The 57,671-nt window shown below is 60.1% G+C and carries 50 protein-coding genes and 1 tRNA gene (2 of these 51 cut by a window edge); 15 read left to right on the forward strand and 36 right to left on the reverse strand.

All coding sequences use genetic code 11. From position 1 onward, the window contains the following. A protein-coding gene (locus BMX59_RS12420) for a LysR family transcriptional regulator (protein ID WP_071489783.1) crosses the window boundary here: on the reverse strand, positions 1–155 show its 5' end (the start). It extends 697 nt beyond the left edge of the window; 155 of the gene's 852 nt are visible here — the first part of the coding sequence; the start codon lies at positions 153–155; its stop codon lies beyond the left edge, outside the window. A gap of 109 nt (positions 156–264) precedes the next feature. Between BMX59_RS12420 and BMX59_RS12425 the strand changes: the two genes are divergently transcribed. Then, a complete protein-coding gene (locus BMX59_RS12425) occupies positions 265–1,449 on the forward strand; it encodes a CynX/NimT family MFS transporter (protein WP_071489782.1) in 1,185 nt (394 codons plus the stop codon). Here BMX59_RS12425 and BMX59_RS12430 read toward each other — a convergent pair. Beyond that, entirely contained in the window at positions 1,446–3,794 is a 2,349-nt protein-coding gene (locus BMX59_RS12430; protein ID WP_071489781.1) for a TonB-dependent receptor, read from the reverse strand. The two genes, BMX59_RS12425 and BMX59_RS12430, sit on opposite strands and share 4 nt — an antisense overlap. A 155-nt stretch (positions 3,795–3,949) precedes the next feature. Here BMX59_RS12430 and BMX59_RS12435 point away from each other — a divergent pair, with 155 nt between their 5' ends. After that, positions 3,950–4,894 carry a LysR family transcriptional regulator gene (locus BMX59_RS12435; protein ID WP_092248643.1) on the forward strand — a complete coding sequence of 315 codons (945 nt, stop codon included), beginning with the start codon at positions 3,950–3,952 and terminating at the stop codon, positions 4,892–4,894. 189 nt (positions 4,895–5,083) lie between these two features. Continuing rightward, positions 5,084–6,691 carry an alkaline phosphatase family protein gene (locus BMX59_RS12440; protein WP_093121780.1) on the forward strand — a complete coding sequence of 536 codons (1,608 nt, stop codon included), beginning with the start codon at positions 5,084–5,086 and terminating at the stop codon, positions 6,689–6,691. On the opposite strand, the gene BMX59_RS12445 is transcribed toward BMX59_RS12440, so the two are convergent. Beyond that, entirely contained in the window at positions 6,692–7,597 is a 906-nt protein-coding gene (locus tag BMX59_RS12445; RefSeq protein ID WP_071489778.1) for a TauD/TfdA dioxygenase family protein, read from the reverse strand. Positions 7,598–7,776: 179 nt separating this feature from the next. Between BMX59_RS12445 and BMX59_RS12450 the strand changes: the two genes are divergently transcribed. After that, on the forward strand, positions 7,777–8,697 hold the full coding sequence (locus BMX59_RS12450) for a LysR family transcriptional regulator (protein ID WP_071489777.1): 921 nt from the start codon (positions 7,777–7,779) through the stop codon (positions 8,695–8,697). A gap of 6 nt (positions 8,698–8,703) precedes the next feature. Here BMX59_RS12450 and BMX59_RS12455 read toward each other — a convergent pair whose 3' ends face one another. Continuing rightward, a complete protein-coding gene (locus tag BMX59_RS12455; RefSeq protein WP_092248652.1) occupies positions 8,704–9,705 on the reverse strand; it encodes an ABC transporter substrate-binding protein in 1,002 nt (333 codons plus the stop codon). Positions 9,706–9,991: 286 nt separating this feature from the next. Between BMX59_RS12455 and BMX59_RS12460 the strand changes: the two genes are divergently transcribed. Genes BMX59_RS12460 through BMX59_RS12470 form a run of 3 tightly spaced genes read left to right on the forward strand, consistent with a single transcriptional unit; the run spans position 9,992 to position 14,028 of the window. Then, positions 9,992–11,590 (forward strand): ABC transporter permease, encoded by a 1,599-nt coding sequence (locus BMX59_RS12460; RefSeq protein ID WP_093121785.1) that lies wholly within the window; start codon positions 9,992–9,994, stop codon positions 11,588–11,590. Next, a complete protein-coding gene (locus BMX59_RS12465; protein ID WP_092248659.1) occupies positions 11,587–12,402 on the forward strand; it encodes an ABC transporter ATP-binding protein in 816 nt (271 codons plus the stop codon). The genes BMX59_RS12460 and BMX59_RS12465 overlap by 4 nt, the downstream gene beginning before the upstream one ends. Positions 12,403–12,417: 15 nt before the next feature. Further along, the gene (locus BMX59_RS12470) at positions 12,418–14,028 is read left to right on the forward strand and encodes an arylsulfatase (protein ID WP_093121791.1); all 1,611 of its coding nucleotides are present in this window, start codon (positions 12,418–12,420) and stop codon (positions 14,026–14,028) included. Here BMX59_RS12470 and BMX59_RS12475 read toward each other — a convergent pair. Continuing rightward, entirely contained in the window at positions 14,000–15,079 is a 1,080-nt protein-coding gene (locus tag BMX59_RS12475) for a fatty acid desaturase (protein WP_093121795.1), read from the reverse strand. The genes BMX59_RS12470 and BMX59_RS12475 overlap by 29 nt on opposite strands. Positions 15,080–15,179: 100 nt before the next feature. On the opposite strand from BMX59_RS12475, the gene BMX59_RS12480 reads away from it, so the two are divergent. Beyond that, positions 15,180–16,184, forward strand: a complete 1,005-nt coding sequence (locus BMX59_RS12480; RefSeq protein ID WP_093121799.1) for an AraC family transcriptional regulator — start codon at positions 15,180–15,182, stop codon at positions 16,182–16,184. Positions 16,185–16,311: 127 nt separating this feature from the next. Here BMX59_RS12480 and BMX59_RS12485 read toward each other — a convergent pair whose 3' ends face one another. Continuing rightward, complete coding sequence (locus BMX59_RS12485) at positions 16,312–16,677, reverse strand: response regulator (protein ID WP_071489770.1); 366 nt, start codon at positions 16,675–16,677, stop codon at positions 16,312–16,314. Between the two features lie 98 nt (positions 16,678–16,775). Between BMX59_RS12485 and BMX59_RS12490 the strand changes: the two genes are divergently transcribed. Both BMX59_RS12490 and uraH read left to right on the forward strand, forming a co-directional pair. Then, the gene (locus BMX59_RS12490; RefSeq protein WP_093121803.1) at positions 16,776–17,249 is read left to right on the forward strand and encodes a GlcG/HbpS family heme-binding protein; all 474 of its coding nucleotides are present in this window, start codon (positions 16,776–16,778) and stop codon (positions 17,247–17,249) included. Positions 17,250–17,259: 10 nt separating this feature from the next. Further along, complete coding sequence (uraH, locus tag BMX59_RS12495) at positions 17,260–17,670, forward strand: hydroxyisourate hydrolase (RefSeq protein WP_058424846.1); 411 nt, start codon at positions 17,260–17,262, stop codon at positions 17,668–17,670. On the opposite strand, the gene BMX59_RS12500 is transcribed toward uraH, so the two are convergent. Beyond that, a complete protein-coding gene (locus BMX59_RS12500; protein WP_071489768.1) occupies positions 17,667–18,356 on the reverse strand; it encodes a Crp/Fnr family transcriptional regulator in 690 nt (229 codons plus the stop codon). The genes uraH and BMX59_RS12500 overlap by 4 nt on opposite strands. Positions 18,357–18,439: 83 nt before the next feature. Between BMX59_RS12500 and BMX59_RS12505 the strand changes: the two genes are divergently transcribed. Continuing rightward, complete coding sequence (locus BMX59_RS12505) at positions 18,440–18,967, forward strand: Mpo1 family 2-hydroxy fatty acid dioxygenase (RefSeq protein ID WP_092248675.1); 528 nt, start codon at positions 18,440–18,442, stop codon at positions 18,965–18,967. Between the two features lie 132 nt (positions 18,968–19,099). On the opposite strand, the gene BMX59_RS12510 is transcribed toward BMX59_RS12505, so the two are convergent. The 6 genes from BMX59_RS12510 to dibA all read right to left on the reverse strand — a co-directional run bounded on the left by BMX59_RS12510 (position 19,100) and on the right by dibA (position 25,427). Continuing rightward, a complete protein-coding gene (locus tag BMX59_RS12510; protein ID WP_034101869.1) occupies positions 19,100–20,080 on the reverse strand; it encodes a sulfate/molybdate ABC transporter ATP-binding protein in 981 nt (326 codons plus the stop codon). 3 nt (positions 20,081–20,083) lie between these two features. Next, a complete protein-coding gene (gene cysW / locus BMX59_RS12515) occupies positions 20,084–20,956 on the reverse strand; it encodes a sulfate ABC transporter permease subunit CysW (protein WP_010214166.1) in 873 nt (290 codons plus the stop codon). A gap of 13 nt (positions 20,957–20,969) precedes the next feature. Further along, entirely contained in the window at positions 20,970–21,788 is an 819-nt protein-coding gene (gene cysT, locus BMX59_RS12520; protein WP_016975029.1) for a sulfate ABC transporter permease subunit CysT, read from the reverse strand. A gap of 165 nt (positions 21,789–21,953) precedes the next feature. Beyond that, positions 21,954–22,964: a sulfate ABC transporter substrate-binding protein gene (locus tag BMX59_RS12525; protein ID WP_071489766.1), complete on the reverse strand. Its 1,011-nt coding sequence runs from the start codon at positions 22,962–22,964 to the stop codon at positions 21,954–21,956. 65 nt (positions 22,965–23,029) lie between these two features. Beyond that, positions 23,030–23,212 (reverse strand): sulfur starvation response protein OscA, encoded by a 183-nt coding sequence (gene oscA, locus BMX59_RS12530; protein ID WP_003170956.1) that lies wholly within the window; start codon positions 23,210–23,212, stop codon positions 23,030–23,032. Positions 23,213–23,513: 301 nt separating this feature from the next. Then, on the reverse strand, positions 23,514–25,427 hold the full coding sequence (dibA, locus tag BMX59_RS12535; protein WP_093121809.1) for a phosphodiesterase DibA: 1,914 nt from the start codon (positions 25,425–25,427) through the stop codon (positions 23,514–23,516). A gap of 166 nt (positions 25,428–25,593) precedes the next feature. Between dibA and desA the strand changes: the two genes are divergently transcribed. Together desA and BMX59_RS12545 are read left to right on the forward strand one after the other, a co-directional pair. Continuing rightward, positions 25,594–26,778, forward strand: coding sequence for a delta-9 fatty acid desaturase DesA (desA, locus tag BMX59_RS12540; RefSeq protein WP_092248684.1), 1,185 nt, complete (start codon positions 25,594–25,596; stop codon positions 26,776–26,778). Between the two features lie 188 nt (positions 26,779–26,966). Continuing rightward, complete coding sequence (locus BMX59_RS12545) at positions 26,967–27,968, forward strand: sensor domain-containing diguanylate cyclase (protein ID WP_093121814.1); 1,002 nt, start codon at positions 26,967–26,969, stop codon at positions 27,966–27,968. A gap of 107 nt (positions 27,969–28,075) precedes the next feature. Here the strand turns inward: BMX59_RS12545 and BMX59_RS12550 are convergent, their stop codons facing one another. The 3 genes from BMX59_RS12550 to gabD all read right to left on the reverse strand — a co-directional run bounded on the left by BMX59_RS12550 (position 28,076) and on the right by gabD (position 32,327). After that, the gene (locus BMX59_RS12550) at positions 28,076–29,284 is read right to left on the reverse strand and encodes an HDOD domain-containing protein (protein ID WP_092248690.1); all 1,209 of its coding nucleotides are present in this window, start codon (positions 29,282–29,284) and stop codon (positions 28,076–28,078) included. A 141-nt stretch (positions 29,285–29,425) separates the two neighbouring features. Continuing rightward, positions 29,426–30,703 carry a 4-aminobutyrate--2-oxoglutarate transaminase gene (gabT, locus tag BMX59_RS12555; RefSeq protein ID WP_092248693.1) on the reverse strand — a complete coding sequence of 426 codons (1,278 nt, stop codon included), beginning with the start codon at positions 30,701–30,703 and terminating at the stop codon, positions 29,426–29,428. A 181-nt stretch (positions 30,704–30,884) separates the two neighbouring features. Then, entirely contained in the window at positions 30,885–32,327 is a 1,443-nt protein-coding gene (gabD, locus tag BMX59_RS12560) for an NADP-dependent succinate-semialdehyde dehydrogenase (RefSeq protein ID WP_092248696.1), read from the reverse strand. Positions 32,328–32,698: 371 nt separating this feature from the next. Between gabD and BMX59_RS12565 the strand changes: the two genes are divergently transcribed. Together BMX59_RS12565 and BMX59_RS12570 are read left to right on the forward strand one after the other, a co-directional pair. Further along, positions 32,699–32,775, forward strand: a tRNA-Arg gene (locus tag BMX59_RS12565). Positions 32,776–33,130: 355 nt separating this feature from the next. Continuing rightward, positions 33,131–34,441 carry a helix-turn-helix domain-containing protein gene (locus tag BMX59_RS12570; RefSeq protein ID WP_093121823.1) on the forward strand — a complete coding sequence of 437 codons (1,311 nt, stop codon included), beginning with the start codon at positions 33,131–33,133 and terminating at the stop codon, positions 34,439–34,441. Between the two features lie 22 nt (positions 34,442–34,463). Here the strand turns inward: BMX59_RS12570 and BMX59_RS12575 are convergent, their stop codons facing one another. From BMX59_RS12575 to BMX59_RS12660, 20 genes are all read right to left on the reverse strand, one after another. Continuing rightward, positions 34,464–35,096 (reverse strand): nitroreductase family protein, encoded by a 633-nt coding sequence (locus BMX59_RS12575; protein WP_093121828.1) that lies wholly within the window; start codon positions 35,094–35,096, stop codon positions 34,464–34,466. An 82-nt stretch (positions 35,097–35,178) separates the two neighbouring features. After that, positions 35,179–36,159, reverse strand: a complete 981-nt coding sequence (locus BMX59_RS12580) for a sterol desaturase family protein (RefSeq protein WP_093121833.1) — start codon at positions 36,157–36,159, stop codon at positions 35,179–35,181. Positions 36,160–36,511: 352 nt separating this feature from the next. Further along, positions 36,512–37,576: a 2,3-butanediol dehydrogenase gene (locus BMX59_RS12585; RefSeq protein ID WP_256572957.1), complete on the reverse strand. Its 1,065-nt coding sequence runs from the start codon at positions 37,574–37,576 to the stop codon at positions 36,512–36,514. 254 nt (positions 37,577–37,830) lie between these two features. Continuing rightward, entirely contained in the window at positions 37,831–38,424 is a 594-nt protein-coding gene (locus tag BMX59_RS12590) for a hypothetical protein (RefSeq protein ID WP_093121842.1), read from the reverse strand. Continuing rightward, the gene (locus BMX59_RS12595; protein WP_071489758.1) at positions 38,421–38,993 is read right to left on the reverse strand and encodes an RNA polymerase sigma factor; all 573 of its coding nucleotides are present in this window, start codon (positions 38,991–38,993) and stop codon (positions 38,421–38,423) included. Before BMX59_RS12595 ends, BMX59_RS12590 begins: the two co-directional genes overlap by 4 nt. Before the next feature lie 153 nt (positions 38,994–39,146). Continuing rightward, positions 39,147–40,769 (reverse strand): vWA domain-containing protein, encoded by a 1,623-nt coding sequence (locus BMX59_RS12600; protein WP_093121846.1) that lies wholly within the window; start codon positions 40,767–40,769, stop codon positions 39,147–39,149. A gap of 185 nt (positions 40,770–40,954) precedes the next feature. After that, the gene (locus BMX59_RS12605) at positions 40,955–41,605 is read right to left on the reverse strand and encodes a DUF799 domain-containing protein (RefSeq protein WP_058426354.1); all 651 of its coding nucleotides are present in this window, start codon (positions 41,603–41,605) and stop codon (positions 40,955–40,957) included. After that, positions 41,602–41,964, reverse strand: a complete 363-nt coding sequence (locus tag BMX59_RS12610; RefSeq protein ID WP_093121850.1) for a DUF4810 domain-containing protein — start codon at positions 41,962–41,964, stop codon at positions 41,602–41,604. Before BMX59_RS12610 ends, BMX59_RS12605 begins: the two co-directional genes overlap by 4 nt. 29 nt (positions 41,965–41,993) lie before the next feature. Next, positions 41,994–42,674, reverse strand: coding sequence for a CsgG/HfaB family protein (locus tag BMX59_RS12615; protein WP_071489756.1), 681 nt, complete (start codon positions 42,672–42,674; stop codon positions 41,994–41,996). 40 nt (positions 42,675–42,714) lie between these two features. Continuing rightward, complete coding sequence (locus tag BMX59_RS12620; protein WP_092248702.1) at positions 42,715–43,296, reverse strand: hypothetical protein; 582 nt, start codon at positions 43,294–43,296, stop codon at positions 42,715–42,717. Between the two features lie 292 nt (positions 43,297–43,588). Continuing rightward, complete coding sequence (locus tag BMX59_RS12625) at positions 43,589–44,365, reverse strand: tetratricopeptide repeat protein (protein ID WP_071489755.1); 777 nt, start codon at positions 44,363–44,365, stop codon at positions 43,589–43,591. A gap of 163 nt (positions 44,366–44,528) precedes the next feature. Beyond that, positions 44,529–45,224, reverse strand: a complete 696-nt coding sequence (locus BMX59_RS12630; RefSeq protein ID WP_093121855.1) for a hypothetical protein — start codon at positions 45,222–45,224, stop codon at positions 44,529–44,531. Positions 45,225–45,303: 79 nt separating this feature from the next. Beyond that, positions 45,304–45,696 carry a DUF2846 domain-containing protein gene (locus tag BMX59_RS12635; protein WP_170856112.1) on the reverse strand — a complete coding sequence of 131 codons (393 nt, stop codon included), beginning with the start codon at positions 45,694–45,696 and terminating at the stop codon, positions 45,304–45,306. A 420-nt stretch (positions 45,697–46,116) separates the two neighbouring features. Beyond that, on the reverse strand, positions 46,117–46,623 hold the full coding sequence (locus BMX59_RS30120; RefSeq protein WP_139212871.1) for a transposase: 507 nt from the start codon (positions 46,621–46,623) through the stop codon (positions 46,117–46,119). Between the two features lie 110 nt (positions 46,624–46,733). Beyond that, positions 46,734–47,552 carry a hypothetical protein gene (locus BMX59_RS12640; protein WP_139212872.1) on the reverse strand — a complete coding sequence of 273 codons (819 nt, stop codon included), beginning with the start codon at positions 47,550–47,552 and terminating at the stop codon, positions 46,734–46,736. A 4-nt stretch (positions 47,553–47,556) separates the two neighbouring features. Continuing rightward, positions 47,557–47,967, reverse strand: coding sequence for a hypothetical protein (locus tag BMX59_RS30125; RefSeq protein WP_139212873.1), 411 nt, complete (start codon positions 47,965–47,967; stop codon positions 47,557–47,559). A gap of 84 nt (positions 47,968–48,051) precedes the next feature. Further along, positions 48,052–48,450 carry a hypothetical protein gene (locus BMX59_RS12645; protein WP_093121862.1) on the reverse strand — a complete coding sequence of 133 codons (399 nt, stop codon included), beginning with the start codon at positions 48,448–48,450 and terminating at the stop codon, positions 48,052–48,054. Positions 48,451–48,982: 532 nt separating this feature from the next. Beyond that, entirely contained in the window at positions 48,983–49,237 is a 255-nt protein-coding gene (locus BMX59_RS12650; RefSeq protein ID WP_231808977.1) for a hypothetical protein, read from the reverse strand. A gap of 56 nt (positions 49,238–49,293) precedes the next feature. Further along, a complete protein-coding gene (locus BMX59_RS12655; protein ID WP_064054208.1) occupies positions 49,294–49,752 on the reverse strand; it encodes an SMI1/KNR4 family protein in 459 nt (152 codons plus the stop codon). Positions 49,753–49,760: 8 nt separating this feature from the next. Continuing rightward, positions 49,761–57,671 carry the 3' portion of a hemagglutinin repeat-containing protein gene (locus tag BMX59_RS12660; RefSeq protein WP_256572954.1) on the reverse strand. It continues 666 nt past the right edge of the window, so only the last 7,911 of its 8,577 coding nucleotides appear in the window; its start codon lies off the right edge, out of view; it ends in the stop codon at positions 49,761–49,763.

Raw genomic sequence — 57,671 nt, forward strand, 5'->3', positions numbered from 1 at the left:
TCGCGATCCAGCAACTGGCACGCCACCGCCTCTTCCAGGCGGCGGATCTGCTGGCTGACGGTGGACTGGGTCAAGTGCAGGCGCTCTGCCGCGCGGGTGAAATTGCCGCAGTCCACCACGGCGACAAAGCTGCGCAACAACACGGGATCGAACATCGTGCTTACCATTCCATTTGCCACTGGTTGGCATGGTTATATTTAATTTCAGAATACCTCGGCGACTGTGGATACTTCACGCCTCATTTGCACACTCCGCAGGTTCTGCATGTCGCTTAACTCCTCAACCGCAGGCCGGTTCGCCGGCTGGGGCCTGCTGGTGGTCCTGGGACTGAACCTGCGGCCGATCCTCAGTTCCATCAGCCCGTTGCTTGGCGAAATCCGCCTGGCCACCGGCCTGAGCTTCCAGAGCAGCGCCCTGCTCACCAGCCTGCCCGTGGTGTGCATGGGCCTGGTGGCGCTGGTGGGCGTGCGTGTTGAAGCGCAGCTGGGGGAACGACGCGGCATCGCCCTGGGCCTCATGATGATCCTGTTGGCGTGCCTGGCCCGCTGGCTGATGGGCCAAGGGTCGACATTGCTGGTGACTGCGTTGCTTGGCGGTGCCGGCGTGGCACTGATCCAGGCGTTGGTGCCGGCGATGATCAAGCGTGAATTCCATCATCGCGTGCCGGTGGCGATGGGCGTTTATTCGGCCTCGTTGATGGCCGGCGGCGGCCTGGCGGCGCTGCTCAGTCCGGTGGCAGCCACGTATTTCCAGCAATGGGAGGCCGGGCTGGGCGTGTGGTTGTTACCCGCGTTGGCGGCGCTGCTGCTGTGGGCCTGGTTGCCACTGGGTGCGGCAAAAAACGCGAACGTCATCCCTGCCTACAAGGGGCTGCGCAATCGCCGTGCCTGGCTGCTGGCGCTGTATTTCGGCTTGGTGAACTGCGGCTACATGAGCCTGGTGGCGTGGCTGCCGGCCTACTATCAGCAACTGGGTTGGGGCGTGTTGCCCAGTGGTTCATTGCTGGCGTTCATGACCATCTTCCAGGTGATCGCCGCGCTGTTGATGCCGGTGCTGGCACAACGCGGGATCGACCGTCGGCCGCTGCTGTGGATCAGCCTGTTGGCCCAGACCATCGGCTATCTGGGCCTATTGATCGCGCCGTTGCAGTTTCCGCACCTATGGGTGGCGCTGTGCGGCTTTGGCCTGGGAGCATGTTTTGCCCTGAGCCTGTTGCTGACCCTCGACCACCACCGCGACCCGCGCCAAGCCGGCCAACTGGCGGCGTTCGTGCAAGGCGTGGGCTTTTTGATCAACGCGATTTCGCCGTGGATGACCGGTTGGCTGCGCGAACTCACCGGCAGCTTTGTCAGCGCCTGGGTGGTGCTGACCGTGACAACGGTGGCGATGCTGGTGGTGACCCGCGTATTCAGCCCGGCCACCTATCGCACCGCCAGCGTACCGGCCTAAAAGTCGTAGCGACCGGTCACACCCAGGGTGCGAGGCGTGCCCAGCAAGCCTTCATAACCGCCGTTACCGCCGGTCCACAGGGTGGTGTAGTAGGTTTTGTCGAAGGCGTTTTTCAGCCACAGCGACACATCCCACTGCCCCTGCTGATAGTTGCCACGCAAGCCGGTAGACACGTTCACCACCGCGTACGCCGGGATCTGCCCGTAGTCCGAGTCCTCCACTGTCCCCACGGCCTTGGAGCGGAATGCATAGCTGGCAGTGACGTAGGGTTCCAGACCGTTGTCCAGGTTCCACTTGTACTCGCCATTGGCATTGGCGATCCATTTCGACGCGCCCACCACCTGATGCCCTGTCAGGTCACAGGAGGCCGGGGCACCCGGGCGCAGGCTGACTTCCGGTGGGCACGGGGCGTCCTTGTAGGACAGGTAGCTCACATCGTTGAACGAGCCATTCACGTTCAGCGTCAGTCCTTTGATGGGAACCAGGGTGCTTTCCACTTCCACCCCACGCGAACGTACGGAGCCTGCGTTGGTCAGGTACTGCACCCGGTTGTCCTGATCATAGGCGTTGGTCTGGTAGCCATTGACCTGGGTCCAGAACAGGTTGGCATTGAGTTGCAGGCGTCGGTCCCACAGCGTGCTTTTAAAGCCCAGTTCAGCGTTGTTGGCCCGTTCGGTGCCGACCAGCAGCGAATCCGCGCCGGCCGTTGGCGCCGAACCCACCGCCAGGTTGACCCCACCGGATTTCTCGCCATGGGACAGGGTCGCATAGCCCAGCAGGTTTTCATTGAAGCGGTAACTGAGGTTCAGCAGGCCCGAAGGGCTGGTGCTGTACTGGTTGAGGTCTGCGGAGTCGTAGGCCCCGGCACGCCCACGCCGAGCCGTAGCGGCCGCGCCCGTGACAGCCGCGCCACCCACCGGCGCATTGCGAGTCACCCAGGCGCTTTTCTCTTCATAAGTACCCCGCAGACCGGCGGTGAAATCCAGGCGCTCGGTGAGGTGCCAGGTCCCTTGGGCAAACAGCGCGAAGCTGTCGGTGCGGATGTGCCCGTTGCCCACACTGCTCACGTTGGCGAGCGCCCCCGTCGCCGTACCGTTCCAGATGTCGGCCTGGGGTCCGTAATAGGCGAAGGACTTGTTGTCCAGGGAGTTACCGAAGTAATAGGCACCCAGCACGTAATCGAAAAATCCGCCGGTCGGCGAAGCCAGGCGAAACTCCTGGGACCACTGCTTATCTTCCACCGACACCCCGGCGTTATAGGACGCCGGCACATTGAGACCATCATCATTGCGCGGTGTGAAATTCCACCAGCGATAGGCGCTGACCGAGGTCAGGGTGAAATCACTCGGCAGCGTCCAGTTGGCTTCCAGGGACGTACCGCCCTGGAACACCGTGACATGCTGGTCGTTGTCCAGATTGACCTTGCGGTGGGTGCCGTCCACCAGCGTTGCGCCAGCCGCCGCAGCGCGTGACTCATAGAGGTTGGTGCCATTGATCGTGGGCCCGGTGCTGTAGAGCACGCGGGTGCCGGCGCTGGAATCCTCTTCGTTGTAATCGCCAATCCAGCGCAGGTTGAACGTATCGCTCGGCTTGTACAACAGTTGTCCGCGAAAGCCCTGGCGTGAACCACCATTGAGATCATGGCCGTCGTGCTCGTTCTTGATGTCGCCATCGCTGCGCGTGCGATACGCCGAAAAACGTCCCGCCAGATCATCGGTGAGCGGGCCGGAAACCGTGCCCTTGGTCTGGAAATAGCCATCTTCGCCCAACGACGTCTCGATGCTGCGCTCCGGGGTAAAACTGGGCGCACGGGTACTGATATTGATGACCCCGGCAGTGGTGTTCTTGCCGAACAACGTACCCTGGGGGCCGCGCAATACCTCGAGCTGTTCGATGTCCATCAGGTCGAACACCGCCATCCCCGGCCGGCCGAGATAGACGTTGTCGATATACAACCCCACGCTGCCTTCCAGGCCATCGCTGGCCGGGTTGTTGCCCAGGCCACGGATTGACACGCTGGACTGGCGCGCATGCATGTAGGCAACGTTGACGCTGGGCACCAGTTGTTGCAAATCCTGGATGCGGTAGACCCTTTGGCTCTCCAGTGCCTGGCCGCCAACCACGCTCATCGGCGTCGGCACCTCCTGCGCGCTTTCGGTACGACGGCGTGCCGTCACCGTGACGGTTTCCAGTTGGCCGCTGGCGCTTTCGCCCTCAGGTTCAGGGGAGATCACCTCGGCCGCGTGACTGGACGACCAACTGGCGCTGCCGGCCAGCAACAAGGCCAGCGGCAGACGCTTGAGCCTCCAGGAAGAGCAAGGTACAGCGGGCTTGAACACACTCATAAGCGGCTCCGTAACCAGGAAATACTCATCGACACATATTCCCCAAGGTTATTTATTTATGTTTTTTAGAACATTTACTGCATAAGAGATAGCCTTTATAAGGAGTCGACCTAATGCATAGCCAATGCATTTCCCCGATATTTTTGATGTGAAAAATGCATATCGATTTGCGCCAGCTCCGCCACTTCATCGCCCTCGCCGAACAACGCAGTTTTGTGGCGGCGGCGTTGACCGTGAACCTGTCGCAATCGGCGTTCAGCCGCAGCATCCAGGCCCTGGAACATGCCGCCGGCTGCCAACTGGTGGACCGCGGTCGCAAGGACCTGGCGCCCACCAAACAAGGCCAGGTGCTACTGGAGCATGCCCGGCGCCTGGTCAGCGGTGCCCAGCAACTGGCCAACGAGATCAGCCAGTTCAATGGGTTGGAGGCCGGTGAGCTGCGCTTTGGGTGTGGCCCCGCACCCGCAGCCGGGTTGATTCCCCGCGCCATTGGCAGCTTTATCGGGCGCTACCCGAAGGCACGCGTGCTGTTCCAGGTAGATGACTGGCAAAGCCTGGGCAAGCGCCTGCTCAGCGAGGAGTTCGAATTCTTTGTCGCTGATACCCGTCACTTCGAAGCCAACCCTGACTATCACACCCATCGCTTGCGTCCACGCCGCTGGAATTTCTGCTGCCGCGCCGGCCATCCCCTGGCCGGTCGCGAGAGCGTGAGCGCCGCAGAGTTGATGAGTTATCCACTGGCCGTGACGATCCGCCCGCCCAACCTGCGCAAGGTCATCGTCGACCTCAGCGGACGCCCCGATTACCTGCCCAATGTGGAGTGCGAAAACGGCTACAGCTTGATGGGTGTGGTATTGCGCTCCGATGCCATTGGTATCGTCAGTGCCAACAGCGATGTGCTGCACATGGCCCGAGGCGAATTGGTGTGTTTGAAGATCGACGGACTCGCCGAAGACCTGGAGGAGCGTTTCACCCGCTACGGTATCGTCAGCCGCGCAGGGTACCGGTTATCACCACTGGCGGAGGCGATGATCGAGCAGATCAAGGAGATTGATGCGCTGGATGAGGATGTGTGTGCGCTGGAGAATTTCGCTGTCTGAACTGATGCCATCGGGGGCAAGCCCCCTCCCACTTTTGAATGCATTTCAAGTGTGGGAGGGGGCTTGTCCCCGATAACGCCTGCAGCAACGCCCATGCATGGCCTGCATGAAACCCAGTCCCCAAATGCACTTGCCAGCCCCGGCGCAAAGGACGAAAAAAGCCCCCTGTCCTCCGTTCGGTAAACCCTCATGCCTCAACCAAAACCTGTACGCAATGTGCTGTACATCATGTGCGACCAACTGCGCCGCGATTACCTGTCGTGCTACGGCCACGCTCATTTGCACACGCCGAATATCGACCGTCTCGCCGCCGCCGGTGTGCGATTCGGCCGTGCCTACACCCAGGGCACCATTTGCGGACCGTCGCGGATGTCGGCCTATACAGGACGCTATGTCAGCAGCCACCAAGTGGCTTGGAACGGGGTGCCACTGCCGTTGGAAGAGTTGACGATCGGCGATTATCTGCGCCCCCACGGTATCCGCACCGCGCTGGTAGGCAAGACCCACGCCACGCCAAACCTGGACGCTTTGCAGCGCCTGAAGATCGACCCCCACGGCGCACAGGCCGAGCCACTGAACGAGGTCGGTTTTGAAGCGTATATGCGTCACGACGGGATTTACCCTGACAGCCCGTTGTTCGACGACAAGCGCGAGTCCGCGCCCTACACGCATTACCTGCGCGAACAAGGCTACAACGGTACCAACCCATGGCATGAATGGGCCAACGCCGCAGAAGGTCAGGGCGGTGAGCTACTCAGTGGCTGGCACATGCGCAATGCCGGGCTACCGGCGCGGGTAGCCGAGGCGCATTCGGAAACCGTCTACACCACCGACCGCGCCATCGACTTTATCCACGAACAAGCCGAGCAGCCGTGGTGTCTGCACCTGTCCTATATCAAGCCGCATTGGCCTTACATCGCCCCCGCGCCGTACCACGCGCTGTATGGCGCCGAGCACATCCAGGCGCCCATCCAGCCGGGGCAACCCAGCGATCACCCGGTTTATCAAGCGTTTCGCCAGCACCAGGAAAGCCTCAACTTTTCCCGTGACGAGGTACGCCTCACGGTGATCCCGACCTACATGGGGCTGATCAAACAGATCGACGATCAACTCGGGCGGCTGTTCGATGTTCTGCAAAGCAATGGGCGCTGGGACGACACGCTGATCGTGTTCACCAGCGACCATGGCGATTTCCTTGGCGATCATTTCCTCGGGGAGAAAGAATTCCTGCTGGAGCCGGCCGTAGGCGTCCCGTTGATTGTGCGCGACCCACGCGCCAGTGCCGATGCCAGCCGTGGCACATTCGACGACCGCCTGGTGGAAACCATTGATGCGCTGCCGACCTTCCTCGACGCCCTGGGGCTGCCTGCTGCCGACCACCGCCTGGAAGGCCACTCACTGATCCCACTGCTGCACCGTACGCAAAGCGCCTGGCGACGCTACGCCATCGCCGAATACGACTACGCCTTCCAGGCCCCGGCCCGTGAACGGTTGGAGCAGCCCATCGACCGTTGCCGCATGACGATGGTGCGCAGCGAACGCTGGAAATACCTGGCGTACGATGGCTTTCGCCCACAGCTGTTCGACCTGGAAAACGACCCGCAGGAACTGCATGACCTGGGGGCCGACCCGGCGTACGCCGACGTGCGCGAAACCCATTCGGGCTATCTGTTCGAATGGCTGCGTGGCCTGAAGCGGCGCACCACCATCAGCCACACAGAGATCGATCTGCGTGGCCAACGGTTTCGTTATGGAGAGCCGGAAACAGACAAGGTGGTGCAGATCGGCGTGTGGTGATCACACACCCTTGGTGGTCTTGCTGGCCTGCCCGTGCACGCTCACCGGCACATCGCCCTTGAGCGTGACCCGGCGCACAATACGCTCCTGGGTGCCATAGTCATCCACTGCGTAATGCTGGGTGGCGCGGTTGTCCCAGATCGCTACATCACCGGTGCTCCAACGCCAGCGCACGGTGTTTTCCAGGCGGGTGACGTAGCTCTGCAACAGGTTGAACAGCTGCGCCGAATCTGCCTGGGAGTATCCTTTGAGGCGCTTGACGAAGTGTCCCAGCAACAAGGTTTTCTCGCCGCTGACCGGATGTACGCGCACCACCGGGTGTTCGGTTTCGTAGACAGTGGAGGTGAACACTTTGCGGTATTCCTCCAGCGTCTCCACCGACACATCCGGCTTGCGCGCGGCGTAGTCGTATTCGTTGCTGTGCACCGCCCACAGGTTGTCCGCCAGGGCTCGCAGCTCGACGCTGAGGTCATTGTAGGCGCTGGATGTGTTGGCCCAGACCGTGTCGCCGCCGGACCTGGGTGCCAGCACCGAACGCAGGATCGAAGCCTTGGGATAGGCGTCGACGAAGGTCACGTCGGTGTGCCAGGAGTTGGCGCGCTGGCCACGACCGCCGTCCAGCTCCATCAGGAAACGGGTGCCGTCGCGCACTGGTACGGTCGGGTGGGCAATCGGTTCGCCCAGCAGGTGCGCAAATGCTTCCTGGCTCTGGTCATCAAGGTGGGTCTGCTCGCGGAAGAAGATCACCTTGTACTGCACCAGGGCCTGCTGGATGGCCTCGACGGTAGCGGCATCCAGGTCGCCGGACAGTCTGACCCCACGGATCTCGGCGCCAATGCGCCCGCCGACGGGGTGAATGTCCAGCGCTTGGGCGATGGGTTGAACAGCGAATGCGACATTGCTCATTGTGGTGACCCTCATGTGCCTGATGGTGGGAACGCTTTCCGACAACGCTCTATTCATATGCAATTTAGATCTAGCAAATTAATGAATGCTTCGTTGACGGAATAAGAGCTTGCATTTAAAACCTCAGCTCCCTCGGTCGCAAATGCCTTCGACCTATTTTTAAAATGCCGGGAAAGCATATGGATCTTCGCCAACTGCGCTATTTCATCGCCCTCAACGAACACCGCAGTTTTGTGCGTGCCGCGGACGCCATGGGCATCACCCAACCCGCGTTCAGCCGCAGTATCCAAAGCCTGGAACATGAGTTCGGCTGCGTATTGGTGGACCGTGGCAACAAGGACTTGCGCCCCACTCCCGAGGGCCAGGTAGTGCTGCAACATGCGCTGAGCCTGGTGCACGGTGCCGCCTTGCTGAGCAGTGAAGTCACCCGCATGACCAAGCTCGATGCCGGCGACCTGCGCTTCGGCACCGGACCGGCACCCGCGGTGAAACTGGTACCCGATGCGGTGGCGCGCTTTATCACTGCACACCCGAAGATCCGGACCAGTTTCCAGGTGGATAACTGGGAAAAACTCAGCCGCGCTCTGAGCCGCGAAGAAATCGAGTTCTTCATTGCCGACATCCGCCAGTTCGAAAACGATCCAAACTTCCAGACCCGCGCACTGAGCCCCAAGCGTGGTGTATTTTTTTGCCGTCCGGGGCACCCGCTGCTGGCCAAGGACAGCCTGTCGACCAACGACATGTTCGACTATCCGCTGGCGTCGCCGCTGATCTCCCAGGGCATTCGCAAACTGCTGGCGAACCTCAGCGGGCGCATGGACTTTTCACCCAGCATCCAGACCGAGCACTTCCCGGCGCTGGTGAAGATCGTGCTGCAGTCCAATGCCATTGGCGTGGGCACCGAAGAAGCATTTGCCGAAGACATCGCCCGTGGCTCCCTGGTGGTGCTGCACTGGCGCAACCTGCCGCAGAACATGGACACCATGAGTGCGCGGTGCGGGGTGGTCAGCCGCACCGGCTCGCGCCTGTCGCCGGCGGCGAAGGCAATGATCGAGACGCTGGTACAAGTCGACCGCCAAGACGTGAGCGTGGCGGTCTGACGTCGCTTAGAGACCCGCCGCCTGCAGATTCGGCGCCACCCAGTCACTGACCTGGAAGGACTTGCGAATCAGCCGCTCCTTGGTCGCCAGGTCTACCGACTCCTGCAATTTGCCGAGGAACACCGGGTCGAGGGTCGAGGGGAACAGCTCGCTGAGCTTCTCGTTTTTCAGGTCATTGCTCAGGATGATCGGTGGGTAACTGGCCAGCCCCGACACCAGGTCGATATAGGCTTGCTTGTTGTTGTCATCGGTCAACCACTGCACCGCTTGCTGCTGGGCCTTGAGCAACTTGACCACGACATCGGGGTGCTCATCGACGAACTTGCCACTGCCCACCAATACAGCCTGGATGCTGCCAGCGCCGCCGAGGTCCTTGGTGGTCAGTGGCAATTCGGCCAAGCCCTTGGCCTGCAGCGCACTGAGGCTAGAACTGCCCCAAGTGGCATCGATCTGCCTGGCAGCCAGGGCGGCGCTCGCGGCGCTGAAATCCAGATTGATTACTTTCAGGTCTTTTTCACTCAGGCCCTGGCTGGCCAGGGCGCTGTCGAACGAGAGTTGAGTGGCCGTGCCGCGAAACACCGCAACGCGCTTGCCCTTGAGGTCCTGCAGGGTCTTGATGCCAGAGCCGGGAACCACGCCAAGATACTGTTTGACGCCGCGTGCCGAAGCACTGAGCAGGCGGGTGTCCAAGCCATTGGAGCGACCGATGATCGCCGCCAGGTCGCCCAGGTAGGCCAGGTCCAGTTGACCGTTGGCGAAGGCCTCGTTGATCACCGGTCCTGCGCCCTTGAAGTAATTCCACTGGATCTTGATGCCTTGGTCGGCAAAGGCTTTCTCGAAGATCTGCTGGTCGCGCAACACATCCGTGATACCACCACCACTGTGCTGGCTCCCCGCGCTGAGGTCGGGTACGGCAATGCGGATTTCCTTGAGTTCGGCGGCCTGGACCCAACCGGCCAGGGCGGTACCCGCGAACAATGCAATCAAGCGTTTAAAGGGCAGTTTCATAAGCGCAGCTCCTGTGGGCGACGGTCGTCCGGGAGCAGAAAGTAGGCACAACCCACACAAAACTTTAAATACTATAAATGCACAATTTAATAGCTTTTAGAACTATAAGGCTTAAAACGCCGCCCCTTGGGGCCTATGCATGAACAGCATTGAAAATATTCTCCGAATGCATTGGATGCGTGCCCGGCTGAGGCATTAAATGCATTTTTTTATCCCTCAATCATCTTGATTGTGTTTTTGTAAGATCAAAATCACATAACGTCATCGGCGACAACGGAGGTCCTCCATGGCCCGAATATCACTGTTGAGCCTGCCTCTGGCCGCTCCCCGTCATGATCGGGCGCACCGCTGGCCAAAACTGGGAGAACGGTTATTGCCCTGGCTGTTGCCCTTGGCGCTGTTCGCGCTGTGGTGGCTGGCCAGCCACAATCACTGGATGAGCGAGCAGATTCTGCCACCACCCTCACTGGTGTGGAGCAGCGCTGTGGAATTGGCCGGTGGCGAGTTGTGGGCTCACCTGGCAATCAGTGTTCAGCGCTTGTTCTGGGGACTCCTGGCGGGCATCGGCGCCGGGGCGTTGCTGGGTGCCCTGCTGGGGTTCAGCGCCCGTGTCGAGCGCGTGGTATTCCCCACGTTCAGCGCTTTGGCGCAAGTGCCGACACTGGCCTGGATCCCCCTGTTCATGGTGTTTTTCGGCATCGGCGAAACCTTGAAGCTGGTGGTACTGGTGAAGGCAATCGTAGTGCCCGTCACCCTGCATGTACTGGTCGGCGTGCGTGATGCCCAGCCCCACCTGCGTGAAGCCGCCCGCGTGCTGCGCCTGCCCACTCACCTGCTGATTCGTCGGCTGATCCTGCCGGCCGCGCTCCCCGCGTTCATGGCCGGCGTACGCCTCGCGCTGGCCGCCGGCTGGACCTCATTGCTGGCCGTGGAGTTGTTGGCGTCCAGCGAAGGCATTGGTTACTTGATGGTATGGGCTCGCCAGTTGTTCATGCTCGATATCGTTTTCGTGTGCATCGTGGTGATCGGCGTGTTGGGCGTGGTGATGGATCGCGGCATCGGCTGGCTGGACCGCAAATGGGTGCACTGGCCCCATCCGGCGACGGCACAGATTCCTCAGGGCCCCCGCTATCAAGGCTGGCAACGCCTGCAGCCTTGGCTGTTGCCGCTGCTGTTGCTGGCGTTATGGCAACTGGCAACCCAGCAGGATTGGGTGGATGCGAACATTCTGGTCAGCCCATGGACAGTCCTGCACACCACCGTGACGGGCGTGCTGGATGGCAGCCTGTCCGGCGCCCTGGGCAAAAGCCTGGGCCGTACGCTGGGCGGCTTGATCCTCGGCACCAGCCTGGGGTTTGCCATGGGCCTGTGGCTGGGATTGTCGCGGCGCAGCGAGCGCGTACTCGGGCCGACGCTGTCTGCGCTGCGCCAGATTGCGATCTTCGCCTGGGTACCGTTGCTCACCGCGTGGTTCGGACTGGGCGAGTTGGCCAAGGGGGTGTTTATCGCCCTCGCCGCGTTCTTCCCGTTATTTATCGCCACCCAGCGCAGCGTATTGAACCTGTCACCCCAACTGCGCGAGGCGGCGCAGGTGCTGCGCCTGAACCTGTTCCAGCGCCTGCGCCGCCTGGTGTTGCCCGGCGCTGCGACGGGGATTTTCGCCGGCCTGCGCCTGAGCCTGATCTATGCCTGGCTGGGCACCATCGGCGCTGAGTATTTCATGCCCTCCAACGGCGGCATCGGCAGCCTGATGATCGGCGCTCAACAGTTGCTGCGCATGGACCTGATCATGAGCGGCATGCTTCTGGTCGGCCTCACTGGCGCCGCCCTCAACCTTATCGGCCAACGCATCGAAACCCGCGCTACCCGCTGGAGACACGCATGAACGCACCTATCGTCCGCTTCAACCATGTGGGCAAGAGCTTTGACGTCGACGGTGTCGAGCTGGAAGCCATCCGTGAATTCAACCTGGAGATTGCCGAAGGCGAATTCGTCGCGATTGTCGGTTCCAGCGGGTGCGGCAAATCCACCCTGTTGCGCCTGCTGGTGGGCCTGGACACACAGTTCCACGGCCAGATCCAGGTGGACGGCAAAGCCGTCAGTGGCATCGGCCGTGAGCGCGGCATTGTGTTCCAGGAACACCGCTTGTTTCCCTGGCTGACCGTGGAGCAAAACATTGGGCTGGGGCTGGTCAACGAACCATCAGGCGACGCCGAGCGCAGCCAACGGGTCCATGATTTTATCGAGCTGGTCGGCCTGGCCGACTTTACGCGTGCCTACCCCCATCAGCTCTCCGGCGGCATGGCGCAACGCGTGGCAATTGCCCGCGGCCTGGTGGCCAGCCCCCGTATCCTGCTGCTGGACGAGCCATTCGGCGCCCTCGATGCGCTGACACGCCAGCAGATGCAGGATGAACTACTGGCGATTCGTGCCCGCGCCAGAATCACGACAGTGCTGGTGACGCACGACGTGGAAGAAGCGATCTTCCTCGCCGACCGCGTCGTGGTGATGGAGCCAAGGCCAGGCCGGATCAAACAAGTGGTGCAAGTCACCCTGCCCCATCCGCGCCAACGCAGCAGTTTCGAGTTCCATCAATTACGTGAGGAGCTGTTGCACGAACTGACCAACGATGACCATTACCAGCCCCCTGTGCGCGAACAGATCCGCAACCTGCCCCTGGCCTTTATTGCCTGCTGAATGAGGAGTGCCTTGATGCCGCAACGTCCCAATTTTCTCGTGATACTGGCCGATGACCTGGGCTTTTCCGACCTCGGCGCCTTTGGCGGGGAAATCGCCACACCACACCTGGACGCCCTGGCCCTGAACGGCCTGCGCCTGACCGACTTCCACACCGCGCCCACCTGCTCGCCGACCCGCTCGATGCTACTGACCGGCACCGACCACCATATCGCCGGCATTGGCACCATGGCCGAGGCCCTCACACCCGAGCTGATCGGCAAGCCCGGCTATGAGGGCTACCTGAACGATAAGGTCGTGGCCTTGCCGGAGCTGCTGCGCGAGGCCGGCTACCAAACCCTGATGAGCGGCAAATGGCACTTGGGCCTGACCGCCGAACTGGCGCCCCACGCGCGGGGTTTCGAACGCTCCTTCGCGCTGTTGCCCGGCGCGGCCAACCACTATGGCTTCGAACCGCCCTACGACGAGACGACGCCCGGCCTGCTCAAATCCACGCCTGCGCTGTATATCGAAGACGACACTTTCGTCGAGCGACTGCCTGAACATTTCTATTCATCCGACGCCTTTGGCGACAAGTTGCTGCAATACCTCAGGGAGCGCGACCAGGCGCGACCGTTCTTCGCTTACCTGCCATTCTCCGCCCCGCACTGGCCGTTGCAGGCTCCCGCCGAGATCGTCGACAAATACCGTGGCCGCTACGACGCCGGACCCGAGGTGCTGCGCCTGGAACGCCTGGAAAAGCTCAAGGCCCTGGGGCTGATCGACGCGGATGTCGAACCCCATCCACTGATCGGATTGAGTGCCCAATGGGCCGGCCTTACCGAGACACAGCGCCAAGTGTCGGCGCGGGCGATGGAAGTGTATGCGGCCATGGTCGAGCGCATGGACTGGAACATCGGCCGGGTGGTGGAGTACCTGCGCCAGCAGGGTCAACTGGATAACACGTTCATCGTGTTCATGTCCGACAACGGCGCTGAAGGTGCGCTGCTGGAAGCCTTTCCCAAGTTCGGCCCCGAGCTGCTGACCTACCTCAACCAGCACTACGACAACAGCCTGGAGAACATCGGGCGGGCCAACTCCTACGTCTGGTACGGCCCCTCGTGGGCTCAAGTAGCAACCGCCCCGTCACGGCTGTTCAAAGCATTTACCACCGAAGGCGGGATTCGGGTGCCGGCACTGATGCACTACCCTCGGCTGACGCTTGAAGGCCGGATCAGCCATGGGTTTGGCACAGTGATGGACATCACGCCGACGCTCCTGGACCTGGCCGGTGTGCGCCATCCGGGCCAACAATGGCGCGGCAAGCCGGTGGCGCCACTGCGGGGCAAGTCGTGGCTGGGCTTCCTGTCAGGTGAAACCGCCGAGGTGCACGATGAGCACACCGTCACCGGCTGGGAGCTGTTCGGGCGCCGGGCCATTCGCCAGGGCCGGTGGAAAGCCGTGTACATCCCAGGCCCGGTGGGCCCGGCGACATGGCAGCTCTATGACCTGGGCCAGGATCCCGGCGAGATCCACGACCTGGCCCAGCGTCACCCGGACAAACTGGCCACGCTTATCGACCATTGGCAGCAATACGTGGACGAAACCGGCGTAATACTCAGCGCATCACCGTTTCAGCCGGATTGAGCCCCGCGTTTGTGCGCGCTTGCGGCTCCAGCCGATTGGCCCGCGCAAACGTCCCGAAGTCATTGAAACGCACGCCCATCTCAGCCATGACCTGATGCGCCACCTTGGCGGTCATCTGGCGGATGTAGAACGGTTCCTTCACCACAAAATGGTGAATGCCATGGGTGCTGCCGAAGTTGAAGCAGAACGCCTGCAGAGGCCACATCCACCAGGGGTTCAACACTTGGGTCTGCTGGATCACATTGCCCAGTTCCACATCGCCGTAGTAGTGCATGTTGGAGCTGACAAAGTGCAGGCAAAAGGTACGCAGCACGTTGGGGCCGATGATCACCACGACAGCGATATCAATCACCTGCATCATCTGCACGGTGCCAGCTGACCACTCGATAGGCGCACCGAGCAGACTGGCAATGCCATTGGCGGCATGAAAGCCAAGGAACACATACCACGCGCCCCAATGCAGCAGTGCCAGCGGTGCGTACACCAGCAGCGAGCGCTTGAGAATCGTCAATTTGTGCGTCCAGGTCGTGGCCCGCAGGATGCGGATGAAGGCCGACATGACGTTATCGCCGACCATCAGCAACCGCGCAAAACCCCAGGGCTCGCCGTTGGTGATGGCGCGCTCTTCCATGTCGGTCTCGGTGCCGGACACCTTGTGATGGTTGAGGTGCAGGTGTCGGCGTACCCACGGGTTGATCGTACTGGGCCGCGCCAGCCACACCAGGCCCATCATCAGGTTGTGCGGCAGGCGCTGCTTGCGAAAGTACATGCTGTGGATCAGGTCGTGTTCCAGCTCGTGGGTCAGTGAAGCCAGGAACGCGTTGAGCAGCAGGCACACCCACCAGGCCATATGCCCGCTGATGTAGAGCGCTGCGCAGCCAATCATGCCCGCCAAGGCAAAGGCCAGGATGCCCGCGCCCAACGCGTCCTGATGCAGCAGCCAAGGGTGCTGCTGGCGCAGGCGCACGCCCTCGGCCAGCACCACTTCACGGATATGCGCCGAGCGCTGTTGTGCGTTCATCTGCTGGGGACTTGCAGAAGTACCGTCCATGCTTCCATCCTCTGGTTATTGATGGATGCATCCTGGCCCAAGCGGTCCGCCAGGGCATCAGCCACGCACGCCAACCTGTTGACCGCAAGCGCCAATCGCCATGACCGAACCCACCTCCCTCGCCAGCTGGACCCGCGCCCTGCGCAAGCAACTCGACGCCCTGGGCCTCGACAGCGCCGCGCTGTGCCTGGAAGCCGGGCTCGACCCGCGGCAGATGGACGATCCCAACGCGCGCTATCCGCTGTCAGCGACCACGCGTTTGTGGGAGCTGGCGGTGCAGGCCAGCGGCGACCCGGCGATTGGTCTGCGGGTGTCGCGGTTCGTCAGCCCCACCACGTTTCATGCGTTGGGGTATGCGCTGGTGGCCAGTGGCAGCTTGCGGGAAGTGTTCGAGCGCATCGTGCGGTATCACCAGGTGGTCAGCGATGCACTGGCCCTGGAGCTGAGCGGCGATGGCGAGCGCTACCGGTTCCGCTTGCTGCAACTACCGGGAAACCCAGCGCCAGCGTTCGAGGCCATCGATGCGTTTGCGGCGATCTATGTGCGCACTTGTCGCAATCGCCTGGGGCGCGAATACGCGCCGCTGGCGGTGTACCTGCGAAGGCCGGAACCGGCCGATCCCAAGCCATGGCATACGGTGTTTCGCGCGCCGGTGTTTTTCGGCGCTGAGGAAGACCGCCTGGAGTTCGCCGCCCAGGATTTCGACAGCCACCTGGACGACGCCAACCCCGAACTGGCCGAACACAACGAAACCGTGCTCAAGCGCACCCTCGCCCAACTGCAACCGCTGACCTGGGAACGCAAGGTCCGCCGGGTGATCGAAGCGCAGTTGCCCGACGGCGAACCCAGCGCCGAGCGGGTTGCGCAGGCGCTGCACCTGAGCCTGCGCAGCTTGCAGCGGCACCTGGCGGACGAAGGCTGTCGATTTGATGCGTTGCTCAATGAGTGCCGGGAGAATTTGGCGTTGCTGCATTTGCGGGATCCGCAATGCTCATTGGCGGAAATCAGTCATTTGCTGGGGTTTGCTGATACCAGCAGTTTCAACCGCGCGTTCAAGCGCTGGACGGGGATGACGCCGGGGCAGTTCAGGGATGGGTTGCGGTAGGTGGATTTGCGGTGTTCGTGATGGCCCCATCGCGGGCAAGCCCGGCTCCTACAGGGAATGCATTCCAAATGTGGGAGCTGGCTTGCCTGCGATGGCGGTGGTCCAGGTATTGAAGATGCCGGATCAATCAGCGCCCACGGTCACGCCGCAACAACTTCTTCACCCGCGCCACCAAGGCCTTGGCTTCAAACGGCTTGAGCAAGTAATCATCCTCATGCAGTTCCAACTCGCGCAGACGGTCCTCGATTCCTTCCGGGGTCGTCAAGAACAACACCGGCGTCTCGCCCTTCTTGCGAATCGACTGCTGCAACCTCCAGGCATTCAAACCCGGCAACATTACATCCAGGATCACCAAGTCATAGTCAGTGCTTTCCACAAACCGCTGAGCTGCCATGCCATTGGCTGCGACTTCTACTGCGAAGCCGGCCTCACTCAAGCCCTGGGCCATAAGTTGCGCCAATTTCGGCTGGTCTTCCACTAACAACACCTGCATGCCTACCTCTTGGTTCATTACAAACCTGTAATCGAATTGTTCGGCTTTTGAGCGAGACCGCTGGCTAAGGTAACGGCCTGCTTTCTGGAGCCGTTCCCATGTACCGCAATACCTTGTTCTTGAGCTTCGCCATCAGCGCCAGCGTCCTGGCAGCACCACCGCTGCCGCGCCACGCCGACCTGGATTTGCACACCGCACGCCAACTGGCAGACGCCAGCCTGGCGCAGTGCACGGCGGCACTTACCGTACTCGACCGGGGCGGTAATCCATTGCTGAGCCTGCGGGCCGATGGCGTAGGTCCACACAACAGCATCGCCAGCCAACGCAAAGCGTACACGGCGTTGTCGACTAAAACCCCCACTCGGTTGTTTGCCGAGCGTGCGCGCAACAACCCAGAGGCCGCCAACCTTAACAGCTTGTCCGAATTGCTGTTGCTCGGGGGCGGCGTGCCGCTGTTCGCCGACACTGAACTGGTAGGCGCGCTTGGCATTGCCGGTGCCGGCGGTGCCGAGCAGGACGACGCGTGCGCGGTAAAGGCGGCCAATCAACTTGGCCTGACAATCACCCCTTGAGGAAACCTCAATGAAAACACTGACTATGACCCTCGCCGCCCTCAGCCTGAGCGGCCTGAGCAGCCTGGCCCTGGCGGCCGGCAACCCGCTGAGCGTGCATGTGCTGAACCTGGAAAACGGTCTGCCGTCTGCCGGTGTCAACGTCACCCTGGAGCAACACGTAGGCGATCACTGGCAGTCGCTGTCCGAAGGTGTCACCAACCAGCAGGGGCGTATCGCCGAACTGTTCCCGGCCAACCAAGCCATGAAGCCGGGCGAGTATCGCGTGGTGTTCAAGACCGGTGACTACTACAAGAAAGCCAATCGCGAGACGTTTTTCCCGGAAGTCCCGGTAATATTCGAAGTCAAGCAGGCCGACCAGCACTACCACATCCCGCTGCTGCTGAGCCCTTACGGTTTTTCGACGTATCGCGGTTCCTAGCCAGCCCCCGCGGCCTGCCGCAAGCGCGGCAGGTCGAGCACTTCAATCGCGCCGTAACTCAGCTTGATGATCTCCTGCTGCTCTAACGCCTTGAGCAAACTGTTGGTGGTCTGGCGCGACAGGCTCAGCATCGCGGCCAGATCTTCCTGGGGCAGTTGCAGGACGCGACGGGAATGCTCTATCTCGCCGTACCCGCCGGCAATCATCAGCAGCCGGTGAGCGATACGTGTCGACGCCGGCATCAGGCTCATCTGTTCGATATTGATCAGCGACAGGCGCAACTTCTGGCTCATCAACAACGCCATGTCGCGCCAATACGCCGGGCTTTGGTCAAGAATCTCGAGCATCGCCGATTGCGGTACCTGCAACAGCGTGCACGGCCCAACCGACAAGGCGTCGTGGGTACGTGGCAAACCATCGAACAGGCAGATCTCGCCGAACCAGTAAGGCGTTTCAACCAGGCTCAGAATAGCTTCCTTGCCCTGCGCATTGACCGCGCTGACCCGCACCGCCCCCTCCAATACCGCATACACCCCACAGGGCGGATCACCGCGCCGGAACAGGTACTGCCCCGCCGTCAGCTGACGCAGCCGAGCCGCCGCCAGCAAACTATCCTGTAGCGGTACAGGCAGGTGGCTGAACCACTGGCCGGTGGCCAATCGGGCATGCCAGGTTGCCGCAATCATGAGAACTCCAGAGATTGTCGCCCAGTTGACAGTCAGTCGCTGGCTGACGGGAGATGATCAAACATCCTACAGGAGGAATAACAATGAAAAGCCTCATCGACCACCTCAGTCAATATGCCGCGTACCACCGCGACCCGCGCAATATCGCCAGCCACTTTGTCGGCATTCCACTGATTGTGGTGGCAGTGGCCGTGCTGTTGTCACGCCCCGAATGGGCCGTCGCTGGCCTATGGATCTCACCCGCCGTTCTTCTCGCGCTGTTCTCTGCGTGGTTTTACCTGCGCCTGGAATTGGCCCTGGGCGTGTTGATGACCGTGCTGATGGGCCTGTCGTTATGGGCCGGGCACGTGCTGGCGGCGCAGAGCACGCTGGTGTGGCTCAGCAGCGGCATCGGCCTGTTCGTGGTGGGTTGGGTGATTCAGTTTGTCGGGCATTACTACGAAGGCAGGAAGCCGGCGTTTGTGGATGACGTCTCGGGATTGATCGTGGGGCCATTGTTCGTGGTGGCCGAACTGGCATTCCTGTTGGGGTTGCGGCATGACCTCAAGCAGCAGATCGAGGAGCGCTCGGGGCCGGTGGTTCGACGCGATCTGAAGCCGAGAGAGGCCTAAATGTGGGAGGGGGCTTGCCCCCGATGGCGGTGTTTCAGTGACATGTTTATCAACTGACCCACTGCTATCGGGGGCAAGTCGAATCGTCGCACCGCCCCTCCCACATTGGCACCGTTTCACAGTGCGGGGTTATCAGGCTTTCTGCCAGACCTTGGGCTTGAAGAACAGCGTCTCGCCCCGCGCCAGGCCAGTCAGGCTGTCGTGGTCTTTCACCACTTCCGCTTCGATCAGCTCGCTCTGGCCTTCCACCTTCAACGTCACACGGGTGGTAGCGCCGAGCGGACGGATATCCCGCACTTCAGCAGCATGGTGGTCTTCCAGCTCATGCCGCGACAACGACACTTCGTGGGGACGGAACAGCACGTGTTTGTCTTCACCCAGGTGCAGGCGGTTCGAATCACCCAGGAAGTGATAAACGAAATCGCTCGCCGGGTTTTCGTAGACGTCACCCGGTGAGCCGATCTGCTCGATCACACCCTTGTTCATCACCACGATGCGGTCGGCGACTTCCATGGCCTCTTCCTGGTCGTGGGTCACGAACACCGACGTCAGGTTGATGTCTTCGTGCAGACGCGCCAGCCAGCGACGCAGCTCTTTACGCACCTTGGCGTCGAGGGCGCCGAAGGGTTCATCCAGCAGCAATACTTTCGGCTCCACCGCCAGGGCGCGGGCCAGGGCGATACGTTGGCGCTGGCCACCGGAGAGCTGCTCCGGGTAGCGGTCCGACAACCAATCCAGTTGCACCATGTTCAGCAATTCGTGGACCTTGACCGCGATCTGGCTTTCGCTCGGGCGCTGGTTCTTCGGCTTCATGCGCAGGCCGAACGCCACGTTGTCGAACACGGTCATGTGACGGAACAACGCATAGTGCTGGAACACGAAGCCGACGTTGCGATCGCGCACGTCGTGGCCGGAGACGTCTTCACCGTGGAACACGATGCTGCCGTCATCCGGGGTTTCCAGGCCGGCGATGATGCGCAGCAAGGTGGTCTTGCCGCAGCCGGACGGGCCGAGCAAGGCCACCAGCTCGCCACTCTGGATGTCCAGGTTGATGCTGTTCAGGGCCTTGAAGGCATTGAAGTTCTTGCTGACATTACGGACTTCGATCGACATGACTTATTCCTCAGCCGCACCGGCGCGCAGGCGGTTAATACGGTTCTCGCTCCACTGCTTGAGCAGCAGGATGAAGAGCGCCAGGATCAGCAGCAGACTCGCCACCGCAAACGCGGCAACGTGGTTGTATTCGTTGTAGAGAATCTCGACGTGCAGCGGCAGGGTGTTGGTCACGCCGCGAATGTGGCCGGACACCACCGACACCGCGCCGAACTCTCCCATGGCCCGTGCGGTACACAGCACCACGCCGTAGATCAGGCCCCATTTGATATTCGGCACGGTCACATGCCAGAACATCTGCCAGCCATTGGCACCGAGCAGGCGCGCGGCCTCTTCTTCCTGGGTGCCCTGCTCCTGCATCAGCGGGATCAGTTCACGGGCCACGAAAGGCACGGTGACGAAGATGGTCGCCAGCACGATGCCGGGCAAGGCGAACACGATCTGGATGTCGTGGTCCTGCAACCACGGGCCAAAGAAGCCCTGGGCGCCGAACATCAACACATAGACCAGGCCGGCGATCACCGGCGATACCGAGAACGGCAGGTCGATCAGCGTCACCAGGATGCTCTTGCCACGGAACGAGTACTTGCTCACGCACCACGCGGCGCTGACGCCGAACACCAGGTTGAGCGGCACCGAGATCACCACGGCGATCACCGTGAGTTTCAGCGCCGACAGCGCGTCCGGTTCGAGGATCGCGGTGAAGAACGCGCCGAGGCCGTTCTTCAGGCCCTGGGTCACCACGATAAACAGCGGCAACAACAGGAACAGGGCGAACACCAGCCAGCCAAGGCCGATCAGGATGCGTCGCGACGCGGCGCTGCCACGGCGGGCAGCATTGGCCGAGGACGCGGCGGAAATAGACGATTGGGACATGTTCCGCGCCTCCTTATGGACGTTCGATGCGCCGCTGCAACAGGTTGATCAGCAGCAGCAGGACAAAGGAAACCACCAGCATCAATACGCCAATGGATGTGGCGCCGCGGTAGTCGTACTGGTCGAGCTTGACCATGATCAGCAACGGCAGGATCTCGGTTTTCATCGGCATGTTGCCGGCAATGAAAATCACCGAACCGTACTCACCGACACCACGGGCGAACGCCAACGCGAAACCGGTCAACCAGGCGGGCAGGAGCGCCGGCACCAGGATGTGACGGAACACCTGCAACGGCTTGGCGCCCAGGCAGGCGGCGGCTTCTTCTACTTCCCGGGGGATATCGGCCAACACCGGCTGTACCGTGCGCACCACGAACGGCAGGGTGACGAAGGTCAGCGCCAGGGTGATACCCAGCGGGGTGTAGGCGATCTTGAAGCCCAGGTCGGCGGCGAACTGACCAACCAGGCCGTTAGGCGTGTACAGCGCGGTCAGTGCGATGCCGGCAACAGCGGTGGGCAACGCGAACGGCAAGTCGATCATCGCATCGATGACCTTGCGGCCGGGGAAGGTGTAGCGCACCAGCACCCAGGCCAGCAGCGTGCCGATCACGCCATTGATCAACGCTGCGTACAGTGCGGTGCTGAAGCTCAGTTGCAACGCCGCCAGCACACGCGGTGCGGAGATGATGTTCCAGAACTGATCCCAGGTGAGTTGAGCGGCGTGTACAAACATCGCCGCCAGGGGGATGAGTACGATCAGGCTGAGGTACACCACGGTGTAGCCCAGCGTCAGCCCGAAGCCGGGTATGACGGGGGAGATACGACGCGACATAAGAGTCCTTGGTCAAAGGGTAGAAACCACTGTAGGAGCGCGCTTTTCTGTGGGAGCCGGGCTTGCCCGCGATGCAGGCACCACGGTGTATCAGTCACACCGCAGTGATGCTATCGCAGGCAAGCCAGCTCCCACAGAAAAGCGAGCCCCTACAGGTATTTTGGCTTACTGCGCCGTGTAGATCTGGTCGAACACGCCACCGTCGTTAAAGAATTTCGGTTGGGCAGTTTTCCAGCCGCCGAAGTCTTTGTCGATAGTCACCAGGTCCAGTTTCGGGAATTGCTGGGCGTATTTGGCGGCCACTTTTGCATCGCGTGGGCGGTAGAAGTTCTTCGCCGCAATCTCCTGGCCGGCCGGGCTGTACAGGTGTTTCAGGTATTCAGTGGCGATTTCGGTGTTGCCCTTTTTCTCGGCGTTCTTGTCGACCACGGCAACCGGTGGTTCGGCGAGGATGGACAGGGACGGCACGACGATGTCGAACTTGTCGGCGCCACCGTCTTCCTTCAGTGCCAGGAACGCCTCGTTTTCCCAGGCCAGCAACACGTCACCCTGACCGTTGTTGACGAAGGTGATGGTTGAGCCGCGAGCACCGGTGTCCAGCACCGGCACGTGCTTGAACAGCTCCTTCACGTATTCCTGGGCCTTGGCTTCGCTGCCGCCGGCCTTGAGGCCATAGGCCCAGGCGGCGAGGAAGTTCCAACGGGCGCCGCCGGAGGTTTTCGGGTTCGGGGTGATCACGGACACGTCTTTCTTGATCAAGTCGCCCCAATCCTTGATGCCTTTTGGGTTGCCCTTGCGCACCAGGAACACGATGGTCGAGGTGTACGGGGTGCTCGCGTCCGGCAGGCGGGTTTGCCAGTTTTCCGGGAGGGTCTTGCCCAGCTTGGCGATTTCGTCGATATCACCGGCCAGGGCCAGGGTGACCACGTCGGCGCGCAGGCCATCGATCACGGCACGGCCCTGCTTGCCCGAACCACCGTGGGATTGCTGGATCTTGACGTTGTCACCCGGGTGGGCCTGTTTCCAGTAGTTGGTGAACTCAGCGTTGTAGTCCTGGTACAGCTCACGAGTAGGGTCGTACGAGACGTTGAGCAACTCGTAGTCCTTGGCAACCGCGGAACCTGCAAACACGGCGCTGGCCAGGGCGGCCAGGGCGTAACGGCGAATCGACGACATAGAAGCTCCTGAGATTCTTTGGGTGTTGGCTTTTTTTATAGTTGCGGGTCTATCGCCGTTCTTGCTCAGCTCGGTTTGTTACCCGGGTTCTGCAGGCGGAATTTTTCCTTGCGTTCAATCTGTACCACTTGGGCGTTGTGCACGGTGATTTCCACCGCGCCAAACCGCAGATCGCGCAAGGCGCTCTGGATCTCACGCAAAATGGCTGCTTCGTCCTGGCCGTCGACGCTACGTAGAGATGCGCTCATGGTCTCGCTCCTGAAATGAATAGTGCCTGGCAGTGGCGGCACTGCTTGCGGCGTGAGGGCGATAGTAGATAAGCGCGGATATTCTTAAAAATACTATTTAAGAATGTTTATATAACCAAAAAGAATTTTCTGGTGGGACGTGGGGTTGCGTGCGGGTTTGGTGCCCAAGTACGTAAATAAAGCCTAGAGAAGATCCAAATGCGGGAGCGGGCTTGCCCGCGAAAGCGGTGTGTCAGCTAAAAATGTGTTAACTGATGCACCGCATTCGCGGGCAAGCCCGCTCCCACCTTTTGACTGCATTTCAGGTCAGGATTGGGGGGGCTCGGTGCCAATCAATTTCGTGGGCAGGCACCGGCCGGCCAAACCAATACCCCTGCCCCATATCGCACTGCTGATCCAGCAGAAACCGCGCCTGTTCAACCTGCTCGATTCCCTCTGCATGCACTTGCATGCCCATGCTTTTCGCCAGGGCGATTACCACGCGCACGATCGCTGCATCGTCCTCGTCCCACGGCAAACCGGCAACGAAGCCCTGATCGATCTTGAGCTTCTGCACCGGCAGGCGCTTGAGGCGCAACAGCGAGGAATAACCGGTCCCAAAATCATCGATTGCCAGGCGCAAACCCAGCTCGCGCAGGCGATGCAGTTGTTCCAGGGCCATTTCAGGGTCATCCATCACCGCGCTTTCGGTGACTTCCAGTTCCAGGCAGGCGGGATCCAGACCCGTGTCGTGCAGCACCTGTGCGACCTGCTCGTACAACTCGCGCCGGGCAAACAGGCGGCTGGAGACATTGATGGCGATAAAACTCAGCGGCACCTCATCGGCCAGCCATTGGCACATCTGCCGACAGGCCTGGTCCATGACCCAGGCGTCGATATCGGCAATCAACCCGGTGCGCTCGGCAATCGGGATGAACTCGCCCGGCGGCACAAGACCGCGCTCCGGGTGCTGCCAGCGCACCAGCGCTTCGACGCCGATCAGGCGGCTGCCCTGCAGGTCGTGCACCGGCTGGTAGTAGACGCACAGCTCCTGCTGTTCAAGGGCACGGCGCAGCTCACTGGCGATCTCCACCCGGTTCTGCGCATGGGCGGTCAGTTCTTCGGTGTACAAGGCATAGCTTTCGCGGCCGGCACTCTTGGCCTTGAACAGCGCGGAATCGGCGTTGCGCAACAGCTGTTCGGCGCTCAGCGCGTCGTTGGGGAACAGGCTGATGCCAATGCTGGCGCTGATAAACAGCTGATGGCCGTCGAAGATGAACGGTTGCTTCATCGCATCCAGCATGCGTTGCGCCAAACTGGCCGCTTGCGCCACCTGTGGACAACTTTCCACCAGCACGGCGAACTCATCCCCACCCAGCCGCGCCAGGGTCACGCCTGGACCGAACAGCGCCTTGAGCCGTTCGCCGACCAGCTTGAGCAACTGGTCGCCAATGTTATGGCCCAGGCTGTCATTGATGATCTTGAAGTGGTCCAGGTCCAGCAACAGCAAGGCGCAACCACGCTTGTGGATTTGTGCCGAAGCCAGCGCCTGTTCGGCACGGTCGGTGAACAGCAGGCGGTTGGGCAGGTCGGTCAGCGGGTCGTGATGGGCGAGGTGAGCCAACTCGTGCTCGGAGTCCTTGATGGCGCTGATATCGGAAAATACCGCGACATAATGGCTGACGTGGCCCTGGTCATCGTGGATCACACGAATGGTTTGCCACTGGGGGTAAATTTCGCCGCTTTTGCGCCGGTTCCAGATTTCACCGCTCCATTCGCCGGTGCGCTCCAGGCTCTGGAACATCTGCTGGTAGAAATGCGACGAATGGCGCCCGGACTTGAACAGGCTGGGCTGCTGGCCCATGACGTCTTCGCGGCTGTAGCCGGTGATCGCCATGAAGGCCCGGTTCACATGCACGATCAGCCCCTGCGCGTCGGTGACCAGCACGCCTTCGCGGGTGCAGTCGAACACGGCGGCGGCCTGGCGCAGGCGTTCGCGGTTTTCCTTCAACGGTTGCTGAAGCTGGCTGGCACGCGCAAATCGGGCGCACATCAGGTAAATCGCCAAGGCGCTGAAGGCCACCCACACATAGCCACGCACTTGCAGCCAGCGTCCCAACTCCCACGGTTCATCGAGAAAGCTGATCAATAAGTGGTTGCTGAGCTGGAGCCACGCGATGGAAACCAGCAGGTATACCAGCCCCACACGCAGGGCACCTCGGTATGAAAACGGCATATGTTCAGTAATCCTTACCAAAAAAACAGAATCGCCCTACAAAGGCTGCGGATTATAGAATAAGAAACATCCAGTCACTCCTATCTGAAAGGGCGGCTGGTTTTCTCTGTAGGCTTAGTGATAATGCGTGAGCTGTTCTTTTCTTTATCTGAGGGCCATACAGCCTATGTGGTACAACGGTTTTCTTGACCTGTCAGCCTGGCAACTGGTGGCAGTCACGCTGTTGATGACCCACGTGACCATTGTTGGGGTCACGGTCTATCTGCACCGTTATTCAGCCCATCGCTCCCTGGAGCTCAATGCCGGCCTGAAACATTTCTTCCGCTTCTGGCTGTGGCTGACCACGGCGCAGAACACCCGCGAGTGGACTGCCATCCACCGCAAGCACCACGCCAAATGCGAAACCGTCGACGACCCGCACAGCCCGGTCATCAAGGGCCTGTCCACCGTGTTGCGCAAAGGCGCCGAGCTGTACCGCGCCGAGGCCGAAAACCCAGAGACCCTGCGTATCTACGGCAAGAACTGCCCGGACGACTGGATCGAACGCAAGCTCTACACCCCCTACCCGCTGCTGGGCGTGGCGATCATGGGGGTGATCGACCTGCTGCTGTTCGGCACCATCGGCATCACCATCTGGGCGATCCAGATGATGTGGATTCCCTTCTGGGCCGCCGGCGTGATCAACGGCCTGGGGCATGCCGTGGGCTATCGCAACTTCGAATGCCGTGACGCGGCCACCAACCTGGTGCCGTGGGGCATCATCGTCGGCGGCGAGGAGCTGCATAACAATCACCATACCTACCCCAACTCCGCCAAACTGTCGGTGAAGAAGTGGGAGTTCGACCTGGGCTGGGCGTGGATCAAGGTGTTCAGCTTCCTGCGCCTGGCCAAGGTGCAGCGTGTCGCCCCCATCGCACACCGCGTGGAAGGCAAGGGCCACCTGGACATGGATACCGCCATGGCGATCCTCAACAATCGTTTCCAGATCATGGCCCAGTACCGCAAGTTGGTGATCGGCCCGCTGGTCAAGCAGGAGCTGGAAAAGGTCGATCACTCGGTGCGCCATCAATTCCACCGCGCCAAGCGCCTGCTGTCGCGGGAAACCAGCTTGCTGGATGACCGCCATCACGTGCGCATCCAGAGCATGCTTGAACACAGCCATGCACTGAAAGTGATCTACGAAAAGCGCCTGGCGCTGCAGCAGATCTGGCTCAAGACCAGCTCCAATGGCCACGATATGCTGGCGGCCATCAAGGAATGGGTGCATGAAGCCGAGGCCAGCGGCATCCAGTCCCTGCGGGATTTTGCGCACCAATTGAAGACTTATTCGCTGCGTCCTGCGGCAGTCTGATGCTGCGGTGGGAGGGCTTGCCCTCCCACCTATCGGCTTTTTGGCGTCATTTACCGGGCACCGGCAATCGGTCCTGTTGACGGAACTTCACTGCAATTCGCCTCTCTCAATGAACACTTCGCCATCATGGTGGCCCCTTGTAGTGACCGCTGCTCCTGTTTGCGGCGCGCCCAGAGAGAGTTGTGCCGATGGTTCACGAAAAGTCCTCCTTAATCGACGCGCCTGCAGCTGAGCATCCCCGCCCAGCGGCGGCGGCGACCCTGCTGGCGCTGGTGCATGCCCAGGGCGAAGTCGAGCGACTGAGCGAACGTGAGCAATTGCTGAGCTCAATGCTGGTCAGCGTGAATGCTGTGCTGTGGGCCATCGATTGGGAAACCCGCCGCGTGCTGTATGTGAGCCCCGCCTACGAACGCGTCTTCGGGCGCTCTGCCGGCCTGCTGCTGGCCGACCACCGGGAGTGGCGCAACAGTATCCACCCCGAAGACCTCGACTACGCCGAATACAGCCTGGCCCGCGTGCTGGAACAGGGCGCCGTGGAAGACCGCGAGTACCGCATCATCACCGCCGACGGGCAGATTCGCTGGTTGAGCGACAAGTGCTACATCAACCAGCAGGTCGAGCCCGGCGAGCCACTGATCGTGGTGGGCATGGCCGAAGACATCACCGAAAAGAAACAGATGGAGCTGGAGCTGCACCGCCTCGCCACCACCGACGTGCTGACCCAGAGCAGCAACCGCCGGCACTTCTTCGAATGCGCCAACCAGGCCTTCGACAGTGCCTGCGCACAAGGTGCCCCGCTGGCCTTTTTGCTGCTGGATATCGATGACTTCAAGGACATCAACGACAGCTACGGCCACCTGGAGGGCGACCAGGTACTGCGGCGTATCGCCGAGAGCGGTCGAGGGGTGCTGCGCCGTGGCGACCTGTTCGGACGCATCGGTGGCGAAGAGTTCGCCGCCGTACTGCCTGGCTGTGCGCCGGAGATGGCGTTGCAGGTGGCCGAGCGCCTGGGCCGGGAGATCCAGGAGCTGAGCTTCAGCTACGAAGGCCAGGCTTTCAGCGTGACCATCAGCCAGGGCCTTGCCAGCCTCACCGAGCGCGACTCGACCCTGGACAGTCTGTTCGCCCGTGCCGATGCGGCCATGTACGAGGCCAAGCGCCTGGGCAAGAACCGTGTGATCGCGGGCTAGGAGTCGACACTGCTCAAATGTGGGAGGGGGCTTGCCCCCGATAGCAGGGGGTCAGCCAGCACATGGGTGACTGATACACTGCCATCGGAGGCAAGCCTCCTCCCACATTAGGATTTGCGTACTCGAGTCAGCTCCGAAAAGCCCAGCTTGAGCAATCGCGCCGTCTTGCCCGCCGCCAGCTCTTCCAAACCTTCATGTTCAGTCAAACGCGCCATCTGCGCCGCCAGGTTCACCACCAGCGCATCCCGCGCATACACACCGCCCTCAAGCGAGTAGATCGCCGCAATCAACTGGCGCAGCTCCAGCGGCAAACGCCAACGCGCGCGCAGTGCCGAGCCGTAGGCGGCGCCAAAGGTGTAGAGGGATTCGCCAATCGCTTCGTCATCCAGCTCGCCGCCACCCTGGCGCCAGTCCTCCAGGCAGCGTAACAGCGCCAGGTCGCCCAGCCGATGGAGGATACCCGCGCTGTAGCAGCGATCGTGATCCAGCTCCAGCATGCGGGCCAGGCGCAGGGCGTAGTCAGCGGTGTCCTGGGATAATTGCCAGTGCCGCTCGGCGTAGGCGACCAGCGCCGGGTCGCTCAGTACCACGTTGTGCTTGAGCGCCAGCCCGAGGATCAGGTTCATGCTTTGCCCCGGCACCAGCTTGTGCAGGGCGCCGGGCAGGGTCTGTACCGGTGCGCCGTGATGGCCTGCACTGTTGGCAGCGGCGATGAGCACGGCAGTGATTTGCGGGTCCATGCGCACCTGGTCTTCCAGATGCTTGAGGTCAAGGCTTTCCGGCCCGAGGCTGTGTTGCACGGCGGCTTTCACATCGACCCGCAAGGGCGCGCCATCGCACACTTCGCGGCGCCGTTCGAGGAACACTGGCAAGGTCATGCCGGGCGCCAGCGGTGGGATCTCGCAGTACACCGTTTCGCCTTCGTTGAGCAGCAGGTCCTGCAGGCGCTGGGTCAGGCCTTCCATGTTCAAGGGTTTGGTCAGGTACGCCGTGGGCGCCAGGGGCAAGGCTTCGCGCACGCTGGCGCTGTCATTGCGACTGCTCAGCAGAATGAACGGCAGAAGCGGCGAGCGGCGCTTATGGCGCACACTGCGCAGCAGGCTCAGGCCATCGATGCCGGGCAACTCCCAATCGGCCAGGATCAGGTCATAGGCCTTATCTCGCAGCAGGGTCGCCGCTTGATGCCCGTGCGCACACACATCCAGCCGCGCATCGCAGCGCACATTCAACAGCACTTGCTTGAGCAGGTCCCGCGACCAAGGGTCCGCCTCGGCAATCAACACGCGGGGTACAGCGGGTAAATCAACAGCAGTCATCCAGCACGCTCCATCGGCAATGCTTGCAACCTTAGTCAATGGAGCCGCCTACGTACAATGAACACGACCTGAATGTGCGGCAATGGGCGTAAAAAAACCCGCCGGAGCGGGTTTTTTTCTGTCGAACAGGTCAACTTTCTCTTACAGCTCGGAGAAGCACTCTTCGATGATCGCCAGGCCTTTGTCCAACTGTTCGTCCGGCGAAGTCAGCGGGACCAGTACGCGCAACACGTTGCCGTAGGTGCCGCAGCTCAGCAGGATCAGACCCTTGTCACGCGCCTTGGCCACCACGGAAGCAACAGCCGCCGCATTTGGCTTGTGGGTGTCGCCGTCATCGAACAGCTCGACCGCGATCATCGCGCCCAGGGCACGTACTTCGCCGATCACCGGATACTTGGCCTGGATGGCTTTGAGACCGGTCACCAGACGCTCGCCAACTGCCTTGCAGCGGTCCAGCAGGTGCTCTTCTTCGAACACTTCCATCACCGCCAGCGCAGCTGCGCAAGCGATCGGGCTACCGGCGTAGGTGCCGCCCAGGCCGCCTGGCGCGATGGCGTCCATGTATTCGGCCTTGCCGCACACACCGGCCAGCGGGAAGCCGCCGGCGATGGATTTGGCAAAGGTGGTCAGGTCGGCGGCAACGCCCATCTGTTCCATGGCGAAGAAAGTACCGGTACGGCCGGCGCCGGTTTGCACTTCGTCGGCGATCAGCAGGATGCCGTGCTTGTCGCACAGTTCGCGCAGGCGCTTCATGAAGGATTTCGGCGCGACGTAGAAACCGCCTTCGCCCTGCACCGGCTCGATGATGATGGCAGCGATATCACGCGGCTCGGCATCGTTCTTGAAGATGCGTTCGATGCTGGCGATGGCGTCGTCGTCGCTCACACCATGCAATTCGTTCGGGAACAGCGCGCGGAACACGCCGCCTGGCATCAGGCCCATGCCGGCCGAGTAAGGCACGACTTTACCGGTGAGACCCAGGGTCATCATGGTGCGGCCGTGGTAGGCGCCGGTGAAGGCGATCACGCCGGCACGGCCCGTGGCGGCGCGGGCGATTTTCACGGCGTTTTCCACGGCTTCGGAACCGGTGGTGACCAGCAGGGTTTTCTTGGCGAAATCGCCTGGGACCTTGGCGTTCACTTTCTCGCACAGTTCCACGTAAGGCTCATAGGCCAATACCTGGAAGCAGGTGTGAGTCAGCTTGTTCAGCTGCTCGGTCACAGCGGCGATGATCTTCGGGTGCACGTGGCCGGTGTTCAGCACGGCGATGCCGCCGGCGAAATCGATGAACTCGCGACCTTCAACGTCGGTCACGGTGGCGTTCTTCGCGGATTCGGCGAAGATCGGGTGAATCTGGCCAACACCGCGCGGTACAGCGGCTTCGCGGCGTTTCATCAGGGATGCGTTGGTCTTGCTCATAAAGTCCTCATTCGCCACTCATCGGGTGGCGTGGTCCAAGGAATACGTGGCGGGGAGGCAACTACGGCAGCATGCGATGATCGACTGCCACAGCTTTCCCGGCCACTACGAATTACGCGGTGAAACACGCAAAGGGTCAGCGCTCTCGTGCCCTTTGCGTTTGCTGCAATCTCTTGCCGGGTCAGATGCCCAGGCAGAGGTATTTGATTTCCAGGTAATCCTCGATCCCGTACTTGGAGCCTTCACGGCCCAGGCCCGAGGCCTTGATGCCGCCGAACGGCGCCACTTCGTTGGAGATCAACCCGGTGTTGACGCCAACCATGCCGTATTCCAGGGCTTCAGCCACACGGAACACACGGCCCAGGTCGCGGGCATAGAAGTAGGACGCCAGGCCGAACTCGGTGTCGTTGGACATCGCGATCACTTCGGCTTCGTCTTTGAAGCGGAACAACGGCGCCAGTGGGCCGAAGGTTTCTTCCTTCGCCACAGCAGCGTTTTTCGGCACGTCAACCAGGATGGTCGGCTCGAAGAAGTTACCTTCCATCACTTTGCCACCGGCCAGCAGCTTGGCGCCTTTGCTCAGGGCGTCAGCGATGTGTTCCTGCACCTTGGCCACGGCTTTCTCGTCGATCAGCGGGCCAGTGGTGGTGCCTTCTTCCAGACCGTTGCCGATCTTCAATTTGGCCACCGCCACTTTCAGCTTCTCGGCGAACGCGTCGTACACCGAGTCCTGGATGTACAGGCGGTTGGCGCAGACGCAGGTCTGGCCGTTGTTGCGGTACTTGGAGATGATCGCGCCTTCGACGGCCTTATCCAGATCGGCGTCGTCGAACACGATGAACGGGGCGTTACCGCCCAATTCCAGGGAAACTTTCTTGATGTCCTTGGCGCATTCGGCCATCAACTGGCGACCGATTTCGGTCGAGCCGGTGAAGGACAATTTACGCACGATCGGGTTGCTGGTCAGCTCACCGCCGATGTCGCCGGCACTGCCGGTGACCACGCTCAACACGCCTTTCGGGATACCGGCACGGTGCGCCAGTTCAACCAGGGCCAGGGCCGAGAACGGGGTTTGCGAAGCAGGCTTGATCACCATGGTGCAACCGGCGGCCAGGGCCGGGCCGGCTTTACGGGTGATCATCGCGGCCGGGAAGTTCCACGGGGTGATCGCGGCGGTCACGCCGATCGGCTGCTTGATCACGATCAGGCGCTTGTCCGGCTGGTGGCCCGGGATCACATCGCCGTAGATGCGCTTGGCTTCTTCGGCGAACCACTCGATAAAGGAGGCGGCGTAGACGATTTCACCCTTGGCTTCGGCCAGTGGCTTGCCTTGCTCGAGGGTCATCAGGCGACCGAGGTCTTCCTGGTTTTCGATCAGCAGTTCGAACCAACGACGCAGCTTGTTCGCGCGCTCCTTGGCGGTCAGTGCACGCCAGGCCGGCAGGGCCTTGTCGGCGGCTTCGATGGCGCGGCGGGTTTCAGCGGCGCCCATCTTCGGCACGGTGCCAAGAATCTCGCCCGTGGCCGGGTTGTTGACCTTGATGGTCTGACCGTTGTCCGCATCGACCCAAGCGCCATCGATAAAGGCTTGCTGGCGGAACAACTGGGTATCTTTGAGCTGCATGTCGGGTTTCCTTAACAGCACCGCGCGCACGCGGAGCGAATTAGAGTTGTTGAAAGGCGCCTTGTGGGCTGCCGTCAGGGAAATCAGCCCCAGCACGCGGGATAGCGTGAATAGCGCGCGGGAGACAGAGCGTTTGAAATCTCAAACGAATCCTAGGATCAATGGGGGTACAGGGCAATAGTCTGTTCGAAAAAAAGAACGAAAACGGCGCTTTTAGTCGATCTTTCTGATCAGCGTCGTTGGGCCGGATTCTGCCCTTCTGATGGGTGGCGCCCGGCCTAGGGCCTTTATGCAGCGAATTCCTACGCTTGAACGCCCAAAGACCAGCATGGACGCCCAAGGTCGACATGGGTATGATGTCGCCCGCACAAGCATCCGTAGCTCAGCTGGATAGAGTACTGCCCTCCGAAGGCAGGGGTCGTGGGTTCGAATCCCGCCGGGTGCACCATATAGCAGTATCGGGCTGTCTCAGACAGTCTACGCCCCCCAAGAAGCCCGCCCCGTGCGGGCTTTCTTGTTTCTGACGATCAGAGCAACGCCAACGTCGGCTCCCGAAGATCATGGCTAAGTGCCAATTTGGGATACGGATGCACACGACACGGCGCCTATGCTGGGGTCGAACTCATCGAGCCTGAACCGAGGAGATCAGGCCATGATCCGTTACCTCCTGATCATGCGTATTAACCTGTAAACCGTAGCCTCGGTTTATACCGCGCGCCCATTGTCCATCGCATCCGTATTCTGGAGGAGCGCCAGGGTATTGGCCCTGTCTTCAATGGCAACGGGCGCAGTGAGGGTGTGAAATGGATAAGCCGCAGGAAATTGACGAGGAACATCGGCTCGCGGCGCACGCGCAACGAATTCTAAAGAGTGGTGCGCTCGGTAAATCGCGGCAGGTCATTCGTCTTTTCGAGTTTCTCCTCGAGCGATCACTGACGGCAACCGCAACGAAAGAGGTCGAGATTGCACTCGCCGTGTTTGGTCGATCCACCAGTGTGGACCTGGCGGCAGATGCGACGGTTCGCGTGCATATTCACCGTCTGCGCAAAAAACTGGATGCTGCACCCGCCGATGAGCGGGGCGAACGGCTTGTCCTGCCGCGGGGCGAATATCGCCTGGTCGTCGCGGCTCCCGATGAGCACGCCATGTATTCCGACCCTGCGGGCCGAAGCTTGCTTGACCTTGATTGGCGGTATTTTGCCGGTGCTGCGCTTTTCCTCACATTCAACGCACTATGCTGGCTCTGGTTGGTAGGCAAGCCACCCAGTGATTCGCGTATCGAGAGCATTCTCTGGAGCGGTCTGACGCACAGCCCAGCACCGCTATTGATCGTGTCCGGCGATTTCTATGTATTCGGTGAACAGGGCACTGACGGTTCGATTCTTCGGATGATCGCTGACTCCAGCATCGCGTCCAGCGAGGCTCTCAATCAGTACAAGCAGCACATGCCTGGGGCCGGCCAAAAGTATATCGATATGAATGCCTATCACTTGCCGAGTGGACTCGCATCGGCGCTGGTTTCGGTGACGCCCATCCTGTCCGCGACGAGGTCCGGCAACTCAAGCCAGATCAAGGATGTGACGACGTCACGTTTCACCAATCAAATGCTGAGCGATCACGATATTGTCTATGTCGGTTTACTCGACACTCTTGGCGATCTGCGGGAGCCGTTCTTCGATCTATCCGGTTTTTCGCTGTCGGCCAGCGGCGATACTCTTGTGGATCGGGCGAGCGGGGATCAATTTCAATCTGATTGGGCCGAGCCATCCACTGAAAGAATCATGCGGCGTGATTACGCGTACGTTGCTCGCTTTCCCGGTCCCGCAGGCAATCACATCGTCGTCGTTGCCGGCATTATGGATCCCGCACTCGTAGAAGCCGCAAAAATTGCATCGGACAGTGCCGAACTGAGTCGCTTGAAGACCCAGCTCGGCAACAGCGAAGCCTTCGAAGCGATGTATGAGGTGCGCACATTTGGTCCATCGAATGTATCGGCAGAGTTGCTGATCGCCCGCCCGCTCGACGTCGGTCAGATGTGGCGTGCGAGAGGGGCCTCGCCTGCCGGTGGCGAAGCCAGGCCGAGACCTCTCAAGACCGAAGAAGCAGCTCAATAGCCACTGCGGTCAGGGATAGACCCTACGCAATGTCCACGAACATATCCGCCTTGTCGCGCCGGACCTTTTCGAGGGTTACCAGCCAATCGCTGTCGGTATCCCGGTAGCCCAAGGCCAAAAGAACAGCACTGTTCAACCCCTGTTCGGGAAGCCTCAGAAGCGCATTTACCGCCTGGTTGTCGAACCCTTCCATGGGCGTGGCATCGACACCGAGATCAGCAGCAGCCAGCAGCGCGAACCCCAAGGCGATGTAGCATTGCTTGGACGCGTGGAAATACTGCTGCTCCTTGCTCATGCTGCCAAAAGAGTCGAGCAGCGATAGCCGGTAATCATCCGTGACACTGGCAGGCAGCTTGCGTATGCCATTGCTGTATTCAAAAAATGCGTTGACCCGCTCAGGCGTATATTCATCCCACGCAGCAAAAATCAATACGTGGGACGCTTGGGAAATTTGCTGTTGGTTAGCGCAGATTGGCTGTAACTGCGCCTTCAACTCGGGGTTAGTGATAACCAACACTTTGAACGGCTGCAGGCCCGAACTGCTGGGGGCGAGGCGTATGGCTTCCAGGATCGGGTCGATCTTTTCCTGGGCCACCTTGTCGCCGTTGTAGCTTTTGGTTGCATAGCGCCAATGAAGGTTGTCTTTCAGTGCCATGTTGATTTCCTTGCAGGGAATTGAGCCAGCGATTGCTTGGCGTGCTTTAAGCTCCAGGTGTTTATCACGTGCTCCGGCGCCCTCATGGATTCGGGCTCTTGCCTTCCCTCAAGTGACGCCAAAGTGTGATGAAAGGATCGATATAGAAGCCCTTCAGGGTGTTGTGCGGATTGTTGGCGCCATATTCTTCGTCATTGCATCCCCAACGCCAGGTTTCACCCTTTTTGGGCAGGTAGAGTGTTCCGAACATCCAATCCCAGAGGGTCAGTACAACAGCGTTGTTCTTGTCCCAGTGATGGGGTTCCATACTGTGGTGAAGGTTGTGCATGACCGGCGCCAGAACGATCCTGTTCAGCCACCCGTAGGAGATGGGCAGGTGGACGTGGGAAAACACATCTATCACGAAGAACGCTATATAGGCCGTGGTGGTGACTGCTGCCACCGTGCCAGGGTGAATGGGGCTCCCCGTTGCAAACAGCACCAACCCGGTGAAGGCTCCACCGAAAATCGCCGGGATGATATTCAGGCCAAAGAACTCGATGGGGTGCTGTCGGAAGAGCGTCCAGGGCGTGAGTGTTTCAGCGGTATGGTGAGGTTTGTGAAGATGCCATAGCAATGCATTGGTATGGCACCAGCGATGCACCCAATACCCTACGAAGTCGACACTGAGGAAATAGACTAGAAACTGAACAGAGACGAGCAGCCAGGTCGACGTGATCACGGGATCCCGGGCGCCGAACTCCGTGGTGAAATAAGCGCCAACATTGTCAGCGATGGCGATGCCATTGATGGCGATGACACCGACAAGGGGAAAACCGAGCATCAGCAGGATAATACCGTTCCACATATCCACGCGCGATGAGGGGTGGTCGTATTGCTCCTTGGGTAAGGCTGCGTTAGTTAGAGAACGCAGGGTCAGAGGCCCCTGCCACTTTTGCGACAGGATGAACATCACCGCGATCACGGTGACGAAAAGAGGAAGCCCAAAGGCCCATAAGTTTATTATTTCCAGTGTCGGCTCGTAGAACGCGACAATTGATTCCCAGAATTGATGAATCGTCATCGTATATGCCTCGCCATTTATTGTTTTGTTATTGTTTTGAGGTCATGGAAAACCTCGCGTTATTTCTCTCTCCGTGCACGCCCGGTCAGATGATTGTTTCAACAGGGCTGTAGGGATACTGCATATGGCGTCATGCCTGTGACCAGTTGAGTAACGGTTAATTAACGGTACGTAAAAGGTTACCTGCTGCGTTTTCTTGGTAAAAAAACCATTTAAATCAGTGAGATCGCCTTGGGAGCAGACACAGCGGCAAAACGGGCTACTACCCGTTCAGGAACGGAAAAGCCCCAGATCTTTCGACCGGGGGCTTTTTAATGTTGCGGGGCAAAGACCGCATCGCCCGCCCTTCGCTTCAAACCCGGGCAGGCGACACAATGATTTTCACATTATGTTCTTTGTTTTTGACCAGTTCCTCGAAGCCCTGCCCCACGATCTGCTCCAACTGAATACGCCCTGTCACCAGTGGCGTGATGTCCAGCCGCCCGTCCGCGATAAATGCGATCACGTCAGCGAACTCTCCGTTGTAGGCCAGCGCGCCCATTACCTGTTTTTCCGTGGCCACCAACTCGAAGAAGTTGAATTCGCTGGGCTCCTCGAAGATGCCCACCAGTACGCACTTGCCGGCCTTGCGGATCAGGTCGATGGCCAGTTTGGCGGTGTGTTTGTTACCGATGCATTCGAAACTGACATCCGCCCCGAGCCCGCCGGTCAGGCGGCGGACTTCGGCCAGGGCATCGCATTGATTGGGATCGAGCACTTGGGTCGCTCCCACTTCCAGCGCCTTGGCCTTGCGTGCTCCGGACATCTCCAGCGCGATCACCTGAGCAGCACCGGCGGCCTTGGCGCACATGATGGTGCACAGGCCAATGGTGCCCGCGCCGACCACCACCACGTTTTGCCCCAGCAGGCTTCCGGCTTTTTTCACCGCGTGCATGCCTACTGCCAGAGGTTCGATCAGTGCCCCGGCTTCTGCCGGAAAGTTCGCCGGCAACTTGTACAACAGGTTGGCGGGCACGTTGACCCATTCGGCAAAGGCACCGTTGTTCATTAGCCCGGTGAAGGCCAGGTTTTCGCAAATGTTGTACAGCCCGTGGGTGCAGTAGTAGCACGTGCCGCAATGCTGGCAGGCATCGGCTGCCACCGACTCGCCCACGCTGAAGCCCTGCACCCCGGCACCGAGCTCGACGATTTCGCCACAAAACTCATGACCGAGAATGCACTGGCCCTTAATGCCGGTCAGCGGGTGCGGCGCATCAACCGGTATGAACACCGGACCGGCCACGTACTCGTGCAGATCGGACCCGCAAATGCCGCACCATTGCACTCGGATCTGCACCCAACCCGCAGGGGGCGAAACGGGCAGCGGCACATCTTCGACGCGGATATCGTTACGGCCGTGCCATACAGCGGCACGCATGCTGCGTTGCGAATTGCTCGAGAGGCTCATGGCGTTTTTCTCCTTGAAGCGGATGGCACTGGCGTGCCGGGCGGTTTACCAGTGCCAGAGCAAGGCCAGTGCCAGCTGCGCGAAAACGCCTGGACACGCCTTTCATAGAGCGGCCGAAGAAAACCCGAGGGTAGCCGGCATTGAGTTCAAATGAGATCCGTGATGCCAGATCGCAAGCGGCGGCCATGAGACCGTGAGACATCGCGTCTCACGGCCTTTGTGGATCAACGCTTTTGCAACGCCTCCAAACGCGCCGGCAAGTCTTCGTCAGGGAAACGCGCATGCAATGCCAGCAGTTCTTCATCCGCGGCTTTGCTTTCACCGGCTTCACGCAAGCGCACAATCTTCTGCAACCCCTCCTCTAACGAAGGCAACACCACCGGCGCACGCTTGCTGAGTTTGGCGCCGGACTCCTCCGCCATCGAGCCCATGACCTGCGCACTCTCTGCCTGGGGCGCGGTGGCCATTCGGGCGACGGGGGCAGGCGCGGACATCGCGGGTGCAGCGGGACGCGGTGCTTCGTCGCGAAGCGCGGAGAAGGTCGCGGTGGAAACGTCGGGTTGCGGCACGGGTTCGCGCATCACCACGCCGATCATCAATGCCAAGCCTGCAACGGTGGCGAATGCCATCTGCCAGCGCGGCCGTTGGCAGGCTTGCAGCCAGCGTTGCCACAGGTTCGGCTGCCGCGCCGGGGCTTCACGGCGGGCGGCGTTGAGGATGAAGGCGTCGAGGGACGCCGGCGGCTCGACGGGGCTGTGTTGACGATAGTGCTGGAACAATTCGTCGTCGGAATCGGGAGTGTTTCGGGAGTCGATCATGCGGGTATCTCCTCGGCCAGCAGGCGGCGCAGTTTCTGCTGGGCGTAACGCAGGCGGCTTTTCACGGTTTCCAGCGGGGCGTTGGTGAGGGCGGCGATTTGCGGCACTTCGAGGTCGCCGTGCAGGCGCAGCAGGAAGACTTCGCGCTGGTCTTCGGGCAGGTCTTGCAGCGCGGCATCGAGGCGCGCCTGGTCGCGGCTCAGGCTCAGTTGCTGCTCGGGGCCGGCGCTGTCGTCGGCCTGGGCATGCAGTTGTTCGTCGTAGCTGTCGTGCAAGGGGTTGTGGACGCCGTGCTTGCGCCAGTGGTCGATCAGGCGGTTGCGGGCGATCTGGAACAGCCAGGTGCGAAAGCTCGCCCGGCCTTGTGGCTGGGTGGCGCTGCGGATCAGGCTGAGCCAGGTCTCCTGGTAGATTTCCTCGGCCAGTTCGGTCTTGTTGCTCAAGGACACAAGGAATCGGTACAGGCCCTGGCGGTGCCGCGCGTACAAGGCTTCGAACGCGGCGCTGTCACCGGTGCGGTAGCGGGCCAGCAGCGATTCGTCGCTGGGTAGATCATCTGGAACAGCCATGTAGGGGGCGAACTCCTTTTTATCAGCCGAAGCTGGTCTAACTGTGGGAGGGGGCTTGCCCCCGATAGCAGTGGGTCAGTAGCACACTTGATGCTGATACACCGCCATCGGGGGCAAGCCCCCTCCCACATTCGATTGTTGTCATGGCTGTGATCAGGGTTTGAGGCTTTGGGCCAGTTCCACCAGTTGCACGAATTCATTGCGCAGGCCGAACGGATCATCGCCTCGGGCCGAGCGGGCCAGTGCAGCGGTGTCCTGCAGGCTCATGCTGCCAGTGTAGCGGCCATCACCCTTGAGCTGTTGGGCAAAGGCCGCCACTGCCGCCGCAAAGCGCAGGTCATCGCTGGCCTTGGTGGGCTCTTGGCTGATGGGCCTTTCGATCAGTTGGCTGGCACCGCCCACAGCAGGTTTGTAGCGCACCCGCAGCATCGCCAGTTCAGCGGATCGATCCCCGGTCACAGGCGCAGTGGCATAGCGCAAAGGTTCCAACCACCCCTTCTCGCCTTTCGGCACAATTTCGTACAGTGCCGTGACCGTATGCCCTGCGCCAATGTCACCGGCGTCGACTTGGTCGTTATTGAAATCCTCACGTTTCAAGGCGCGGTTTTCATAGCCCAGCAGGCGATATTCACTGACCTGCGCCGGGTTGAATTCCACCTGCAACTTCACATCGCGCGCCACCACCGCCAGGGTCGAGCTGAGTTGGTCCACCAGCACTTTGCGCGCTTCGCGCAGGTTGTCGATGTAGGCGTAATTGCCGTCGCCGGCATCGGCCAGTTGTTCCATCAGGTGTTCGTTGTAGTTATCCACACCGAAGCCCAGGGTAGTAAGGGACACGCCGCTTTTGCGCTGCTCTACCGCCATCTGTTTGAGGCTGTCGAAATCACTGATGCCCACGTTGAAGTCACCGTCGGTCGCCAGCAGGATGCGGTTGATGCCCTTGTCGATAAAGCCTTCGCGGGCCATCTGGTAGGCCAGTTCGATGCCGGAAGCGCCCGCCGTGGAGCCGCCTGCGGTGAGTTGGTCAATGGCGTTACGGATCTTCACCTTGTCTCGACCGGAAGTCGGCTTGAGCACTACCCGGGACTCACCGGCATAGACCACCAGCGAAACGCGGTCCTGCTCACGCAACTGATCCACCAGCAATTTCAGCGTGCTTTTCACCATCGGCAAGCCTTCGCGGCGGTCCATGGAGCCGGACACATCCACCAGGAACACCAGGTTGGCCGGTGCCAATTGCGCCACGGCACGGTCGGACGCCTTGATGCCGATGCGCAGCAACTGGGTATGCGGGTTCCACGGTGTGGCAGCGACTTCGGTGGTCACGCCAAAAGGTGAGCCGTCGGTGGGCAGCGCGTAGTGGTAGGGGAAATAGTTGACCATCTCCTCCAGTCGCACGGCGCCTTCGGGCGGTAGGCTGCCTTGGTTGAGGAAACGCCTGACGTTGGCGTAGCTGCCGGTATCGACGTCGACGCTGAAGGTGGACACCGGCGTCTCGGCCACGCGATGCACCGGGTTGTCCGGCAGATTTGCGTATTGTTCACGGGGTTCGCTGCGGTAGTCCATCACGGCTGACTCCTGCATATGCATCGGTGCAGGCATTGCCATGCGTTTGGCCAAAGCACCCTGGGGTGACGCGCTTTGCAGCTCGGCGACGGGCTCGGCCGGCTTGGCCAACTCAGGGGATGAGGACAGCCCACAACCGGCCAACGCCACCACCATGGTAACGGCAAAGCCTTGGGCGGCAGGACGCAGGAAAAACAGAGGGTGGGACATGGGCTGAACCTCGTGAATGAATGATCCGTTCACAAGGTCAGACGCGAGGTGTGGAATGTTCGGGTTAACCCTGATTCAAATAACAGTCCAACTGTGGGAGGGGGCTTGCCCCCGATGGGGTGGGTCAGTCAAACATGGACTGACTGATCTACCGCTATCGGGGGCAAGCCCCCTCCCACATGAACTCAGTCCGTGCCGTATTTGGGGTTACGCGGACCGTACAGGATCCCCGCACGCTGCCCCGGTGACAGCAGGCGCGCACTGGTGATACCGGCAATCGGGTGCGCCGCATCGGTGGAGCTGTTGATCACCTGCTTGACCGCCGCCGTGATCAGCATGCCGACGAGGCCGCCGCTGTTGTTGTTGCCCTCTTCGCTGGACGCTCGCGCCGAGCCGGTCCACAGGGTGGTGCCGGTACGCAGGTCCACCAGTTTGGCCGAAGCCGTCACGGCGGTGTCACTGGAGATCAGCATGTACTTGGTGCCGTACTCGGTGACGGTGATGTACAGCGCGGCGTCCGCGCCGAAGATGTCATGCAGCTTGGTCGGTGGCAGGGCCTGGATGTCGTTGGCGGTGGTGAGGCCGTTCTGGCGGAAGGTTTCATCCACCAGGGCAATCGGCAGCACGTAGTAGCCGGCTTCCGCCAACGGGTAGGTCACTTGCGAGACCAGGCTGTAGGACGCCTGCACTTCCGGCGACTCATTGAGCGGCGGCAGTACCAGGATCGACTTCGGTCGTGCCTGCTTGTACGCCGTGTAATCAATGGTCTTGGGGGCTGCGCAACCGCCGAGCAGGGCCAGGGCCAGCAAGGCGCCCGTGAGTTTCAACAGGCTCATTTAGTGGCGACTCCGGTCTTGGCGTTTTTCAGCAGAAAGTCCATGTACGAGGCGGATTCAGGGAACAACGCCTTCTCGGTGCGGAACTCCTGCACCATCTGGTCATCCTTGCCCATGCTCAGGTACAGCATGCCCAGGTGGGCGTGGTAACCCGGCGGGGCCTTGCGGCCGCTGGCATTGATCTTCTGCAGATCGCGCTCCAGCGCCTCCACCTGCGCCTCCTTTGGCTCACCCTTGAAGTATTCGTAAACCTGCGGCTGATAACTTTCCCATTGATACAACGGCTGGGGCGCGGTGTGGCACCCGGCGACCGTCGCCACTGCTGTCAGCATCATGGCCAACTTGACTGCCTTGCTCATCCTTGTACTGCTCCTTGAGGTGCTGCTGATCAGTTGCGCGGGTTCCAGGCGCCGGCATTGATGCCGTCGACGAGGCGGTTGATGGCTTCGCGCATGGCCAGGTCGAGGACCTTGCCATTGAGGGTGGAGTCGTAGCTGGCGGTGCCGCCGAAGCCGACCACTTCACGGTTGGACAGCGCGTACTCACCGGCGCCCTGGGTGGAATACACCACTTCGGAGGTGCTGATGTTGACGATATTCAACGCGACTTTGGCGTAGGCCACTTGGGTCTTGCCACGGCCGAGAATGCCGAACAGCTGGCGGTCGCCGGTTTCCTTGCGGCCAAACTCGGTCACGTCGCCGGTCACCACGTAGTCAGCGCCCTTGAGCTTCTGCACGGTGCCTTTGATCGCGGCTTCCTGGGAGATTTCGCCCATGTTGTCGCGGTCCAGCACGCTGAAGCGGTTGGTCTGCTGCAGGTGGGTGATCAGGATGGTCTTGGCCTGGCCGCCGAGGCGGTCGACGCCGTCGGAGAAGATGCCGCGCATGTAGCTGGAGCGGTTGTCGAACTTGCCTACGGCAATCGGCACGCGCACGCCGGAATAAGCGACGTTGGCGCTGGCGACTTGTTCCACAGGCATAGCGCGGTTGCTCTCCGTGGCACAACCGGCCACGGTCAGCAGCGCTGCGGCGGTGAAGCCGGACAGCAGGATTTTGGACAGTGTGTTCACAGGGTGCTCCTAAGTGGGAAAACGGGTACGGCAGCTAACGCTAGCGGGACGGAATGTCACGCAGGTCGTCAACGATGAATCGGCTCAACAAACCGGTGTAGAAGGTCTCGACGCTGGAGTTGCCAGAGTTGGTCAGCACCCCGGCCATCGTTTTCATGTTCTGCCAGTCGCCCTTGTACCCGCCTGGCATCAACCCTTGGCGAGCCTGAGAGAAATGCAGCACCTCGGCGCCGGCTTTCTTGACCTTAACCTGGTAGTTGAAGTCGACACTGGCGAGGATGGTCTTGTCATCGACGATTGCCGTCATGAAACCACCTTGGGTGTCTTGTATGCGCCGGGTATAGATGACGTTCACATCCAGCAGGTAATCGGCCTTGTCCTTGCTGGCGGCGTAGCGCTTGGCCTTGAGCAGGCGGTCGACCAGATCAACCCCGAGTTGCTGGCGCACTTTGTCATCCGGCAGGAAGCGTTCGTTCTTGCCGACCACCTCGACGTCGAAGGTGTCGAGCCAGTAAGTAGCGGTCTTGGGAATGGTCACCGGCGCCGGGGAGATGTAGTAATCCGGCTTGGAGGCACAGCCCGCCATGAGGCAGGCCGCGAGAAATACGGCAAACACGCGCATGTATGAATTCGTCCCTGAAAAGTATCGTGTTTTGAACAGTGGCGGCATTTTACGGAGTTGAAAGGCGTTCTCAAGCTGTTTTACAGCTCGAGCGGCGCTGAACTTCACGATGAAAAAGATCAGTACTGCGATGGCACAGTCGATGCCCCGTGCAACCAGGCGACGACCGATGCTGGCCAGGACGGTCGGGCGTTCAGGGGTATTGCTTGCATCCATACGGTGTTGCTCCAGATTCAAGGTGTTTGTGTCTGCGTTGAATGTGAACGACCCATGGCATCAGGGCTCCAGCACTTCACTTCAAACCGACCTTGAGAGACCGCTCGGACGACCAGGAGTCCTGGCCTGCCTGCAATAGCGGCTCGGCAGGAAAGCGATATTGACCGAATGCGGTGACCACGGCCTGGTCTACCTCGGCGTTGCCCGAGCTTTCGATCAATAGGATTTTTGGCACATTCGAACCCGACAGGCCTTGCACTTGCAGCGTCACCGGCTTGCTCGCGCTGCCGCGTTTGATTTGCTTGTTCAAGGCAATCTCGATGTCCAGTGCCGTACGATTGAGGCTCTTGCGACTGGTGTCACCCCAGGCCTCGTTGTAGCGCTGTACCTGTTCAGGCGTCAGTACCGGCCGTTGCGCACGAATGCGCTGAAGGCCTTTCCACGCGACATCGCCGGCATGCTGGCTGGCCTCCACGTAATACATCATGGCCCCGAACAAATCCTGCGGACCACCGCGCCCCTCTTCCATCAATCGGGCCAAGGCGAGTTTGCTTTTATCGCTGTCGCTGTTGGTCAGCGCCAACTGATAAAGCCGTCGCGCCTCCACATCGTTGCGCACTTGCCCGTGGCCCTCCTCGGCCATGCGCGCCAGCCTCTCGTAACCGACGCCATCCACGGCGGCGACGGACTCATAAAGCGATCTGGCCTTGACAAAATCTTGTGGCAGGCCGCCACGACCGGATTCGTACAAACCACCGAGCGCAGTCTTACAGCGCACGTTGCCGTTATCGCTGGCTTGACGAATGAACTGAGCCTGATCGGCTGTGGGGCTTTTCTCGCCCTCGGACAGCATGCACTGAACGTTGGCCAGACTCTGTTCAAAGGAGCTTGGTGGCCTGGCAGCTTGACACCCGGTGACGAGGCCCGTGATTGCCAGTAGAACCATTGCCTTTTTCATGTGATGCGTCCGTGGAGTCGGGAAACAGGGGCAGCCCAGCATTAACGCACGCGCCGGCTTATTTGAGCTCTTTGACCAAATACCCACTGGAGATCTGCGTAATCCCCGTGAGCGCGCGGCGCAACGCCTCGGGGTCGGTGCGATAGGTGAGCGGCGTGTAGCCGTAGACGTTCTGGCCATTGAACGGCGTGACTGCCTCGCTGGTGCGCCAGACCATTTCATCGCCGCGATTCATCTGCGCCAGCACATTGAGGGTGGGGTACACCACACTGCTGAACCCTTGGGTCAGGCGAAAGCCCCACTCGGCCACGGTCAGTTGGATCTGCGCATCGGCGGGTTCGTCGTCACCCACCACTTTGAGGGTTGAGGTCTTGCCCAACGCATCGATGAAGCCCTGTTTGAGCAACACGCCCAAATCGATTTTTTCTGCCTCCATCACCGTAAGGATCGCTACCGGCGTCGGCATCTCGGCCAACTGCCCAAGTTTCATGCCACCTGCAAACCCGGCGCCGCTCAACGCCGCCGTGCCCAACCTGGAAGCACCGCTGGCCATGCCAACGCCCGCGCCAAGCCCGGCCCCCAATGCTGCGCCCCAGGCTTGCTCACGGCCCATGTAGACCATCTGTTGCGACTCCCACTTTACCGGCAACACCTTGACCGTCTTGATCTGGGCGCGGTGTTCGGGCGTAAGGGGATGGCTGACACAGCCGCTGAGGATAAGGGTGGCAAAGAGGATGAAGAGGAGGTTTTTCACATCAGTCCTTGAACGTTTGCGCAGGGTGAAAAATGACGGCCTGCCGGACCTGGAGCCCGGCAGGCTTCAACGGTTTAACTCACTTGCTTTCTTTTGCCACGGTGCCCAGCGACGCATCCTTGACCAGGTAACGGCCTTCGAGGTCGCTCAGCACTTTGAGGCTGTTGCGTGCGATGGCGAAGCCCATGTCGACTTCCTGCTTGAGGTAGACCACCTGACCCGCCTTGACATCAATCGGCATGTCCGCCCAGTTTTCAGCCTTGGAACTGATCACGTGCTTGCCCGGTGTCACGAAAAAATAGATGTACTGGTTACCGCGGTTGTAACCCATCTCCGAGTCGGCTTCCTTGTCATCCAGGAACACGTTGAAGCGAACCATCATCCCCACGTTGCTCGGACGCACCACATACACCAAGCCTTTATCGGCGACAGCAGCCTTAGGCAACGAATAGTTCGCCACATCGGCCTGCATCTTCTCCACCGACGGCGTCGAGGAACAGCCAAACAGCGTGGCCAGGGACAGAACAACAGCGGCTTTGCAGAACAACTTGATCATGCGTTTCTTCCTTGTGGGTAGCGGTGGGGCGGTTTCGAAAACGCCGACGACGGCCGGTTCACCTTTCCTGATGCGTCTGGCCATCGCCAGTGTGTCGGCAGTGGATGGCGTTACATGAGGCATTGTGCCATCACTGCGATCTCGTGTGCGGTTTTGTACAAAATGTGGGCTGGCCCGGATTTTCTCCTGATCGGCAAGTAATTATTAAATGAGACTCTCCCCTTTTTTGCGCTTCGCCAGTTACCTTTATTTTCTCCCGCAACTATTCGACGGAAGAAAATAGGGGTCAGAAGAAAATAGGAAAATAAGGAAAATAGGGGTCAGACCACTATTCTTCTACTCTTTTAGATCAAACTTTTTGGGCGCCCTGACACCCCCCTGAGAAACTCGTCTACCTAATGCCTGCTCAATCTCGGCCGCAAACTTGTGATCGCCCAAAACGTAATTACCGTTTGTAGAAGATCGAATTTGCTCTATCAACTCAGGTGAAAGCCGATCCTTGAATAAAGACCGGTAGGATTCGGCTCGTTGCACGGTGCTGCTACCTAACTCTCTATAGACCGCATGTGGGCTTAAAAAGCTTGATGGCTCGCCCTGTGCATTTGCCCTGTAGCTGGTCCAGCGATAGTCGCCCGGATGAGCAACCATGCCAGCTCTAACCGGATTCATTTCGATATATCGATAGCAAGCTAAAACATAGTTATCTTTTTGAACCAGACAGGAGCGGTAACGTCCTTCCCACAACGTGCCCGTTCGTTGATAGGTTCGATTGATGTATTGAACGTAGCGCTGCCCCAGCCCTCTAACTAGTAGAGAAATAGGGGTCAGACCACCAATATACATTGGTGCACTAATCGTGGTCTGACCCCTATTTCCATAAGGCCATCGGGCGCGCATGTTACTGCGTGGCTCGCCAGTGCACGTAACCTTTAACCGCTACGAATCAGCCAAGTTCAATAGCCTCCGGCATCCAGATCCGCAATGGACAACCAATAGTCGACAACGTTATCAAAGCGTTCATCACCGGCCCGAGCCTGCAATTCCACCAGTGCCTGGCGAGCATCGGCGATGGACCAGCCAGTGGAGTTCAAGGTCAGCCATGCACAGTCAAGGCGCCCCGCTTGCATATAAGCCTCGAACAACGGCTTTTTCTCGCGTTCAGGATCAAACCACGCGGGCAATTCCACGCCTTTGGGCACCGGCATGTGCTCGTCGACAACTTCAAAATAGCAACTGCTTTCCCACCAATCAGGGGCTGGGGCGGACGGGTTCGGGAAGTTTCCGGTGTAACGCGTTACGCCGTCAGCAACACTGGCCAGTGGCGTCAACGTCTTGAACGGTTCGACGTTGGCGAAGCCTTTGGGGTCGTCGCCACTTTTCAACGATTGCGCATCCAATGCGTCCAGGCAATCAAGCCCCACCGCCTTGGCGAACTGCTCAAGTTCGGGCGTGACACCCTCCTCAAGACTCATCGACATCATGGCGAGCACGGCCATCAGTTGCTCAGGCGTGCGGGCGATCTCGACGGTCATTCGGTCGCTGCCAACGTACATTTTTACGAAGGTGGGTTCACGATCAACAAACCAGTGCTTCCAGTACCCAATATAGGTAGGCCGAGATCCGTCACTCCATATCGGGATCAGCGCAGGTGGAAACCCATACCACTCGGCAGGGGCCTGCAGCGTGCAAATGGGCGGCTCGATGCTTCCATCGGCGCATGCTACCAGCGTGTCGGGTAACCCCAGCGCTTCCAATGCTGTTTTAACGTTCATGCCTTCACCGTTTTGGCGCCAGGGGCGTCGACCATTCGGGGATCTCTATTCGGTGCAACGGAGAAATAGGCCCCACCCAGATGTTAGAGGTCGCGCTCGTTTGTTGGTGTATCAGTTGATGAGCCTCGCGCGAAGGTACGGGCACAAGATGGCGAGGGTCAACGATCTGCGTTGGGAAATCTGTCTTGCCGAAGTTCCAATGGTGAACTTGGGCAATTTCCTGACCTGCCTCACGGGCAGACTTAACAAAGCGACTGTTCACCGCGCTGAACGCATCTTCGAGTATTTGCTGACTGGGGTTCTGGCCGCTGGCCAATGTATCCAAGTATCGCGTGTAGCCGTTCGGGCGGTTTGCACTGGCCGCAGAACGCATGGCATCGTTCCACATCTGCAGTGATTGCGGGTTATCGGCCACGGTAGAGAAGCCAAAGCTCGGAAATAGGGGTCAGACCACCAATATACATTGGTGCACTAATCGTGGTCTGGCCCCTATTTTCTCCTATTTCATACTCGACCTTGTGTACCTGTCACAGACTTCGGAGTAGTTAAGCGTCACCGCATTAACGTCATCTACAACACAATTCCATTTCTTGCCAAACTCGTACGCCAACCATAAATACATCTCCATTGAGCCTTTCGAATGACCCAACTGCATTTCGATCATTGTCTTAGGAGGGGCACCCAACAAATTTTCCCAATCGAGAATATCTTGCGAATCATAAAAATTCATGAATTTTTCGGAGTTGAGTAATGAAATATACAAAGTGGCCTCGTCCCAATTCAATATTCCACGATTACGTTTTCCGATACTAGCGACTCCGCCTATAGAGTGGATAAAATCAGCAAACGCATCTTCATCAATTGCCACATCCGATATGATTGAAGCTGAGTCGCTCACGATTACAACCCTCCTTTTTTGGCACCATACTCGAACAGTTCGTCGACACTATTAATTACTTTAACCCCTACCTTTTCGTAAGCTTTGATCTGCTGCGGCTTAACCACGTTCGGAGCAAAAAGTATGACCTCCTTACGATCAGGGTTGAGCATAGTGTTATTTTGTAATTTCTGTAACTGTTCGATTTTTCCAGAGAGAAATAGGGGTCAGACCACCAATATACATTGGTGCACTAATCGTGGTCTGACCCCTATTTCCCTGCGACGATTTGTCATACCGCTTAGTATCCTCCGACACTCAGAGGAAAGAGGGGCCTGACCCTGAGGAATCCCCACCGGATTGTCCCGCTCGAGATTGGCGGATATGGAGCTATTGGTGCGCGATGAAGTACACCGGCAAGCTCAGAGGCTAGAGTAGATTTGTGGGGACTCCTCAGGGTCTGCCCCCTATTTTCTGTTTTTTCTTTTTTTCAGTCACACTAGCTAGTTAGCTGCTAAGTAAGTGCCATTCAAATCTGTCCCTTTTATCATCATCAAGGAAAATTGGTATCCACAAAGTCTCTAGCAAAATCTTCTGCGTTTATTTTTACACCAGCTCGCGCAAATTTTTCCGAATTCACGCGCCACACTTCTTTTATTTTCTCCACCAGGGATTCCGGAAAATCCATCTGAGACGCGACGACATCACTCCAACTGCCTTGCACCCCGTACAGCTCGTGCAACTTGGGCTCCAGCGCACTTAACGCCGCACACTGCTCGTCTGTCAGCTCATCAATAGCCGAAAGCACGTAGCATTCCAGTAGCCGGAGAAAAGGCTTCCCCTCATATCGATTCATAACGGCTCTCAAATAAAATCCGGGTGAACTTGCAACTGCTGCAGAAACTTATCGAAGCTATCGGCAAGTTGGGTGCGTTCTGAGCCTTCATGTGAATAATACCAAACAGAACCGGATGGCGAATCCAGCGAAATATAAAACTGGCTGCCACCTCCGTCGCGCCCAATGGGCAACATGAATGGCCCCAACACTTGAGCCCAGTCATCAAGAGCCTTATCCAGGCTGTCGATACCTGCGTCTCCTAGTGAATAAAACCAATCAACGCTGACGCTAGCATCTGGTGATGCGTTCAAAAAGAAACTTCCGGCTTCAGGATGCCCACCGTTGGCACTTCGAATGAATTGAAGGTAGGTTTCTGGAAGCCTACGGCCCAGCCGAGCCTCAAGGGCGCGCACGCTTGAGTCATCACCACTGAAACCCACGCTGGGGCGTCCCCCGACATTGATGTTCAACTCAGCAATATTCATTCTTCCACCTAATTTTTTGGGGCGCCTCTTGGAATTGCCCATTCAGAATATCCACCCGCAGCCCCCGCATCGGGATGCAGTACGCGCCACCAAGGAGAACCAGGTGTGTGTTGGGCGGTCGGTACTAATCGCATGATTCCTTCCTGATTGAAAGCAGTCGACGACGACGCATGCTCCCATGTCCAGCCAGAAGGTGTTTGCCGCCCTCCGACTTTTGAAACCGACGATTTAATATTCGGGATCAGTGTCTCCATCATTTGCGCAAACGCAGAGTCCATGCTCAACGCGTTGTCCAACGCAGCATTGGACCTATTGAAATGCACGTCTCGGCTGCGACCGAAATCGGCCGGGTTCAAGGCAGTTTCAAACGCTACGCTGTAACCTGTCGGCTTTTCTGGAGGTAGTACCGACTCTAGATCGTGGAGTTGCTGCGCCAGTTTACGTTCTGCTTTCGCCGCTTCCGCGACCTTTGCGACTTGCTCCACTTTACCGGCCTGGCTCGCGCTACCCGGCATGCCCATCAGTAGTAAATCGGCGCCGAGCTTGGTGTTCTTTGCATATTGCTCGTAGGTATTACCTTGCAGGCCAAACACCAAACCCTGGCCGCCGTTGCGAGTTATCCATTCACCCGCCATGTCGGAAGACGGCTCGACGAAGGGATCGATCAGTTTGTTCGCCTCCTCCAATGAATTACCGCCAAAGGCAATCTTGAACAGTGAGCTCATACCCTGAGCCATCTCCAAAACGCTCCGCCCCAGGCCTGCTCCACTGCCTTGAGCGCCACCAGCAGAGGGCACCTTGTCTCGATAATCGAGGTTGGCTTTGTAGTAATCCACCAGCCCGGCGCTCTTATAGGTATCGGGGTCACCCAAATAGCTGATGTTAATGTTGCCGTCTCTGTACTCACTGGCGTGTGTCGAACTGAAATTTTTCAGCAAGTTAACAGTTTCGTCGGCGCTGTAAGTGCGACGGGTCCCCTCGGGATACATCGCACTGTTCTCGTAGATAGACGCCAAGGGAGCCAGCGCTTCACCCAAGTGTTTCAGAGTGAGGGGGTCAAACTGACTCTCACCAGCTTTTTCGATCGTAGCTTTCCACGTTTTATCGGTATAGGACGCCAGCGCTGCGGCCATGCGCCTTTCTGCTTCAGCAGGGGAAATTCCCGCTTCCGCCGCTAACTTATCGGCTTCTTTTTGTATTAAACGCGCTTCCGTAGGGTGCGCTTGACGGTTGTATTGCTCGACGGCTGTTGCCGTACTCCCAGCAACTACCGCACCCGCAGCGGTGCCGCTACCGCCCACAGAGGCGCCCACACCGAGGGCGACCAACGCAGCCAACGTCTCCTGTTCCGATCCCCTGATACCATTTTTACCCAGTGCATCCGCAATGCTAGGCATCAAGGCCGCAGAAGCTCCCGCACCCAATGCACCACTCTGCACATTGCCACTGGACAACCCAATAGCCGCCCCCGCCAACGCGTGCAACATCACACGTGCCGCACCGCCTTCAGCCCAAGCCGCCCGAGTGGCCGCATCCGACTTCGGATCAGTCGCACGCGACTGGGCATAATCGCCAATCTTGTTGAAGATATCGCTGGAGGCCGTGTTGGCGACAATACCAACCGTCGTTCCTACAGGCGCGCCACCCAGCCCTGCGGCGATTAGTCCGGACGCGATATCGGCCATTAAGCGTTTGTCGCCACCGACCTGCCAGCGCTGGGCTTCCGTATAAGCGGCATTCGCTGCGAGCACCGTTCCAGCGGCATCCGGCGAACCGGTTTCGGTTTGGGTTTTGGCTTTATCGGCCAGTGCTTTCGCCTCATCCGCCTTGGCTTTGCCCACCGCACTGATCACCCCACTGGCCAACTGCGCCGAGCTTTGGATCAGGTCAATACGCTCTTGCATGGCCTTTTCATCTGGCCGGTCAAGTTTCTGATTGGCATTGGCGGTGTCGCGATTCAACCCCACCAGGTCATTGGCGCCATCGGCATTGCGAACCACAATCGTGCCTTTGCTGACCGCGCTACGGGTGTAGCTATGGTCTTTTTCCTTGAGCGCTATCGGGATGCTGCCGCCCATCGAGGCACCGCTGGTGCTGCTGGACGACACCGAAATACCGGCAGACTGGCTTTTGATTTCGCTGACATTCTTGATGTCGCTGACGATCAGGCGGTCGGTGCTTAGGCGGTTCTTATCAGCTGACGCCTCACTGGCAATCACCGCGCCTTGCAGGGTGGTGTTCTTGCCGACATTGATGTCGTAGCCGCCCGTGCCCGCATACAAACCGCTCTGGTCGGTCACGCCCTTGTAGTCGCTGTTCATATTCGCGGCGGCAAGGTTCGCCGAGCCCGCTACGGTAGAGCCGTAGCAGAACGGAGGGACGCAGATACTGGCGCCGAAGCCTGCGCTGCTCTGTTTGCTGCGCGACGACTCGGTGTCCTGGAGGGAGATGATATTGAGGTTGCCGCCAATATCTGCCTTGATACGGTCCGCACGAACCTGGGCGCCTTTGAGGGTGGTATCGCCACCGCTTTGTAACAACAGGCTGCCTGTATCGAGGGTGCTATTGACCTGAGTGACGGAGTTACCGTTGCCATTGTTCTTGGCACCCTGCGCTCCGAGGTCGAGGGTGAAGCCGTTTTGCTCGCCAATATTGAAGCTGGCGCCAATGGCGGTTTTATTTTTCGACCCTTCGTTTTTGCGGTCGGTGGTGTTTTGTGCGCTTTGCATCAACACATCGTTTTTGGCTAACAACAAGGTGTTGGCGGCTCTCAAGCTGCTGCCAGTGATCTGGATATCACCCTGAGTTCCCGTCGCAGCGCCCGTGGCAACGATCGACAAGTCTTGCCCTGCGTTGAGCGTGCTCTGCTTGGCGGTGATGCTGTTGTATTCGCTGCTGTTCTTGCTGCGATTATTAGCCAGTTCGGTGCCGATCTTGATCAGCGAACCGTTGCCGGGCGTGCCGCCGGTTTTGTTTTTAAAGCCGGAGCTTTGCGCATTGGCGTCCGAGGCCTGGCCGTTCAGGTTGTAAGCGGCGAGGGCCGCCTGGGCGATTTTGACTGCCTTGAGTCGTGGGTCATCAGCACTACGGGCCGCTTTGACGGCGTCGCGCATGCTGGTGGCGGTGTCCACCACCGAGCCCGCAATCACCCGCCCTACCGCCAAACTCTTGGAACTGTCCTTACTGGTCTGACTGGCCGTCTCCATCCCCGAAGTAACGGTGACATTCGCCCCACTCAACTCCATGTTCTTGGTGCTCACCAGATCACTGGCCACCACCTTCAACTCACGCCCCGCCCTCAACGACACATTGCCCGCACTCGAACCAATCGTGCTGCCGGTCAAGGTCATTTCATTGGCCGTGCCGTTGTGCTTCGAGCTGTTGATGTACAGCTTCTGGTTGCCGGTCATGTCGTCCAGACCGAGCTTGTTGCCGGTCAGCACGCCGGTGAGGTCGCGATTTTTTTCCTTGTGCATGTCGGTGCGGGCGAAGGTGTTCTGCGCCGCGTCGATGGTCAGGTCGCGGCCGGCCTGGACGGCGAGGTCGCCGGTGCTGACCAGGTTGGAACCAGTGACCGTGGCGTCGCGCTTGGCGGCGACGGTGACGGTTTCGCCGGAGACCATGCTGCCCAGGGCGGTGGTGCGTTTTTCGTCGACTTTGTCCTGGACCTTGCTCGACTTCAGGCCGCCCCAGCTGCTTTTGCTTTCCTTGCGTTCGTGGCGGGCGCTGTCGGCGTTGCTGACGGCGAGGATGTTCACGTCCTGGCCGGCCACCAGTTGCGTGGCGCCTTTTTCAGCAGTGACGGCACTGCCAGCCAGCAGCAGGTCTGCACCGGCGACGACTGTGCTGTTCGTCCCCGCGCTGACAAGGCTGCCAACGTTGTTCACGACGTCAGTTTCATCCAGGCGGAATTTTTTGCCCTGGGAGGTTTTCTTGGTCTTGCTGTAGAAGCTGTAGTCCTGGTTTTCAGCGGCTTTGAGCTCAAGGTTTTTGCCGGACACCAGGTACGCCTCGCTGCCGGCATTGACCTGGCTGGCGACCAGTTGCAGGTTCTGCCCGGCACTCAGGGTGGCGTCGCCGCCGGCCTTGATCACGCTGGACACTTGCTGCACGTGGTCTTCGATGCTCTTGACCTTTTTTGTGTTGCCCGTGGAGTGCTGCTCGTTGGCCGCCGCAACGGCGTTGAGGTCGCGGGTGGCAATCAGGTTGACGTCGCGCTTGGCCTCGACCTGGCTGGCCACGGCGCTGATGTCGCGCCCGCCAATCACATGCAGATCGCGGCCAGCGTCGACCACGGAGCCTTGCTGGGCGATGGTGGTGAAGCTGGAACGGTTGCCGATGGCGCCGCTGTCGAGGGTTTTCGAGGCGGTGATGTTGACGTCGCCCACGGCCTTGACCGTTGTGTCGGCACCACTCTTGAGCACGCCGCCGACGCTGTTGAAATTGCCACCGGCTTGCAGGGTCAAATCGTTGGCCGATTCGATGCGCGCGGCGCTGTCGACGAAGTCGCTGCGTTCGGTGCGGTAGCTGCTGGCGCTTGCGTGGGTGGTGACGCTGCGTTCGTTGAGCAGGTCGGCGCCGGCGGCGAGGTTGACGTTGCCCGCGCTGATCACACCGCCCGCGCGGTTGGTCAGGTTGTTGCCGCTGAGCAGGTCGAGGCGGCCACCGGCTTCCATCAACCCACTGTTGGTGAGGTTGCCGCCAGCGTTCGCCAACAGGCTACCGGTGGCACGCAAGGTGCCGGCGTTGTTGAGGTTACGGCCGGTGATCAGGTTGACGTCAGTGCCGGAAATCAATGCGCCGTTGGGCGCCAGGCGGTTGCCGGCCTGGGCCAGGTACAGCACCGGCACCAGCACTTGTTGGCCGGCGACGGTAGCGTTTTCCAGCCACACGATGTCGTGGGTCAGGGCGGCGACTTGTTCGGCGGTGAGGCTTACGCCTACGGACAAATTCAGCGCGCTTTTGCTGCTGATGGCGTTGTCCATCAGGTGCTTGAACAGGTCGGCGTCGCTGGTTTGGCCATCGATGAAACGCTGGCCGGTGCGAGCGAGCACGGCTTGCTGGATCAGGCGCTGTTCGTAGAAGCCATCGCCGAGGCGTTTTTGCGCGGTGTCGGGGTCGTAGCCGAGCTTGCTCAGCATGTAGTCCGAGCTCATGAACTGGCGCATGTCGGTGAGCAGCGGGTTGGTTTCGATCAGGTACTTATGCGGGTTGGCCGCGAACTGGCTGGTGGGCAGGCCTTTGGCGCCATCGCTGTCGCTGAGGTGAAACAGGCCGTTCTCGCCAGTGGGCAGGTCGAAGCCGGGCAGGCCCAGTGGGTTGACCTGTTGCTGGGCAACGTCCGGCGGCAGTTGCGGGTTGAGGCTGACCAGGGTCGAGTAGCCCGGCGCATGGGTGTTGGCACCGCTGCCGACGTAGGTGTAGCCACCGCGCACGACGCTGTTGTCGATGCCGGCCTGGGCCTTCACATCCACGCTGCCGCCGGCCTGGATGACGGCGGCGTAGCTTTGGTCGGGCACCATCAACTGGGTGGTTTTGCGCAGGTCGGTCTTTTCGCTCTCCATTTTGCCGATGAACGACGCCAGGCCGGCTTCGACGCCTGTCATGTCCTGGCCTGCCGAATAGCGCTGGGTGAAAGCCGCTGCCTCGCGGTACCAGCCCCCCGGCTTACGCTCGCGTTCAGAGGTAAAGATACGGTCGTATTGGGTGTCGTGGGTTACCAAACCAATGTTGGTCAGTTGGTCGACGCGCACGGTCATACCGCCACCGGCGGCAATGCTACTGCTGCTGTTGAGCAGCTCGCCGCCGGTGAGCAGCATGTTGCCGCCCGAGGTGATGCTGGACGCTGCCGTGGCCTGGGTGACGATGAAGTGATCACGCTGGGTAATCAGGAACGGGCGGTTCTGCTTGGGGCCGTCGCAGTCGCCACCGGTCACGCCAAAGATGCAGGCGGTGGGCGTGATGGAGGCGCTGTAGATGCCGGACTCGGTGTTGAGCACAGTCCTGATGTTCTGGATCGTGCTGGCGGCCAGGATCAGGTTGCGCTCGCTTTCGAGGGTGCCCGAGCTGTTGATGATGCTGGTGGCCAGGCCACCCTGGCCGTCGCGGTCGACGCGCAGGTTGCCCATGGCGTAGATCGTGGCGCCGAGGTTTTTCAGGCGGTCGACCTTGAGGTTCAGGTCGCCGCCGCTGAAGATCAAACCGTGGTCGTTGAGCAGGTTGCCCACCGAAAGATCCAGGCTGCCCTGGCTGGCGACGCTGCCGCCCACGGTCCAGTCCTGGCCGCTGCCAACCAGGGCGCGGGTGCCGAGCAGCTTGCCGGTGGCGGTCTGGTTCAGGGTCCCGACATTGACGGTCAGGCGCCCGGCCTGGATCGCGGTGCTATTGGTCCAGTTGGCTTTATCGAGGGTCAGGTCGCCGTTGGTCACCAGGCTGCCGCCGACTTCGTCGAGGCTGATGCCACTGAGGTCAAGCACGCCGGTGCCCACGTGCAACACCTTGCCGCCGGTGTTCTGGAAGCGGGTGGCGGCGAGGCTCAATTGATCGTTGGCGGTCTCCAGGCTACCGCTGTTGTTGAGCAGGCTGCCGATGGCGTAGCGGGTTTTGCCGCTGGTGCCCAAGGCGCGCATTTGCCCGCTGTTGTTCAGGCTGGCGGTCTCGACATCGAGGGCCGTGGCGCTTTCGATCAGGCCACGGTTGGTCAGTGCGCCATTGAGGCCAACGTCGATGCGGTTGCCGGCGATCTCGCCGCCGTTATCCACATTCATACCGGTCAGGTGCACACGATCCCGGGCGAACAGCGCACCGCTGCCGTTGTTGAAATCCGTGGCGTCGATCTGCGCATCACCGGCTTTGGCGGCGATGCGGCCACCGTTGTTGTCGAGGGTGCCGGCGGTGATGGTCACGCCAGCGTTTTCACTGTGGATCAGGCCATTGCCGCTGTTCTGCAACAGGCCGCTGGTGGTCAGGACCAGGCCATCGTTGGCGGCCAGGGTGCCGTTGCTCTGGTTGTCGACGCTGTTGGCGAACACGGTCAGCAAGCCCTGGCTGGCGAGCTTGCCGCCCTGGTTATTGATGTGCGCGGCGCGCTGGATCAGCAACGGCCCGGCGCTGGCCAGCTTGCCGTTACGGTTGATCAGGTCGCCGATCAGATCCAGGGTGATCGCCCCACCGCCGGTCAGGCTACCGGCGCTGTTATCCAGGCTATTGCCGTTGAGGGTGAACGCACCGCTGCTGTCGATGATGCCGCCCTGGCTGTTGTCCAGCAGGCCGCTGACGTTGAGCGTCTGTGCGCCGTCGCTGAGCAGGCGACCTGTGTTGCGGTTGTCGACACTGGCGGCGGTGATGTTCAGCGCCTGCTTGGCGCTCAAGGTCGCGCCCTGGTTATCCAGACTTTGCGCAGTAGCGGTGAGGCTGCGATTGGCGATCACAGTGCCGGTGTTGGTGATGCGCTGGCTGTCGAGGCTGACGTCGCCACCGGCATTACGCGTGTTGTCAGGGTTGACCCCGGCTTCGATGATGCCGCTATTGGTCAATTGGCCGTTGCTGGCCAGGGTGATGCTGTCGCGCGCGGCGAGGGTCTTGCTGTTTTTCAGGGTGCCCTTGGTCTGTGCCTTGAGGGTGGTGCCGGCGTAGACCGCGCCCTTGGTCTCCAGGCTGGCGGCCTTGATGTCCACCGCACCGCTGGCGGCGGCCTGGGCCATGCTCAGGTGGCCGTTGGCATCGAGTTGAATGTCGCCGCCACTGGCGGCCAGCGTACCGTCGAGCTTCACGCCCACACCGGCTTCGGTGCCCACCAGCTTGATCGCGCCGGCGTACATGCCGCCCAAGGCCGACGAGTCAATCGCCAGCTCCGGCTTGGCACTGCCGTCATCGGCACGGGCGGTGGTTTTCAGGCTTTGGGCATCGACGTCATTGCG

This window comes from Pseudomonas sp. NFR09 (genome assembly GCF_900111535.1).
Taxonomy (GTDB): Bacteria; Pseudomonadota; Gammaproteobacteria; order Pseudomonadales; family Pseudomonadaceae; genus Aquipseudomonas; species Aquipseudomonas extremorientalis.

Excerpts from the sequence above, each read along its gene's own strand:
- BMX59_RS12425 (WP_071489782.1), top strand. The coding sequence starts at position 265 with ATGTCGCTTAACTCCTCAACCGCAGGCCGGTTCGCCGGCTGGGGCCTG.
- BMX59_RS12430 (WP_071489781.1), bottom strand. The coding sequence starts at position 3,794 with ATGAGTGTGTTCAAGCCCGCTGTACCTTGCTCTTCCTGGAGGCTCAAG.
- BMX59_RS12435 (WP_092248643.1), top strand. The coding sequence starts at position 3,950 with ATGCATATCGATTTGCGCCAGCTCCGCCACTTCATCGCCCTCGCCGAA.
- BMX59_RS12440 (WP_093121780.1), top strand. The coding sequence starts at position 5,084 with ATGCCTCAACCAAAACCTGTACGCAATGTGCTGTACATCATGTGCGAC.
- BMX59_RS12445 (WP_071489778.1), bottom strand. The coding sequence starts at position 7,597 with ATGAGCAATGTCGCATTCGCTGTTCAACCCATCGCCCAAGCGCTGGAC.
- BMX59_RS12450 (WP_071489777.1), top strand. The coding sequence starts at position 7,777 with ATGGATCTTCGCCAACTGCGCTATTTCATCGCCCTCAACGAACACCGC.
- BMX59_RS12455 (WP_092248652.1), bottom strand. The coding sequence starts at position 9,705 with ATGAAACTGCCCTTTAAACGCTTGATTGCATTGTTCGCGGGTACCGCC.
- BMX59_RS12460 (WP_093121785.1), top strand. The coding sequence starts at position 9,992 with ATGGCCCGAATATCACTGTTGAGCCTGCCTCTGGCCGCTCCCCGTCAT.
- BMX59_RS12465 (WP_092248659.1), top strand. The coding sequence starts at position 11,587 with ATGAACGCACCTATCGTCCGCTTCAACCATGTGGGCAAGAGCTTTGAC.
- BMX59_RS12470 (WP_093121791.1), top strand. The coding sequence starts at position 12,418 with ATGCCGCAACGTCCCAATTTTCTCGTGATACTGGCCGATGACCTGGGC.
- BMX59_RS12475 (WP_093121795.1), bottom strand. The coding sequence starts at position 15,079 with ATGGACGGTACTTCTGCAAGTCCCCAGCAGATGAACGCACAACAGCGC.
- BMX59_RS12480 (WP_093121799.1), top strand. The coding sequence starts at position 15,180 with ATGACCGAACCCACCTCCCTCGCCAGCTGGACCCGCGCCCTGCGCAAG.
- BMX59_RS12485 (WP_071489770.1), bottom strand. The coding sequence starts at position 16,677 with ATGCAGGTGTTGTTAGTGGAAGACCAGCCGAAATTGGCGCAACTTATG.
- BMX59_RS12490 (WP_093121803.1), top strand. The coding sequence starts at position 16,776 with ATGTACCGCAATACCTTGTTCTTGAGCTTCGCCATCAGCGCCAGCGTC.
- uraH (WP_058424846.1), top strand. The coding sequence starts at position 17,260 with ATGAAAACACTGACTATGACCCTCGCCGCCCTCAGCCTGAGCGGCCTG.
- BMX59_RS12500 (WP_071489768.1), bottom strand. The coding sequence starts at position 18,356 with ATGATTGCGGCAACCTGGCATGCCCGATTGGCCACCGGCCAGTGGTTC.
- BMX59_RS12505 (WP_092248675.1), top strand. The coding sequence starts at position 18,440 with ATGAAAAGCCTCATCGACCACCTCAGTCAATATGCCGCGTACCACCGC.
- BMX59_RS12510 (WP_034101869.1), bottom strand. The coding sequence starts at position 20,080 with ATGTCGATCGAAGTCCGTAATGTCAGCAAGAACTTCAATGCCTTCAAG.
- cysW (WP_010214166.1), bottom strand. The coding sequence starts at position 20,956 with ATGTCCCAATCGTCTATTTCCGCCGCGTCCTCGGCCAATGCTGCCCGC.
- cysT (WP_016975029.1), bottom strand. The coding sequence starts at position 21,788 with ATGTCGCGTCGTATCTCCCCCGTCATACCCGGCTTCGGGCTGACGCTG.
- BMX59_RS12525 (WP_071489766.1), bottom strand. The coding sequence starts at position 22,964 with ATGTCGTCGATTCGCCGTTACGCCCTGGCCGCCCTGGCCAGCGCCGTG.
- oscA (WP_003170956.1), bottom strand. The coding sequence starts at position 23,212 with ATGAGCGCATCTCTACGTAGCGTCGACGGCCAGGACGAAGCAGCCATT.
- dibA (WP_093121809.1), bottom strand. The coding sequence starts at position 25,427 with ATGCCGTTTTCATACCGAGGTGCCCTGCGTGTGGGGCTGGTATACCTG.
- desA (WP_092248684.1), top strand. The coding sequence starts at position 25,594 with ATGTGGTACAACGGTTTTCTTGACCTGTCAGCCTGGCAACTGGTGGCA.
- BMX59_RS12545 (WP_093121814.1), top strand. The coding sequence starts at position 26,967 with ATGGTTCACGAAAAGTCCTCCTTAATCGACGCGCCTGCAGCTGAGCAT.
- BMX59_RS12550 (WP_092248690.1), bottom strand. The coding sequence starts at position 29,284 with ATGACTGCTGTTGATTTACCCGCTGTACCCCGCGTGTTGATTGCCGAG.
- gabT (WP_092248693.1), bottom strand. The coding sequence starts at position 30,703 with ATGAGCAAGACCAACGCATCCCTGATGAAACGCCGCGAAGCCGCTGTA.
- gabD (WP_092248696.1), bottom strand. The coding sequence starts at position 32,327 with ATGCAGCTCAAAGATACCCAGTTGTTCCGCCAGCAAGCCTTTATCGAT.
- BMX59_RS12570 (WP_093121823.1), top strand. The coding sequence starts at position 33,131 with ATGGATAAGCCGCAGGAAATTGACGAGGAACATCGGCTCGCGGCGCAC.
- BMX59_RS12575 (WP_093121828.1), bottom strand. The coding sequence starts at position 35,096 with ATGGCACTGAAAGACAACCTTCATTGGCGCTATGCAACCAAAAGCTAC.
- BMX59_RS12580 (WP_093121833.1), bottom strand. The coding sequence starts at position 36,159 with ATGACGATTCATCAATTCTGGGAATCAATTGTCGCGTTCTACGAGCCG.
- BMX59_RS12585 (WP_256572957.1), bottom strand. The coding sequence starts at position 37,576 with ATGCGTGCCGCTGTATGGCACGGCCGTAACGATATCCGCGTCGAAGAT.
- BMX59_RS12590 (WP_093121842.1), bottom strand. The coding sequence starts at position 38,424 with ATGATCGACTCCCGAAACACTCCCGATTCCGACGACGAATTGTTCCAG.
- BMX59_RS12595 (WP_071489758.1), bottom strand. The coding sequence starts at position 38,993 with ATGGCTGTTCCAGATGATCTACCCAGCGACGAATCGCTGCTGGCCCGC.
- BMX59_RS12600 (WP_093121846.1), bottom strand. The coding sequence starts at position 40,769 with ATGTCCCACCCTCTGTTTTTCCTGCGTCCTGCCGCCCAAGGCTTTGCC.
- BMX59_RS12605 (WP_058426354.1), bottom strand. The coding sequence starts at position 41,605 with ATGAGCCTGTTGAAACTCACGGGCGCCTTGCTGGCCCTGGCCCTGCTC.
- BMX59_RS12610 (WP_093121850.1), bottom strand. The coding sequence starts at position 41,964 with ATGAGCAAGGCAGTCAAGTTGGCCATGATGCTGACAGCAGTGGCGACG.
- BMX59_RS12620 (WP_092248702.1), bottom strand. The coding sequence starts at position 43,296 with ATGCGCGTGTTTGCCGTATTTCTCGCGGCCTGCCTCATGGCGGGCTGT.
- BMX59_RS12625 (WP_071489755.1), bottom strand. The coding sequence starts at position 44,365 with ATGCTGTCCGAGGGCGAGAAAAGCCCCACAGCCGATCAGGCTCAGTTC.
- BMX59_RS12635 (WP_170856112.1), bottom strand. The coding sequence starts at position 45,696 with ATGCAGGCCGATGTGGCGAACTATTCGTTGCCTAAGGCTGCTGTCGCC.
- BMX59_RS30120 (WP_139212871.1), bottom strand. The coding sequence starts at position 46,623 with ATGTATATTGGTGGTCTGACCCCTATTTCTCTACTAGTTAGAGGGCTG.
- BMX59_RS12640 (WP_139212872.1), bottom strand. The coding sequence starts at position 47,552 with ATGAACGTTAAAACAGCATTGGAAGCGCTGGGGTTACCCGACACGCTG.
- BMX59_RS12655 (WP_064054208.1), bottom strand. The coding sequence starts at position 49,752 with ATGAATATTGCTGAGTTGAACATCAATGTCGGGGGACGCCCCAGCGTG.